Annotated in this window: 36 protein-coding genes and 1 other annotated feature (1 of these 37 running past the window's edge); of the genes, 7 read left to right on the top strand and 29 right to left on the bottom strand. The window is 29.6% G+C overall.

The annotated features are described in order from the left end of the window. Positions 1-522: 522 nt before the first annotated feature. Together L1S46_RS02655 and L1S46_RS02650 are read right to left on the bottom strand one after the other, a co-directional pair. Positions 523-963, bottom strand: coding sequence for a hypothetical protein (locus tag L1S46_RS02655; RefSeq protein ID WP_012058816.1), 441 nt, complete (start codon positions 961-963; stop codon positions 523-525). Positions 964-1,150: 187 nt separating this feature from the next. Beyond that, positions 1,151-1,672 (bottom strand): hypothetical protein, encoded by a 522-nt coding sequence (locus L1S46_RS02650; protein ID WP_077856794.1) that lies wholly within the window; start codon positions 1,670-1,672, stop codon positions 1,151-1,153. Between the two features lie 373 nt (positions 1,673-2,045). Between L1S46_RS02650 and L1S46_RS02645 the strand changes: the two genes are divergently transcribed. Beyond that, positions 2,046-2,375 carry a hypothetical protein gene (locus tag L1S46_RS02645; protein ID WP_238899174.1) on the top strand — a complete coding sequence of 110 codons (330 nt, stop codon included), beginning with the start codon at positions 2,046-2,048 and terminating at the stop codon, positions 2,373-2,375. A 55-nt stretch (positions 2,376-2,430) separates the two neighbouring features. Here L1S46_RS02645 and panD read toward each other — a convergent pair whose 3' ends face one another. Next, entirely contained in the window at positions 2,431-2,805 is a 375-nt protein-coding gene (gene panD, locus L1S46_RS02640; protein WP_012058819.1) for an aspartate 1-decarboxylase, read from the bottom strand. Positions 2,806-2,937: 132 nt separating this feature from the next. Between panD and L1S46_RS02635 the strand changes: the two genes are divergently transcribed. Next, positions 2,938-3,099, top strand: coding sequence for a hypothetical protein (locus tag L1S46_RS02635; RefSeq protein WP_238899173.1), 162 nt, complete (start codon positions 2,938-2,940; stop codon positions 3,097-3,099). A 74-nt stretch (positions 3,100-3,173) separates the two neighbouring features. Here the strand turns inward: L1S46_RS02635 and panC are convergent, their stop codons facing one another. The 7 genes from panC to L1S46_RS02600 form a co-directional block, all read right to left on the bottom strand. Further along, positions 3,174-4,016 (bottom strand): pantoate--beta-alanine ligase, encoded by an 843-nt coding sequence (gene panC / locus L1S46_RS02630; protein WP_238899172.1) that lies wholly within the window; start codon positions 4,014-4,016, stop codon positions 3,174-3,176. 349 nt (positions 4,017-4,365) lie between these two features. Next, entirely contained in the window at positions 4,366-5,193 is an 828-nt protein-coding gene (gene panB / locus L1S46_RS02625; RefSeq protein ID WP_065416729.1) for a 3-methyl-2-oxobutanoate hydroxymethyltransferase, read from the bottom strand. Then, positions 5,193-6,182: a DUF2520 domain-containing protein gene (locus L1S46_RS02620; protein ID WP_039771024.1), complete on the bottom strand. Its 990-nt coding sequence runs from the start codon at positions 6,180-6,182 to the stop codon at positions 5,193-5,195. Before L1S46_RS02620 ends, panB begins: the two co-directional genes overlap by 1 nt. Positions 6,183-6,551: 369 nt before the next feature. Next, positions 6,552-7,259 carry an MgtC/SapB family protein gene (locus L1S46_RS02615; RefSeq protein ID WP_077868959.1) on the bottom strand — a complete coding sequence of 236 codons (708 nt, stop codon included), beginning with the start codon at positions 7,257-7,259 and terminating at the stop codon, positions 6,552-6,554. 33 nt (positions 7,260-7,292) lie between these two features. After that, positions 7,293-10,550: an SNF2 helicase associated domain-containing protein gene (locus L1S46_RS02610; protein WP_238899171.1), complete on the bottom strand. Its 3,258-nt coding sequence runs from the start codon at positions 10,548-10,550 to the stop codon at positions 7,293-7,295. Continuing rightward, a complete protein-coding gene (locus L1S46_RS02605; RefSeq protein WP_065416726.1) occupies positions 10,547-10,756 on the bottom strand; it encodes a hypothetical protein in 210 nt (69 codons plus the stop codon). Before L1S46_RS02605 ends, L1S46_RS02610 begins: the two co-directional genes overlap by 4 nt. Before the next feature lie 68 nt (positions 10,757-10,824). After that, positions 10,825-12,765: an ABC-F family ATP-binding cassette domain-containing protein gene (locus L1S46_RS02600; protein ID WP_238899170.1), complete on the bottom strand. Its 1,941-nt coding sequence runs from the start codon at positions 12,763-12,765 to the stop codon at positions 10,825-10,827. Positions 12,766-13,256: 491 nt separating this feature from the next. After that, positions 13,257-13,516, top strand: a binding site (T-box leader). Positions 13,517-13,661: 145 nt separating this feature from the next. On the opposite strand from L1S46_RS02600, the gene ilvB reads away from it, so the two are divergent. Both ilvB and ilvN read left to right on the top strand, forming a co-directional pair. Further along, the gene (gene ilvB / locus L1S46_RS02595; protein WP_238899169.1) at positions 13,662-15,344 is read left to right on the top strand and encodes a biosynthetic-type acetolactate synthase large subunit; all 1,683 of its coding nucleotides are present in this window, start codon (positions 13,662-13,664) and stop codon (positions 15,342-15,344) included. Further along, positions 15,337-15,642 (top strand): acetolactate synthase small subunit, encoded by a 306-nt coding sequence (gene ilvN, locus L1S46_RS02590; RefSeq protein WP_012058856.1) that lies wholly within the window; start codon positions 15,337-15,339, stop codon positions 15,640-15,642. Before ilvB ends, ilvN begins: the two co-directional genes overlap by 8 nt. 643 nt (positions 15,643-16,285) lie before the next feature. Here the strand turns inward: ilvN and L1S46_RS02585 are convergent. Continuing rightward, positions 16,286-16,435, bottom strand: coding sequence for a hypothetical protein (locus L1S46_RS02585; protein WP_170816456.1), 150 nt, complete (start codon positions 16,433-16,435; stop codon positions 16,286-16,288). Positions 16,436-16,959: 524 nt separating this feature from the next. Next, positions 16,960-17,676, bottom strand: a complete 717-nt coding sequence (locus tag L1S46_RS02580) for a ferric reductase-like transmembrane domain-containing protein (RefSeq protein WP_077830827.1) — start codon at positions 17,674-17,676, stop codon at positions 16,960-16,962. Positions 17,677-18,196: 520 nt separating this feature from the next. Between L1S46_RS02580 and L1S46_RS02575 the strand changes: the two genes are divergently transcribed. Continuing rightward, complete coding sequence (locus L1S46_RS02575) at positions 18,197-18,895, top strand: ABC transporter ATP-binding protein (protein WP_238899168.1); 699 nt, start codon at positions 18,197-18,199, stop codon at positions 18,893-18,895. Beyond that, entirely contained in the window at positions 18,895-20,919 is a 2,025-nt protein-coding gene (locus L1S46_RS02570; protein WP_238899167.1) for an FtsX-like permease family protein, read from the top strand. Before L1S46_RS02575 ends, L1S46_RS02570 begins: the two co-directional genes overlap by 1 nt. A gap of 201 nt (positions 20,920-21,120) precedes the next feature. Here the strand turns inward: L1S46_RS02570 and L1S46_RS02565 are convergent, their stop codons facing one another. The 9 genes from L1S46_RS02565 to L1S46_RS02525 all read right to left on the bottom strand — a co-directional run bounded on the left by L1S46_RS02565 (position 21,121) and on the right by L1S46_RS02525 (position 32,383). Further along, on the bottom strand, positions 21,121-22,095 hold the full coding sequence (locus tag L1S46_RS02565; RefSeq protein ID WP_236897965.1) for an ABC transporter ATP-binding protein: 975 nt from the start codon (positions 22,093-22,095) through the stop codon (positions 21,121-21,123). A gap of 64 nt (positions 22,096-22,159) precedes the next feature. Beyond that, positions 22,160-23,131, bottom strand: a complete 972-nt coding sequence (locus tag L1S46_RS02560; RefSeq protein ID WP_238899166.1) for an ABC transporter ATP-binding protein — start codon at positions 23,129-23,131, stop codon at positions 22,160-22,162. Positions 23,132-23,135: 4 nt separating this feature from the next. Continuing rightward, on the bottom strand, positions 23,136-23,987 hold the full coding sequence (locus tag L1S46_RS02555) for an ABC transporter permease (protein WP_238899165.1): 852 nt from the start codon (positions 23,985-23,987) through the stop codon (positions 23,136-23,138). A gap of 5 nt (positions 23,988-23,992) precedes the next feature. Then, positions 23,993-24,946, bottom strand: coding sequence for an ABC transporter permease (locus L1S46_RS02550; protein ID WP_238899164.1), 954 nt, complete (start codon positions 24,944-24,946; stop codon positions 23,993-23,995). Between the two features lie 83 nt (positions 24,947-25,029). Further along, positions 25,030-26,598 (bottom strand): ABC transporter substrate-binding protein, encoded by a 1,569-nt coding sequence (locus L1S46_RS02545; RefSeq protein ID WP_238899163.1) that lies wholly within the window; start codon positions 26,596-26,598, stop codon positions 25,030-25,032. Positions 26,599-26,927: 329 nt separating this feature from the next. Continuing rightward, the gene (locus tag L1S46_RS02540) at positions 26,928-27,581 is read right to left on the bottom strand and encodes a 3-oxoacid CoA-transferase subunit B (protein ID WP_077856355.1); all 654 of its coding nucleotides are present in this window, start codon (positions 27,579-27,581) and stop codon (positions 26,928-26,930) included. 11 nt (positions 27,582-27,592) lie between these two features. Next, a complete protein-coding gene (locus L1S46_RS02535) occupies positions 27,593-28,309 on the bottom strand; it encodes a CoA transferase subunit A (RefSeq protein ID WP_077869543.1) in 717 nt (238 codons plus the stop codon). 583 nt (positions 28,310-28,892) lie between these two features. Then, positions 28,893-30,527 carry a hypothetical protein gene (locus L1S46_RS02530; protein ID WP_238899162.1) on the bottom strand — a complete coding sequence of 545 codons (1,635 nt, stop codon included), beginning with the start codon at positions 30,525-30,527 and terminating at the stop codon, positions 28,893-28,895. Positions 30,528-30,988: 461 nt separating this feature from the next. Then, entirely contained in the window at positions 30,989-32,383 is a 1,395-nt protein-coding gene (locus L1S46_RS02525) for an MATE family efflux transporter (RefSeq protein ID WP_238899161.1), read from the bottom strand. A gap of 255 nt (positions 32,384-32,638) precedes the next feature. Between L1S46_RS02525 and L1S46_RS02520 the strand changes: the two genes are divergently transcribed. Beyond that, entirely contained in the window at positions 32,639-33,430 is a 792-nt protein-coding gene (locus tag L1S46_RS02520; RefSeq protein WP_238899160.1) for a helix-turn-helix domain-containing protein, read from the top strand. Between the two features lie 840 nt (positions 33,431-34,270). Here L1S46_RS02520 and L1S46_RS02515 read toward each other — a convergent pair. The 8 genes from L1S46_RS02515 to L1S46_RS02480 all read right to left on the bottom strand — a co-directional run. Next, positions 34,271-34,609, bottom strand: coding sequence for a DUF2500 family protein (locus L1S46_RS02515; protein ID WP_238899158.1), 339 nt, complete (start codon positions 34,607-34,609; stop codon positions 34,271-34,273). Positions 34,610-34,915: 306 nt separating this feature from the next. Further along, entirely contained in the window at positions 34,916-35,701 is a 786-nt protein-coding gene (locus tag L1S46_RS02510; protein WP_238899156.1) for a pseudouridine synthase, read from the bottom strand. A gap of 223 nt (positions 35,702-35,924) precedes the next feature. Next, positions 35,925-37,010 carry a MupG family TIM beta-alpha barrel fold protein gene (locus tag L1S46_RS02505; RefSeq protein WP_238899154.1) on the bottom strand — a complete coding sequence of 362 codons (1,086 nt, stop codon included), beginning with the start codon at positions 37,008-37,010 and terminating at the stop codon, positions 35,925-35,927. A gap of 177 nt (positions 37,011-37,187) precedes the next feature. Beyond that, entirely contained in the window at positions 37,188-38,594 is a 1,407-nt protein-coding gene (locus tag L1S46_RS02500; protein ID WP_238899153.1) for a DUF5050 domain-containing protein, read from the bottom strand. 24 nt (positions 38,595-38,618) lie between these two features. Continuing rightward, positions 38,619-39,710, bottom strand: a complete 1,092-nt coding sequence (locus L1S46_RS02495; protein ID WP_238899151.1) for an N-acetylmuramoyl-L-alanine amidase — start codon at positions 39,708-39,710, stop codon at positions 38,619-38,621. A 111-nt stretch (positions 39,711-39,821) separates the two neighbouring features. Beyond that, a complete protein-coding gene (locus tag L1S46_RS02490; protein WP_238899149.1) occupies positions 39,822-40,127 on the bottom strand; it encodes a PTS lactose/cellobiose transporter subunit IIA in 306 nt (101 codons plus the stop codon). Positions 40,128-40,145: 18 nt separating this feature from the next. Beyond that, positions 40,146-41,456 carry a 6-phospho-beta-glucosidase gene (locus L1S46_RS02485; RefSeq protein WP_238899147.1) on the bottom strand — a complete coding sequence of 437 codons (1,311 nt, stop codon included), beginning with the start codon at positions 41,454-41,456 and terminating at the stop codon, positions 40,146-40,148. 80 nt (positions 41,457-41,536) lie between these two features. Beyond that, positions 41,537-42,594 carry the 3' portion of a PTS sugar transporter subunit IIC gene (locus tag L1S46_RS02480; RefSeq protein WP_077869533.1) on the bottom strand. The gene runs 193 nt beyond the window's last position, so 1,058 of the gene's 1,251 nt are visible here — the last part of the coding sequence; its start codon lies beyond the right edge, outside the window — the gene reads right to left on this strand; it ends in the stop codon at positions 41,537-41,539.

The raw sequence follows: 42,594 nt of genomic DNA, 5'->3' as shown, positions 1-42,594 counted from the left end.
TTTTCGCGAAATTATTATATCACAAAGGGATGACTTATTTATTTTTTACAAATTCTGTTTATTCAACAACCTAATTAAGTTAAACTTGCCAAGATCTTTTGTGAATTTATAGATATCCAACGTATATTTAGACTTATGTTAATCAAACAAAATTCAATACATTTTTATTAAGACATCTATTTTAAATGATTTGTTTCCAGATTATATAATAATTACTACTTGCTTTTATCAATGTAAAGGGATTCTGTTATATTATTTTGCTTAAGAATTCAATTAATTATATAATATTATATTTTTATGAATAAGTTACAGCATCGTTGTATTTCTTATTAATATTAAACACAAAAATAGTCTATGTATATTCTATTAGGATAATCTTTTATAATTATCTTTCATAAAGTACACAGACTATTCAATTGCGTTATTATAATAATAATCGCATGATATTCTTATATAAGAAAAGTCATATAATTATATTAGATATTTCTAAAACGTATATACTTAATTGTATTTTTACAGTTATTATTTGTAGCAGATTGAGCCTAGTGTAAACACTACAACAAATTCAATTTTATCTCCACATTTATTTATAGCCTTAAAATGTAAGATATCAGATGGATAACCACAATTAAGCAACTTTTTTAGATTGTGTTTTGGCATAAATATTATACCTGAACTAACTACTTTATAATATCCTAGGCGTCCACAAATAAAAACTTCATCACAAATACATTTTTTATTGCAGCCAGTGTATATTATTTCAAGTGTATCGCAGTTTGAAGAACATATTGCACTAGCTGTGAAATATTGTAATTTGTTTGGATAAACATAAATTATTTTATTTTCATTTCCAATGCTAGCTTCTAGATTACAATTTATTTTCATTACTGGAGCTTCACACTTATTATCACATGATTTATCAGTTTCTTTTTCTTCAATAATCTCTTTTTCTTCAATACCCATAATTTTCCTCCTAGAACTTAGAGTATAACTGTTTATTTCTATAAATTGTTTTTCCTAATTTCATCACTTTATTTATAACTGTTATATTTTATTATATAAACAATTTTTTTAATTGTTACACTTAATCAATCTACTTTGTTATAAACTGCTCATTGGATTTTAATAATTTCATTTAAATTTAGGCTTTTTAACAATAACGTCTACATAAATTACACGAGAATATTGCTACAAAATCATAAGACTCATGACTACACTTATCTGTGGCTGTGAAATGTAAGATATCTTTTTTTTTAGGATCTAATTTGGAATAAGTTTCAGCTATAATCCCAGAGTGCACTATTTTATATACTGCAAGATTTCCACGAATTCCATTATTTGAAGAACATCCATTATATCTAATAGTTACATCTCCACAACATTTTGATACATCAACTGTAAAAAATTGAGATTCGCCTGGAATTAAATAAAGCATTTTATTTATTGTATCGAAATCCACTTTTAGATTACAACTAGCATAAATCTTAGGTTCGCTTCCTTGGCAACAAGTGTCATGTTTTTTATTTTCCTCTTTCCCCCAATTTTCTACATTTTCTTTTTCGTTCAAACAATAGTCACATTCTATATCAAAAAAATCATCAGTTACAAAATTCTCGTCATTACATATTTTTTTAGGTTCATTTTTATTGTATGTCTCTTTTTCATTATCCATTCTACTTCCTCCAATTACTGGTATTAATGATTTAGCTTATTCTTTAGAAATTTATAATAAAGTAAAATCTGTGGACACTTATAAAAAAGGATACTTAATTAGGTTCTGTACAGAAAGAGAATAAAAAATATACACCTATAAAAAGAGCATTAAGTCAATTAAAGACTTACTGCATGCAGTCGCCTGCGATTTTTTTATATTCTCTTATATAATAATGTATTAAATATTATTAGAAATGGTACAAAAGGTAATATAAAAACATAATATGTATTAAAATAAAACTTTTTATTACATTGTAGACTAAATTAATTTTAAATTTATAGAATTAATATTTAGTAGCGATTTATTTTCTTTAGTGAAAGGAAGTGGGATTTTGAAGGATAACGAAACTAAAAAAGAAAATTATGAATTTAATATACATCCTTGTAACTTCAAAGTTAATATTAAAGAAATAAAGCCCTTTTATGTACACTCACGAAATTATATTTTTTTAGACTTACAAGTATTAGATTGTTATAGTGCTAAAAGCCGTTTAAGGATAAAATCATGTCCTCACAATGGTAAGCTATATTCAGTTGAACCCTCTATTCTTGTATATAAGCCAACAGCTGGATTTTGTGGTTATGATTTAATACAAGTACTGATTGAAGATGAGTTTGGTGGAAGACATATAGAAAATATCATAATTCGTGTAATAAATTAAAGAGTGAGATTTTAAATTAATCTCACTCTTTAACTACAAAGATATAAATAAAATTTTATTCATTTGATTCATAATTAGTTATTTCTTTTATTGTATTATCATCATTCATAAAAACAACTGAAGGCTTATATTTTCTAGCTTCATCCTCATTCATTTGTGCGTAAGCTATTATAATAACTTTATCACCAGGTTGTACTAACCTTGCTGCAGCACCATTTAAACAAATAACTCCTGATTCCCTTTTACCCGGAATCACATATGTTTCAAGTCTTGCACCATTATTTATATCAACTATTTGAACTTTTTCGTTTTCTAAGATACCTGCTGCTTCCATTAATGTTTTGTCTATTGTAATGCTTCCTACATAATTTAATTCTGCCTGTGTAACTGTAGCTCTGTGTATTTTTCCTTTTAACATTGTAAGTATCATTAAAATTTCCTCCTGAAAATCTGTTTATTTATCTGTTCATAATAATCAAATTAGTATATATTCCTTTTCGGTATCTTCATAGATACTCTCATTAAATTGAACTTATCTTTTGAAGTATATTCCATATCAGAAATGAAGGTCATGCTTTTGTGGAAGCGTTACATTAGAGGATTTAGCTGTAGATATTTCTTTAGTGGAAGTTGTTCCATTTTTGCTTGTCCTGAACTCGTTTCAGGATCATGCAGAAATGGTGCAACTCCTGCTATTAGAAATTCACAGCTTAATCCTCAGTAACCTGAACAAATGCATGATCTTTATTTCGGTGGATTTTACGCATAAGTACATTTTCACCTCAGATATCTATATTATTATATTTCAAATGTAAAATTATCTATTAATCTTGTTTTTCCTATATAAACTGCAATTGGAATCAATACATTTCTCTCAATGATTTCAACGCTTTTTAGTGAATCACTATCTACGATTTCTACATAATCTATTTTTGCTAATGGTTCTGAATTTAGTACCTCTTTTATTGAATTTTTAATATTATTAGCATTTCTTTCACCTTTTCTTAATGCATCTTTAGCTATTTCTAAACTTCTACTTAATACTAATGCTGCTTTCCTTTCATCTTTAGAAAGATAAGTATTTCTTGAACTTTTTGCTAGTCCGTCTTCTTCACGGATTATAGGGCAAGCAACTATTTCTACATCAATATTTAAATCTCTAACCATTCTTTTTATAACAGCCACTTGTTGAGCATCTTTTTCTCCAAAATAAGCTTTATCCGGAGTAACTATATTTAAAAATTTTGAAACAACTAAACATACTCCATCGAAATGCCCTGGTCTTTTAGCACCGCAAAGTACACTTGTAAGACCTGATACACTAACACTTGTAGATTTATCTCCATAATACATTTCACTTGGTTCTGGATTGAACACTATTGCTGCGCCTGCATTAATGCAAAGTTCCAAATCTTTATTTATGTTTCTTGGGTAACTATCAAAATCTTCATTTGGACCAAATTGTGTTGGATTTACAAATACGCTTACAACGACCTTATCATTTTCTTCAACAGCTCTTTTTATAAGACTCTCATGACCTTCATGCAAAGCTCCCATTGTTGGAACATACCCTACAGAAAACCCCTCTCTCTTCCATGCCTTAATCAAGCTTCTAAGCTCTTTAATCTCTTTAACTAACATTACTGATCACCCTTCTCATCCTAATACTAAAATTTAGGTTCATTATCACATAAGTATAAACTTACAGTTGAATATCTATATAGATACTACAATCTTAAACTATACTTAGATCATGAAATATCTTCCAAACAGAAATGAGTAATATACTTTTGTGGAATGTTTCATTGGCAATTTTGATGGATGTGATTCTTTGGCTATAAGTTGTTACAAATGTGCTAGTTCAAAGCTTGTCTTTGATGCTAGCACTTTGGGTGCAACTTTATAGCCTTAGAATCACCCATCATAATTGCCTAGAAACTGGAACAAAAGTATATTATTCATTTCGTGAGTTATCGCATAAATCTAAGATTTAGTACAATTTCTTTAATTCATTTTCATCTATTTTAAAAGTGTATTTTTCTTCTGGGAAATCTCCAGCTTGTACTTCTTTAACATAAGAGCTAATGGCATCTCTCATAACGTTACCTACATTTGCATATTGTTTTACGAACTTTGGCACAAAGTCATTAAACATGCCTAACATATCTTGATAAACTAAAATTTGACCATCACAATATTTTCCAGCTCCTATTCCTATTGTTGGAATTGAAACTGCATTTGTTATAAGCTCTGCAACTTTTTCAGGAATTCCCTCAAGAACAATTGAAAACGCCCCTGCTTTCTCAATAAGTACAGCATCATCTATAAGCTGCTTTGCAGCTGCCTCACTCTTTCCTTGAACCTTAAATCCTCCAAAAGCATTTACTGATTGAGGAGTTAATCCTATGTGTCCCATAACTGGTATTTGAGCATCTACAATAGCTTTAATTTGGGCTGCAACATTCGCACCACCCTCAAGCTTAACGGCATTAGCGCCACCTTCTTTTATTAATCTTCCTGCATTTAAAACTGCTTGTTCGATAGATACATGATATGATAAAAAAGGCATATCACTTACAATAAGAGCATTTTTAGCACCCTTCTTAACAGCTTTTGTATGATAAATGATTTCATCCATAGTAACAGCTAATGTATCTTCTTCACCTTTAATAACCATGCCAAGAGAATCTCCAATTAAAATCCCGTTAACACCACTTTCATCAATGATTTTTGCCATTGAGTAATCATATGCTGTAAGCATACTTAATCTTCTTTTCTCTTCTTTGGCTTGTTTAAAAGTTAATACTGTATTTTTCACTAATTTACGCCTCCTAAAAACTTATAAATTTCCAAATGCTTTTTTGAATTACTTAATACATTTTCTATTTGACTCTTATTTTTCATGTCATAGAAACATTCTTCTATGTTTTCTGTAATATCTGCATTATTTTTATCTCTCAAAGCCACAAGTTTTAATAGATTAAAAGATAATATCTTATATAAATCTTTATCTTTGTCCTCTAAAACAGAAATATGCTTCTCAATTGTTGTAATATCTCCCCTTGCTATAGGACCTGTTAAAGAATTAACAAAACCTTTTGCATAAATACTATCAATGTTACCCTTTATTAAAGGTTTTAAAGCATTTAAAGCTTCTTCATCATCTAGTCCAAGTTTTTTTAAATAACTCGTTCCTATATCAAGCAAAGATAATGCTAAGTTAGATACAAAAACGCTAGCTAAATGATATGTTGAGGAATCTTCTGCTTTTCTAACAAAGTACTTATTTCCAATAAGCTTAAGTACACTAATAATAGATGAATCTTCTAAAATATCACCTTCAATTGAAAAATATATATCTTCCAATTCTTTTAAGTTTGTTTCTTTACTAGAGAATGCAAATATTGGATGTAGAGAATAAATCATTGCACCAGAATGTTTCGCATTACATAATACATTTGATTTGAGTGAACCACTTGTGTGGCAAATAGATTTGTTATTTAGATCAAATTTTGATAATTCAATATCTATAATTGAAATGATGTCATCAGGAGTTGTAATAAATAATATATCACTATCTTTAATAATATCTTGAATGTTGTTATAAAATTTAGATTTTGTAATATTTGCTGCATCTATGGCATTTAAGTCATCTTTTCCATAAAAGCCGCTTAATTCTATCCCTTTATGAGTAAAGTAGCGTCCTAAACTCACGCCTACCTTCCCTGGGCCAATAAATCCAATTTTAATGGTATCACCTCCATATACGTGTGAGTGATACAACATCCTAATTTCAATCTCATTCATTATAGATATGAGTTGTATTATATATAATTAATGCTAAAAAATTTGGTGTAACTCTTTTTCGATACTACCCACTGATATTCTACCACTATGTTTTGATTTTAACAATGATAAATTTTTTTATTCTTTAGGAATTTATATTCCTGTAAAATCTATGGGTAACTTAAAAAAGGTTGATTGGATAGTTTGAGTATTTAAAAAAGAATAAAAAGAAAATCTTATTCGCCTGCCAGATTTTTCTCACATGCATTCGAAAAGGCAGATGCGTGAAAAAAATCTCCTGCTCCACAGTAGCCTGCGATTTTTTTATTTAAATACAAAAAAAAGCAAGATTACTTTTTAATTCTTGCTTTCTCGTATTTTTATAAAAATTTACATAATTTCCTCTATTGTAATTACATTTTCAAGGCTATGAAGCTTTAAAATGTACTCTGAATGATTAATTTTTTCAGGTAATGTTAAAGTCATTTTAAGCCCAATTATATGATTGTCAAGCTCTTTCGCTTTCTTAAGTTCTAGATTAGAAATTTTTGTTCCATCTAATTTTATTGCATTCATAAAGTTCGTAACGCCTGCTATATGCTTGAGTTCAGCATATATATCCAATTCGTTAGACTTAGCCCTATAATGTAAATCTGCTTTATGAAGTACTGTTAATACACCTAATAAGAAAAAGCATGAAATAATAGCGCCTTCATAAAAACCAATTCCAATGGCAAGTCCCATACATGCGCAGGCCCAAAGACCAGCTGCAGTTGTAAGGCCTTTAACTTCATTACGCCCAACTACTATAATAGTACCCGCGCCTAAGAATCCAATACCACTTATAACTTGAGCACCCATTCTGCTTACATCATCCTGAATGTGTAATATATCTCTCATGTATTGTCCTGTTATCATAATTAAAGTTGCACCAATACAAACTAATATATGAGTTCTAAGACCAGCCGGCCTTTTTTTTCTTCCTCTTTCAAGCCCAATAATCCCTGCACAAATTGTAGCAAGAGTAAGCCTTAAAATTATAGATGCAGTATTAACTTCCCTCAAGTAGTTTGTCAGTTCATTTATTGTATTATCCATATAACCACCTTCATAATTGCTGGTATCTTATTGTTAATTATAATTAAATAATTCTAAAATTTCATTTTCATTTAACGAATGTATGAATTCTCCTACGGATAAATCATCACCTAAAATCTTATTTATTAGCTCTCTTTTGGAATCCTGTAATTCCACTATTTTTTCTTCTATAGTTCCTTGGGCAATTAACTTAATCACTTCTACCACATTTTTTTGACCAATTCTATGTGCTCTATCAGTTGCTTGATCTTCAACAGCAGGATTCCACCATGGATCAAAATGTATCACTATATCCGCGCTTGTTAAATTAAGACCTGTACCACCAGCTTTCAAGGATACTAAGAATACAGTGTTTTCACCATTATTAAATTCGTCAACCATCTTCATTCTATTGATTGATGGAACTGATCCATCTAAATATGAAAATAAGAAATTTTTTTCTTTAAGTATTTTGCTTATATTCTTTAATACAGAAGTAAATTGCGAGAATACTAATATTTTATGTCCCTCATCTATACTTTGTTCCAATAATTCAATTAATGCATCAATTTTTCCACTACTTCCTAAGTAATTATCCATAGTTACAGACGGATCTAAACATATCTGACGAAGCTTAGTTATATAAGCCAAAATTTCTATTTTGCTCTTACTAAACTCAAAATCTTCGACTTTCTTTTGAATTAAATCTTTAGTATAGTTAGCATAGGTTTCATATACGACTTTTTGCTCATCACTTAAAGGAACAAGAAGTCTTTTTTCAATTTTATCAGGTAATTCTTTAATTACATTCTTCTTATACCTTCTAAGAATAAATGGTTTTACAAGCCTATTTAACTCTTCAAGAATTTCTGGTCCTTCTTCAAGCCTTCTATGATATCTAGTTACAAATTTCTTCTCGTTATATAAATACCCTGGCATTATAAAATCAAATATTGACCATAATTCCATTAATGAATTTTCTATTGGTGTTCCAGTCAACGCAAATCTTATTCTTGCTTTTATTTCCTTGACTGACTTAGAACTTAAAGAAGATTGATTCTTTATGTTTTGAGCCTCATCTAAGATACAGTAATCAAAATTCATATTATATAATTCTATGTCACGTCTCAATAAATTATAGGTAGTTAAGATTACATCATATTCTTTATAGTTATTAATCAATTCTTCTCTTTCTTCTTTTACCCCATTGCAAATAGCAATTTTCATTGATGGAGCAAATTTATTAAATTCATTTTTCCAATTATAGATTAAAGAAGTAGGTGCAATAATAAGAGTTTTTGAATCTGGCTTTGAAAGCAATAATGTTATTGTTTGCAGTGTCTTTCCAAGTCCCATTTCATCACCAAGTATTCCACCAAACCCTAAGTAATCTAAAGTTCTAAGCCAATTATAGCCTTCTTTTTGATACTTTCTAAGTTTAGCTTGAAGTCCATATGGAGGTTGAAAGGCTTTATCTTTAATGTTACTTAATCTTTCTTTAAGATCCTTAATTTCATCACAACTATTTATATACCTTAACTCTTTGTCTTCTAAATAATCTTCAAGATAAGCTCCCTTGTTAATTGGAACATTAATGAGATTCTCATTTAATTTTTCTTCTAAAAGTAAATTATCTATAAGGGTCAATGATTCTTTCAATGCTTCATCTTCTAGGTTTAAGAATTCTCCATTCTCAAGCTTATAATATTTCAAGTTATCTCTAAAACTTCTAAGTATTTTTGCAGTTTCTTCTGGAGATATATCAGAAATTTTAAATTCAAACTCAAAATAGTTGAATTTACCTTTTCTAACTTCTCCAACAAAATCTGATTTCTTAATATCTTTTATTCCCTTAAATCTCTCAGAATAAAATACTTCACCATATCGTTGAAGCTTTTCTATTTCATATTTAAAGAATTTAAAAGCCTCATCATCATCTCTTAAAAAGAATAATCTTCCATTGACTTCTTCAAATCCAAGACTTTTTAATACTCCTAAAACTTCATATTCTTTATTAGTATCTCTGTAAATAATTTTATCTTTGTATTCTTCAAAAAAATTAAATTCATGTCCTTCATATGATACCTTAAACAACAACGAAATATCCTTATCCTTGTCAAAATAAAACCTGAAGATTACAGGCGCGATTACGACTTTTTCTCTAATATCCTTAGATAAAACTAAATCATTTGTTACTTTTTGAATCGAAGGTATTAATTCTTTCAAAATTCTACTTTCATTTATCTTATTAAAACTCACTTTGTTAGTAGCATTAAATATTTTTAAATATGGAGATAATCTCTCACATTGTTCTATTGATGGAATGTATATGGAAGTACCAAATAAGAATACATCTTCATCTTGAGTTAATGATTCTGGTATTCCATTAGGAGCTTCTAAAATTATATTATTATTCTTACTCAATAAAGCAAATGGAATAGGCATATCCCCTTCTATTATTTCAGATTCTAATATTCTATAAAAGAATCCATCGCCTAAAAAAACTCTATTCTTTTTTATAATATATAAAAATTCTTTAAACATCATATCAGGAATTGTAAGGGTCTTTCCTTCTATTAACTTATCCTGATAACGTCTAAAATTTCTATCATGATCTGCTAAATTTTTTATATTATTCATGAATTTTATTAATCTTCTATCTTCATAAGAAAGACTTTGAGTTTTTATATCAAAAATAAATTCTTTCCCGTACTTAATTGGTACTTTATTATAAACGCATGTCAAAAATTGATTAATATCTTTAACTATATACATTTTATTGCTTTTTCTTAATCCTATTTTAAACTCGATTTGAAGTTTAGAGGACCAATTGTTTTTATTAATAATAACTTCGAATTTTAGCTTTTCCTTATCCGTATCCCCAACAAGTAAAGATAATAAATCATCATTAGAATTCTCCTTAATTCTAGCTTTATTATCTTTAAGAGATAAATTATTATTTAACTTGGTTCTTAACTCTTCATCTTCATCAATATTTCTTAAGAATGTATAAAAAGTAGCTATTATATGTTTACAACAGTAATTATCACGAGAAAATTCGTTTTTCTCAAAGTCTAGACAACTACAATGGGTTCCTATAATTTCTTTAGTCATATTATCAATTTCAAGCTTACACGAATATTCACTTAGAAGGCTTTCTGAAACTACAGCTGAGTTTATTTTTATATAATCTTTATCTACTTTAACATTTATTTCTCTTAACAAATCATTTTTTAGAACACGTTGACCTTTTGTAAGAGATGAATTTGTTATGTTCTTATTAAAACCCTCTAGTAAAATTTGTTTTATCAATGTTTATCACCTGCATTTTTATTTTTAACTTCTTTAATTCTTTTAATTAAATCTACACTGATATATTGGGATTTAGAAACCCCTTTTCTAAAATATCTTATTTGCTTATAGTCACGACCTTCAATATTTATATCTAATATATCAATTCTTTCAGCATTAAATATAGTAGGTTCATTTTTTCCTTTTAAATATATATGTACTTCCATTTCATTAGGTGAGATTATTTAAATTAGTAATTTTAAAATAATCCCAGTACCCTCCTTTTAAATTATATTTAGTTATTATTTTTGAATTCTTCAATTGCTTCAGCTATTTCATTTAGATATTCCCATCGTTCGTATTTATTATCTAGTTCACTTTGTACTTCTTCTTTTTCATGCATCAATTCATTTAGTTTCCCATAGTTTGAAGCATTCTTTGCCATTTCCTTTTCTAAAGAATTGATTTTTTCTTCGAGCTTAGCAATATCTTCATCTATAGTTTCATATTCTTTTTGCTCTTTAAAAGTAAACTTAGGTTTATTATCTTTAGTTTTTTCTTTAAATCCCTTTCCTTTATCTGCCGCAAATTCATTGCCACTTTTATCATTTGACTCAACAGATTTAATCTTCTCAATTTCTTTTGAAATCAAAAAGTCGCTATAGTTACCGTTATACTCTTTGATATACCCATTTCCTTCATAAGAGAATATCTTCGTACAAATTCTATCTAAGAAATATCTATCATGGGATACAACAATGATTACACCCATAAATTTATCTAAAAAGTCTTCTAATATTTTTAATGTTTCGATATCTAAATCGTTAGTAGGTTCATCTAATATTAAAAAGTTAGGTGATTCCATTAATACTCTTAAAAGATGAAGTCTCCTTCTTTCTCCTCCAGATAATTTTTCGATGGGGGTATATTGCATAGTGCTATCGAATAGAAATCTTTCACACATAGTAGAAGCCATTATCTTAGTTCCATCTTCTACTGGTATGTATTCTCCACCTTCTTTAACATAATCAATTACTCTTAGTTTAGGATCCATGTTACTATTATCTTGTGCAAAACATCCTATTTTAACTGTATCACCAATTTCAATTTTTCCGCTGTCTATTGGAAGTTTATTTCTAAGAATATTAACTAAAGTTGTTTTTCCAGCACCATTTTCTCCAATGATACCAATTCTATCATTTCTCAAAAATATATAGTTAAAGTCTTTAATTATAACTTTACTTCCAAACGACTTAGAGATATCGTATAATTCAACTACTTTCTTCCCCAGCCTAGAACCAACAAATGATATATCAACATCTTCCTGCCTTTTAATGCTTTCTTCGCTTACTAACTCGTCAAATCTTTGAAGTCTTGCCTTTTGCTTAGTAGTTCTGGCTTTAGCACCACGTCTAACCCATTTTAATTCGTTCCTTATAAGAGCGTTTTTCTTTTCTTCTTGTGATTGTTCTACTTCAATTCTTTCAATCTTTTTTTCAAGGAAGGCAGTGTAATTTCCAGGATAAGTATATAAATTTCCTCTGTCCAATTCAATAATTCTATTTGTAACTCTGTCTAAGAAATATCTATCATGAGTAATCATTAAAAGAGCACCTTTCCTAGAATTTAAGAATTCTTCAAGCCATTCAATGGAATCTGAATCTAGATGATTGGTAGGCTCATCTAATATAAGAAGATCACATGGTGTTATAAGTGAACAAGCAAGTGCTATTCTCTTCTTTTGCCCTCCAGATAAGTTTCCAACCTTTTCTGAATAATTCTTTATTCCAAGTTTATTTAAAATTGTCTTTGCGTCACTCTCCATATCCCATAAGCTTAAGGAGTCAATTTCGCTTTGAACCTTAAGTAATTCATTATTTAAAGAATCAAAGTTTTCACCACTGCAACTATTAATCTTATCTAATAACTCCTCATATCTTTTTAAAAGTTTCATTTCTTTAGTGTCACCTTTAAAAATTTGTTCTAAAACAGTTGCATCTTCATCAAATAAAGGATTCTGATCAAGATATTCAATTCTAACATTTTTACCCTTTACTATATTTCCATCAAAAAATTCCTCTCGGCCAGAAACCACTTTTAAAAATGTTGATTTACCAGCACCATTTATTCCAATTAAACCAATTTTATCTCCATCATTAATTCCTAGTGAAACATTATTTAATAATATTTTATCACTATAATTTTTGCTTATATTTTCCAAAGTAATTATATTCATTAATTTTAAACTCCTTTATGTGATTATATACATACTATTTTAACATAGGATGCTCATAAACAGAAATTTAGATTGAATTTAAACAAAAAAAGACTACCTATTATAATATAGATAGTCTAAAAGTAACATATCTTGTTTCGAATAATTACTGTATATATTAATGATTCACTTATTTTTTTTTAGATTTTGACTTGAGATTTCATATCTTTCTTCATTATCTTCTGTATTATAAAAAGCATTACAACCAATCAATAAAGCACAAACAAAAATTACTATTCCTAGCATAATTATTCCCCCTTTAATATGGATCTGATTATATATTTATTATAGCACAATTCGTATGTAAACGATATACTATTTTGTTTTTTTTTATTTCTATTTACATCAATTTCTTGATTACTATTTTCTTAATTTATGATTTTGCAGAATTTTCAAAAAATTATTGACAAAGCTTATATCTTTTGACTATAATTTATATAAACCTATATAATTTAAAAACTGTGAAAAGGAAGAGTACATATATTATTGAAATAAAGAGAGAGAATATTTGCTGGAAATTCTCATGATGTATATATGGAATGTAGCCTTGGAGTTTTTAATCGAAATCTTAATTGTTAGAGAGTAGAATTAAACGGATTGTCCACCGTTAAAAGGGCAATAATATCGGTTATTTAACCCGTATTATTAATAAGTGTGTATTTGATTATACAAAATTAGGTGGTACCGCGGTGATTATCTCTTCGTCCTATATTATTTATAGGATTGGGAGTTTTTTTTTACACAAAAATAATATTTATTCTTATATCAAATATTAAAAAATAGTAAAATCGAACTTTTTATCTAATCAATAAACGTTAATGAAATATTCTAAGATATTTATGTAAGGAGTGATTTCTTTGAAATATAATGGTGCTGAAATAGTTATTAAATTATTAGAGAACGAAGGAGTAGAATATATATCAGGCATTCCAGGAGGATTCAATCTCCCACTTTATGATGCTTTATACAAAAGCAAAAAAATCAAACATATATTAGCACGTCACGAACAGGGCGCTGGATTTATTGCACAAGGCATTTCAAGAAGTACAAATAAAGTTGGAGTATGCTTTGCAACTTCTGGCCCAGGAGTAACTAATCTTCTAACTGCCATTGCAGATGCTAAACTTGATTCAATTCCTCTTGTTGCTATAACAGGCCAGGTTCCTCTATCAGCAATAGGTACTGATGCTTTTCAAGAAGTTGATGCTTATGGATTAACAATTCCAATTACTAAGCACAATTTCTTAATTAGGAACATACATGAACTTTTTACAGTTATAAAAGAAGCTTTCAAAATAGCTTTAGAAGGAAGACCTGGACCAGTACTTGTTGATATTCCTAAGAATATTCAGAATGAATTTATAGACTTAGAAGACTTTCCTTCTGAAATTGCATCTGAAAATTTGCCTAAAAGAGATTCAATAAAAAGCTCTACGCTTTATTGCATAGCTGAATTAATCAATGATTCAAAGAAGCCTATAATTTATGCAGGTGGAGGTGTAGTGAATTCAAATGCTTCATCTAACTTATATAAAATTGCAAAGAAAAATAATATACCAGTTTCTTTAAGTCTTATGGGACTTGGTGCTTTTCCTTGTGATGATGAATTGAGTATTGGAATGCTTGGAATGCATGGTGCACCATATACAAATTATCTTCTAAACGAAGCTGACTTAATTTTGGCCCTAGGAGTAAGGTTTGATGATAGAGCAACAGGTAATATAGAAAAGTTTTGTCCTAACGCTTCTATAATCCATATTGATATTGATCCTTCTGAAATAAATAAAGTTAAAACCAGTAGTTTATCTATGATTGCAAATGTCGATGACTTCTTAGAAGATATACTTCCACATATTGAAAGTAAAAGTCGAAACACTTGGAGGGAAAGAGTTAAATGCTTTAAATCTAAATATCCACTCCCTTCTTATAAAAACATACTGCATCCTGCTAATATAATTCCTTTTGTAGGAAACATAGTTCCTAGGGATGCAGTTATTACTACTGATGTTGGGCAGCATCAAATGTGGGTAGCTCAAAGATACCCTTTTAAATTACCAAAGGCTTTACTAACTTCTAGTGGTCTTGGAACTATGGGATTTGGACTTCCAGTAGCCATAGGTGCTGCATTGGCCAATAAAGATAAGACTATAATCTCTTTCTGTGGTGATGGATCTATTTTAATGAATATTCAGGAACTAGCTACCCTTGCTGACTTTAATCTGAATATAAAAGTAATTATTTTAAATAATCATCATTTAGGCCTAGTACGTCAGCAGCAACAGTTGTTTTATAATGAGCACTATATAGCATCAAAATTTATATCAAATCCTAACTTCAAAATGATAGCAGAAGGCTTTGGAATACAATCTTGTGATTTATGTAATGAGGAAAAACCTTTAGAAAAATTAAAAGAATTGTTAACTACAGATGGACCATGTGTAATTAATATACCTATTGAAGAAACCGAAAATGTACTTCCTATGGTTCCTCCTGGTAAATCAAATATAGATATGATTGGTGGTGAAAATTTAAATGATTAATACTAAATTTTATCTTATAGAGCTACATGTTAGAAACCATTCTGGTGTTATGAGCCACATAACTGGGCTTTTTGCAAGACGTGCATTTAATTTAGAAGGAATTTTATGTGCACAAATAGGTGATGGTTCTACAAGTAAAATGTATTTACTTGTCAAAAATGATTCTGTGCTTGATCAAATAATAAAGCAATTAGAAAAACTCTATGATGTTATCGAAGTTTCAGTACACCAAGATTATGATCAATCTGTATTTGAAAACTTAAATAAAGTACTAAAGCTTAAACAAGAGGATATTTGAGATTTGATTCTATAACTTAAGCTTAGAATAATAAATAAAACTTAGTTTTAATTCAGAAATAAAAATAAGGATAATAAACAATATCTCTACTGTTTATTATCCTCATTAAATGAACCGCTCTATAAGAAAGTTTGTAATTATCTTGGGAGTATAATGTTAGCATTGTGTAAATTAATATTAACATAGTTTTAAAATTTATACAAGACTATTTTTATCTGCTTTGTATACTATTTTAAAAATATATTATATAAAAAGCACTTCAAAAATATTTTTATAATAAAAAAATCACAGGCGACTGTTGTTAAGTTCCGTATTGTGCTTCGCACTCTTTTCATATGTGTAGATTTTTTTCACGCATCTGCCTTTTCGAACGCATGTGAGAAAAATTTGGCAGGCGAATATGATCTATTTTTTTATTCTTTTATAGTAATTAACCCAAGTAAAATATACTACTATAAAAGTTATCCACAGATTTAATTGCATTATAATTTCATAAAGAATAAAAAAGCTAATGTAAATAAACATTAGCCCTTAAAGCTTAGATCATATATTAATTAGTTTAGTTCTATTATTTATATTTTAGCTAATGAACCTAATAAATAGATACCGCCATAAATAAAAATCATTGCTAATACTGCTTGTTTTATTCACTAATTAATTCATTTTTAACATATTCATTAATATTTTCTTCTTCGCCTTCAAATATTTCTGTTAAATGTAATATTATCTCTTGTTCATCTTCTGGAAGATATTTTATTGTTTCTTTGATTGTATCTACATTTACATCTTTCATAAAATAAAATCACCGCCTTAATATTGTTTTATTTCTAAATCACTTAGTACAGCTTTTTCATGTTTATATGTTACTATAAATCTCTGTTTATTATCTTTAGATTATGTTAATAATTCCTTAATATAATATTACAAAAAGTTAAAAGTTAAATTAGCTCGAAATAGGGATAAACTAATTATGCAAATAATCTATTGTATTTTCTCATTTGACATTATAACTTATTTGCTTGTAACTTATTGTCTTTATGTGAAAATAGCTTCAAGTTTATATCATTTATTTTTCTACATTTTTATTCATATAAAGAGCTTGTTCGAAAATAATTAAGCTATAAACTAATTTATAAGAAATGTTTATTTAATTATTCTATAAAATATTAAAATTATTGTGATAAAGATAAATAATTGATTATATAATTAAATTGAATACTCTCATGTTGTTGCTGTTTTCTAAATATGATAAGAAAATATCACAAACTCGATTAGCGATAAATTGATATTTTCACTTCATAAATTTTACATTAAATATTAGCTATTCATTTTACTTAATTTTAATGATTTTACTATACTAATCTCTTTATTTTTTAATAACTTAAAACCCATATAGCTAATAAAAACTATAGTGTAGCTGCTTAATCTTACCCAATCTATTTCCTTTTCATTTAAAAGTATGAGTAAAATATGAAGATATGTTAAAAAGTAAAACAAATATGCCCATCTTTGAAGCCTCTTCCATTGCTTTCCTTGCATTTTACGCCTTATTTTCTTAAATGAGGTTATAAATAATGGTATCATTATAATAAATCCAATAATTCCAACTGCTATATAGCTTAAGTATAATACAGGAAACAAACCTTCATTGATGATTTTAGGAAGCTTGAGTATTATAAAGCGAATAAAATATACTGTTCCATGAGGTAAAAGCATGATTGTACCTATAATAGCTAATTCTGCCCTAATGCTGCGTAATTTCTTTGTTATTGTCCATTTTTGATTTAAAGCTCCTGCATACATTACTAATATAAAAAATGATACTGATATCAATCCTCTTATTGAAGTTTTTTCAAGAGTTAGAATAACCCCATCAAGCTTTGCATTAGATGTTATTCGTAGTATTTCATAAAATGATGTGATTATCGCAATACCCGCTGCCAGCGAATAAAAAAGATAATAATGTTTTTTAATAGATGATGTTAAAAGTAATGATAAAATCGTTACTAGAATTAATGTACAAATAAAGATCATATTTCTACTCCTTATAATTATTATTGATAATGAATATCACTAACAATTATATTTTATCATGGCTATTACGTCAAGATTTAGCAATCTTTATTTTATCTAATTGCTAGGAAATAAAATAGAATGAAATTACAATCACTTTTCTTGTATATCGATTTAAATTTGGTATATGTTGGTGCACTATTACATTGAAAAAGAGATAACCATAATTATTATAGTTATCCCTTAATCTTATTTCCTATATAACTTATATTATTCTACCATTCAGCTTTTGTTCCATCATAATCTTTTCAATTTGGATTGCACCAGTTAAGACCTTACCTGGCAACTTCTTTTACTTTATTCTCATCAATAATAAATCCTAAACCTGGTCATGTTGGTAAGTCTACAAAACCATATTTATATTGAATAAGGCCTTGATCTTAAGCGAACACTATATCTAAAGAAATATATTTATTTACTAGAAGCATATAAAGAATATTTCTCTAATTAACAGAACTTTAGTGATGGGAGAATATAAATAATGTTTTTAAAAGTAGAAAATTTAAGAAAAAGCTATAATACAGGTGATATAACTACTACTGTCTTAAAAGGAGCCGATATAAGTTTAGATAAAAGTGAGATAGGAGTAATACTTGGGCCTTCTGGTTCTGGAAAATCAACACTTCTTAATATTATTGGAGGAATTGACAGATGTGATTCAGGTATGGTTTCAGTTTATAACATAGATATTACTAAACTAAATGATAATAAGCTTACAGATTACAGACGGGAAAATATCGGCTTTATATTTCAGTTTTATAATCTAATCCCTAATCTTACTGTAGGTGAAAATATAGAAGTTGTTTCAAATATAAGCAAATCACCGCTTAACATTTACGAGGTGCTGAAAGCTGTGGATATGCTTGATAAAAAGCATAGATTTCCAAGGGAACTTAGTGGCGGTGAGCAGCAAAGAGTTTCTATTGCAAGAGCTATAGTTAAAAATCCTACTCTTTTGCTATGCGATGAACCAACAGGTGCTCTTGATTTCTCAACTTCAAGGGAAATCTTAAAGCTTCTTCAAAAGGTAAACAAAGAGTTTGATACAACTATACTTATGATAACTCACAACACTGCAATTAGTGCTATGGCTAATAAAGTTTATAGGGTTAGAAGTGGTGAAATTGTAGAGCGCATAGTTAACAGCACCGCCATACCAGCAGAAAGGATTGAGTGGTAATGATTATTAATATTAATATAGAAGAAACAAAATCATTTGACTATTTGGTATCAGAAAATAAAACCCTAAGGATATTTAGTGAAAATAAAAATGTTAATATACCTGCTATAATTCAAGGAAAAGCTCTAAATATAGGTGATATACTCATAGATCCCTCCTACGGAAAGGCTAATAACTTGAATATTGGAGACAACGTAAAAATTAATGATAGAAATTTTATAATATCAGGTTTTATGTCTCTTCCTAACTATATCTATCCCTTAAAAAGCGAATCAGACATAATAAATGATCCAAGCAGCTTTGGAATCGCTGTTATGAGTAAAGATGATTTTAATAGTTTAAATAAAGGCAATGTTTCTTATTCCATAAGATTTAATGGCGACAGAAGTAATATAGATAATAGGATATCTGACTTTAAAGATTATTTAAGAAGTGAAAATACTATTCTTCTCAGCTGGATAAACACAAGTGACAACCCAAGAGTTACGTATTTTACAGCAAAGCTTTCTGGAATTGATAAAATGAGTTCTTCCATGCCTATAGCTGTACTTCTTTTAACCTGCATATTAACAGGAATAGTTATGTATAGAATGTTAAAGAGAGAAGCTGTTATTATCGGAACTCTTTACGCACTTGGTTATAGAAAAAAAGAGATTATGAAGCATTATCTCCTATACCCCATAGTCATTTCACTTGTAGGCGGTATTCTAGGAACTCTCCTTGGATTACTAACCTTAAGACCTATGATGAACTATTATGTGTCATTTTTTAATATTCCAGTAGGTTATTTAAGCTATGATATAGGATATATTATAGTAAGCATTTTACTACCAATATTCTTCTTAGTAATCTGCAGTTATTTTGTAGTTAATAAATCCCTAAAAAATTCACCAATCCAGCTAATGCGAGGTGGCGCTCAAAATAATAAAGTTGGTTTCTTAGAAAGAAAAGTAAACCTTGAAAGATTAAATTTTAATAATAAATTTAAAATACGTGAGCTTCTAAGAAGCATACCTAGAAGTATATTTTTGTTACTTGGCATAGTTATGTCAACAATGCTTCTACTCATGGGCTTTGCATCTAAGAGTTCAATGGATTCCTTACTTAAAGAATCTTTTAATGAAGCCTTTAAGTATAATTATCATTATGTATTTAACTCTATCCAAAATGGTAAGCCAGAAAAAGGAGAACCTTTCTTGGAAATGCCATTTGCAATGAAATATGATGATAAAACTACTTTTACAGTATATGGTGTGAGTCCAGATTCTGAATATATTTCCTTTAAGGATAAATCAGGTAATATATTAAAACCTGATAGAATCATCATTACACGACCTTTAGCTGATAAACTTAATATATCGCCAAAGGATACATTAAAAGTAATCAACAGATTAGATTCTAAAGAGTACAACATAACAGTTGACAGCATTGCAGAAACATTTGTAGGTCAATATGTTTATATGCCACTTGATAGTTTTAATAATATGCTTGGTTTCCCTTCTGGAAGTTATATTGGATTATGGAGCACGGAAAAAATAGACATTCCAGAAAATAAAATTTTAACAGTTGTAACTGTTGATGATATGAAAAAAGCCTTTGATACAATGACAAAACCGCTTCAAGCAATAATAGGAAGTATAGCTTTCATATCCTTTATAATCGGGCTTATCGTAATATATGTTGTTACTTCTTTAACTATAGAGGAAAATAAAGATAATATTTCTCTTTTAAAGGTTTTAGGTTATAGAAAAAAAGAGATTTACTCATTAATTTTAAATAGTTCCAGGTTTATAGTAGTGCTTGGATATATACTAGGAGTACCACTCCTACTTGGTTCTTTAACTGCACTATTTAAATCAATGACAAAAGAAATGAGCATATCTTTCCCTGTAACACTTGATAATATCTATATTATCATTGGTTTCGTAATAATATACTTAACATTTGAATTATCAAAATTATTTAGCAGGAAAAAGATAAACAAAATTTCAATGGCGGAAGCATTGAAGTCCAGAGTAGAATAAACACAATAATATGCTTTTTTACATAGTATAGGTTATCAAAATATAAGATGGTCTGTTACTCTGTTGCTAGAAAGATAACTAAAATTCTAGTAACGGAGTAACAGACCATCCCTGAATGCAAGAAAGGAAGCTCATAACAACTACCAAATATGCGAATAACTTTTTTATTGAATAAATATTCACAGTTATTACTCTTAACTATTAGTATAAATGGCATGCTACCATGTGATCAGCTCCTATTTCCTTTTCTATTGGCTGAACTTTACTGCATATTGGTTTTGCATATGGACACCTAGTATGGAATCTACAACCAGAAGGTATATTCATTGGGCTTGGTATATCTCCTTTAATAATATTTAAATTAGATTCTCTTGCTTTTATAGGGTCAGCTATAGGTATAGATGACAAAAGCCCTTTGGTATATGGATGAAGTGGATTCTTATATAAGTCGTCACTTTTACCTACTTCGACAATACTTCCTAAGTACATAACTCCAATTCTATCAGAAATATGCTTTACCATGGATAAATCATGTGCAACAAAAAGATAAGTCAATCCCATTTCCTTTTGCAAATCTTCAAGCATATTAACAATTTGAGCTTGTATTGATACGTCTAGGGCTGATATTGGTTCATCACATAATACAAAGTCCGGATTTGTCGATATTGCTCTTGCAATTCCAATTCTTTGACACTGCCCTCCACTAAATTCATGCGGGAATTTATCCATATCATCTTTCTTCAAACCGACCATTTCAAGAAGATTTTCAATTTTTTCTTTTCTTTCTAATTTATTTAATCCAGTGTGTAAAGTTAACGGCTCTTCAATTAGTTCCTTTACATTCATGTATGGATTAAGTGAGGAATATGGATCTTGAAAAATGGTTTGTATCTTTTTATAATATTGTTTCATTTGTTTTTTTCTTAGTTTGGCAATATTATTTTCTTCAAAGAATATATCACCAGATGTTACATCATAAAGCCTTGTTATTGTTCTTCCTAAAGTAGATTTTCCGCATCCGGACTCTCCAACTAATCCAAAAGTTTCCCCTCTTCTTATATAAAAAGAAACTCCATCCACAGCTTTTATAAAATTATTTTTAGTAATTCCATTTTTAACTGGAAAATACTTTTTTAAATCTTTTACTTCGATTAATATATCATTTTTCTTTCCCATTCTCTTTCTCTCCTTAATAAACTAATAATTTGTATAAAATAATTAATAACGCAAAATATCCAAATCATTTAGCAAGAAGACACATACTTCTATGGGTTTTACTAAAACTATTATGTTCAGGTATTTTATTAAAACACTCTGATTTTGCAAATTCGCATCTTTCTGCAAATGGACATCCCTTTGGAGGATTTAAAAGAGAAGGGGCTGAACCTTTTATTGGTTTAAGCCTGGCTTTTTCATCATCTTGAACCTTGGGGATAGAATTTAGTAATGCTTTTGTATATGGGTGCTTTGATGAATAAAAGATCTCTTCCGCTGTTCCCTCTTCCATTATTAGGCCTCCATACATAACTGCAATTCTATTACATAAACTAGCTACAACTCCAAGATCATGGGTTATAAGAATTATTGACATGTTATTCTTAATTTTAAGTGATTTTAAAAGTTCTAATATCTGAGCTTGAATAGTTACATCTAAAGCAGTTGTTGGCTCGTCTGCAATTAAAAGTTTAGGATTACATGCAAGCGCCATTGCAATTAATACTCTTTGTCTCATACCTCCGCTGAATTCATGAGGATATTGATCTATTCTTTTATCTGGCATTGGTATTCCTACATCCTTTAATACATCAATTGCCATTTTTCTGGCATCTCTTTTGTTAATTCCTTTATGCCTAACTAAAACTTCTATAATGTGATTTCCTATTTTCTTTAGTGGGTTTAATGCTGTCATAGGGTCTTGAAATATCATAGCTATTTCTTTCCCTTTAATTTTTCTCATATCCTTAGCAGATAACTTCAGTATATTATTGTCTTTAAAATAAACTTCTCCAGAATCTATCTGTGCATTTGGAGGAAGAATTCGCATTACAGATTTCATAAGAACACTTTTTCCGCTCCCAGATTCACCAACAATACCTAAAACCTCTCCAGATTTTATTTCAATATCTACCCCTCTTACAGCTTCTATTTTATTATTTTTAATGTAAAAGTTAGTCTTTAGATCTTTTATTTTTAGAAGAGCTTCTTTACTCATAATACTATTTTTCACCTCCAACAACTCTTGGCTCTACAATTGCCCTAAGAGTATTTCCAAGCTTATTAAATGAATATATTGTTAAAATTATTAATAGCCCTGGTAATATTGCCATATATGGAGCATTTTGAAGATTTGATTGTGAATTTTGAAGTAAATTTCCCCATGAAGACATTGGTTGTTGAATTCCAAGACCTAAAAAACTTAATGAAGATTCAGTCATTATAGCTCCAGCTATACTTGTTGTTGATGCAATTATAATAGTTGGGAAAACGCTTGGAATAATATGCTTAAGTATTATTGTTCTTGAAGATTGTCCAATAGAGATAGCATACAACACATATTCCCTTTCCTTCACTGAAAGCGTTTCTGCACGAACAAGCCTCGCAATTTCCATCCATGTAAATAATCCTATAACAATAATTATAGCTTGTAGGCCTGGTTTCAAAAATATACTAATTACGGTTACTAATATAAGCCAAGGTATAGAAGATATTATATCTACAAAACGCATTAATAGATTATCTATTTTTCCACCAAAATATCCGCTTATTGTTCCAACTAAAACACCTATTGAAGTAGAAATTATCATTGCAAGAACTCCAACTATAAGTGATACCCTTCCCCCATATATAGTTCTAGTTAAATAATCCCTTCCAAGTTCATCAGTACCAAATAAATGGCTGATACTAGGTGATTGTAGCATATTGGCTGTATCAGTTGCATCTGGATTTATAGGTATTAAAAATGCAAATATCGAAATAAGTACTATAAAGATTAGAAAAGCGAATGAGAATATGGAAGTTTTACTATTTCTTAATTCATACTTAAAATTATTAATTCGTCTATTTTCCATATGATTTACCTCATTCCTCTTATTCTTGGATCAACTAAGCTATATAGTATATCAGACAATAGATTTCCTAATATAACCAATGATGATGATAAAATTAAAATAGCCATGATAACAGGATAATCCATACCTTTAATTGCTGTTATGAAATATGGACCAACTCCAGGCCAGCCAAAAACAGTTTCGGTTATCATACCACCTGTCACAAGCATTGGCAGCGCAATTCCTATCTTTGTAATTATTGGAAGAAGAACGTTTTTGCATACATGTTTAAAGATGATTTCCCTCCTACTTCCTCCGAAGGCATCCTGAACTGTTACATAGTTTTGTGATACCTGTCCTATTGTGGATGATCTTACGTATCTCACTAGCTCAGGCAAAAAAGCAGTGGTTAATACAAAGCATGGCATTATAAAATGAACTAAAAGGTCTGAAAATGAATCTTCCTCCCCAATGGTATTCATTCCTAGTATAGGAAATATTGCAAGCTTGTACCCAAATATAAAAATAATTATCATAGCGAACCAAAATGTTGGTACTGCTATACCTATTGAACAAAATCCATCAATCACTTTATCTATAAATTTATTTTTATTTGCTCCAGCTAACAATCCAAGAACTATTGACATTACAACTGCAAGTAAATATGATGGTAAAACTAGCACCATTGTAGCTGGAATTCTTGCTGCTAAATCATTAGCTATACTTTCGTGGTTAACTATTGAATATCCAAATTGTCCATTTAATATTCCCTTAAGCCATAAAAAGTATTGTACATAAGCTGGTTTATCAAACCCATATTTGGCTTTTATTAAATTTACAGTTTCTTCTGGCATATTTGGTGTTGCCATGGCATCAATTGCATTATATGGAGCTAACTTAATAAATGTAAAACAAATTATTGAAATTATTAATAGCAGTGGAATTGCTTGAATAACTCTTTTTAATATATATCTAGCCACTATATTGTCACTTCCTTTATTGATAAATTATAAATGGGGAATAATTATTTGTTATTCCCCATGAGCTTAACCTGTAATAATTTTTATTTAAAATGCAATTTTGACATATCTTCAAAAGTATATACTGGAACTAACGCAGCATCCTTTACTCCATCAACATTAGAGATCATAACAAGTATTCTCTTATTCTCAAGAATTGGATAGAAATACGCATCATTTTGAATTTGTTTTTGGGCATCATTATATATTTCTTTTCTTTTGGCTTCATCTTTTTCTACTCTTCCTGCATTAAACAAATCAACAAGTTTATTATCATCAAAATGGCTATAGTTGTGTGAACTAGGTATAAATAATGAGTTAAATGTATCTGGATCGATTCCCATTATATACCCACCAAGGAACATATCATAATCGCTATTTGGATCCTTCATTTTTTGGGTAATAGCAGCATCCTCTCCACCTGAAAGTTCAACATCTATTCCCACTGCTTTAAGATTTTGTTGAATAATAGCTGCTTCCTTCTGATAAGGCACATTATTTCCAACATATCCAAGTTTAAGCTTAAGACCAGATACTCCTGCTTTAGCTAAGAGTTCCTTAGCTTTATCCTGATTATAATCATATTTTTCAACATCATCAGTATGATACTTGCTTTCATTTGGAAGGAAAGTATATGCCTCTTTTGCATATTCATCAGATCCAAAGGCTGCATTTATCATATCCTTTCTATTTAGAGCATAAAATATAGCTTTCCTTACATCTTCGTTTTGAAGTTTAACTGATTTTGAATTCATAACCATGTAAGCTATTCTTCCTTCGTCATAGGTATAAGAAGTTAATTTATCACTTTTTAAATCCTTTAAATCACTAGACTGAACAATTAATGCATTTATTTCACCCTTTTGAAGTGAGAGTTTAGCTGTATTGGCATCCGGTATCGTCTTAAATACTACATTTTGTATTTTAGGTGCACCAAGGAAATAATCATCATTCTTGACTAACTTTACATACTGCCCTGCTTTATATTCCTCTAATTTATAAGGTCCAGTACCCACTGGCTTTGCATTCTTTTCACTATTTTCGAAATTTGTTTCTCCTTCATATACATGCTTAGGCATTATAAAAATATCTCCTAAAAGCTCCATCGCTGGGGCACTAACTTCTGGAAGAACGAAATTAACAGTATAATCATCAATCTTTTCGACTTTTACTGGTTTTCCATTAAATATTAGCTGACTATACGCCCAACCAGCATTTTTTTCATTTAGCATCTCATTATACGTGAAAACTACGTCATCAGCTGTAAATTTTACACCATCGCTCCATTTAACATCTTTTCTTAGCTTTGCCGTATACGTTAGTTTATCTTCAGATGGCGTCATGCTTTCTGCAAGGAAATACTCAACTTTATCTGAATTATACATATAAAGTGGTGAATATAATGCTTTTATTTCCATCAATCCATAACGATCACTTGTCGTTATTACATTTACTGAATTACCTGGATCTCCATCAATCCCATATGTGAATGTATCAGATTTTGAAGCACTTGCCTCAGTTTTAGCACTACTGCTTGTCTTTCCACATCCGCTTAATATAGATATTGCAGCAATTCCTACTATTAAAATTTTTGATAACTTTCCTATTTTCACTTATTTTCCCCCTTAAATTATGCCTATAAAATCCCCTCGTAAAATTTTATGAAAACAACTACACAATTAGAATAGCAAGCTTTATGGAGATCTGCTTTTCTTTTTTTATTGTATATTCACATAATTCTTATAGATTTACTGGGTTTATATTCCGATTATATCACTCAGAATTACTTTGTCAATATATTTTTACCGTTTTTTTCATCTAAATAAATAATATTCCTTAATGATTTTTTATTATGTATGCGCTGAAAAATTTTAATTTAATACGAATTTCTTGAAAATAAGAAAAGCGCATATTCATATTGAGCAATGCGCTAATCATTTTATTATATTTCCATTTCCTTAACATTATCATCTATTATCAAATCGGCATCCGTTGTTTTCAACACTTCATCAACAGTTAAACCTGGTGCTACTTCTATTAGAACTAATCCTTTATCTGTAACTTTCATAACCGCTTTATCTGTAATTATTAGATTGACACATTTGGCAGCCGATAAAGGCAATGTACATTTTTTTAATACTTTTGAGTTCCCTTTTTTATCATTATGGCTTAATGCAGCTATTACATATTTAGCTCCCACTAAAAGATCCATTGCGCCTCCCATACCAGGCGAAAAAATACCAGGTATTTTCCAATTTGCAATATTTCCTTCTTGATCTACCTCTAAAGCGCCCAATGCAGTTATGTCAACATGTCCACCTCTTATTATTGCAAAAGATAAATCCATATCAAAGGTTGATGATCCTGGTAGTAAAGTGATTGGAGATCCACCTGAATTAGCTAGATCTGGGTCAGATTCTCCTATCTTTGGAGTTGCGCCAAACTTCAATGCGCCATTTTCACATTGTAGTGTTATTTCCATTCCCTTTGGTAAATAATTGGCAGCCATATTAGGTATACCGAATCCTAAATTAGCAACCATTCCTTCTTTAAATTCTTTTGCGATTCTTCTTGCAATTATCTCTTTACCATTCATCATTTTCACCCCTATCTCATTTTATTAGTTCTTGTCCATAAATCTTCAAAATATTTTCTTCTATCTTCAAAAGAATCACCTTGAACTATTATATCTACTAATATACCCGGTGTTCCAACACTATCAGGAGGGATTTCACCCACATCAACGATTTCATCCACTTCGGCTATAACTAAATCAGCAGCAAGTGCCATACTTGTATTTGTTCCTTTTGTTGTTCCTCTATATAAAATATTTCCGAACTTATCAGCCTTACAGCCTTTAATTAATGCAACGTCTGCTTTTATAGCTGGAAATACTAAATATTCCTTTCCATCTACAATAAGTTTATCTCTTCCATTCTCAATTTCTGTACCAAGCCCAGTTGGTGTTATAACTGCGCCAAGTCCAGCTCCACCAGCTCGTATACATTCAACTATGGTTCCCATAGGTATAAATTCTACTTCTAATGTGCCTGCATTATATTGTTCTTGTGCTTCAGGGCAAGTCCCAATATGTGCACCTACAAATTTTTTTATTTGTTTATTTGCTATGAGCATACCAACATCATGAGTCTCCCCTGGTTGAGCTGATACAGCTTGAATAAGTGTAAGATCCTTAATATTTGTATTCGCTAGCTCCTCTATCATCTTTAATGGAGCACCCACTCCTAAAAAACCTGCTGTCATTATCTTCATGCCATCTTTAATATTTTTTACTGCTTCCTGTACTGTCTTAATCTTTGTCATTTCTCTATACACCTCCAGATTTTAATAATATGCTATCGATTATTAAAGAAAAATTATTATTTAAGACCAATTATCCCTTTTAGAAATTTAACTGTTATAATAATATTATTATTGATGAATTTATATTCCAATTAAATCCAAAAACCGAAAGAATAACGTCTAATAAGTTTTTATAAATTATTTTGTAACATATGGAAGTATATAATAATCACCATTTTCAATTTATATGACATTATGAGTTATAAGTTTATTAAATAAAATAATTGATTTGAATTTCACTGAGCTCTTGAGTAAAAAAATAGATGTGAATTAGAATAATTTTCCCTAATTCACATCTGTTCTTATAATAATCTTTTAATGCACTAAACCTGCATGTTTCCTATAAATTATAAAAATTTTCGGTTGTGCTTCGCACTTTTTAATGCATGTATATTGTTAACTTTTTTTATTTAAAAAATGTTTCATTTGAAAACACTTTCATTTAAAGATGTATTTATTTAAATCATTAAAAACTCATTTATTCTTAAAAAGGTTTAAAGGTTTATTAGAATCTTTTTAGAATAAATGAAGTTTAATTAAAATTTTAGTTATTGCTTAATATATCTTCAATTATATTCTTTAAGTTTTTACCCTGTTCAAAATCTGGATCTAATCCAATAGATTTCTCTGTATACTCTAAGGCTTTATCAATTTGTTGTAAATTATAATAACAAAGTGCAATTTCGTAATTTGTTTCTGGGCATTCACCATAAAAGTCTAGTGAAGATTCTAAAAGCTTTAGTGCATCATTATCATAGCCAAGATAACCTAATATAGAACCAAAATAATATCCTAAGTCGCCTTCTTCACCAATAGGGAAATAGTATTCCCAAACTTTATTGATTGCATCAGCAAATTCATCTTTAGGGAAGTCTTCTTCATTTTCTATTCTTTCAATTAAAATATTGTATAACTCAAGCAAAGTTCTTGAATCCCATACTGTAAATCTTAGAAAAGTCAAAAGTTCCTTAGTAGTCAAGGAGTTACTCAAAGGCATAATTGCTTTTTTCATTATATAGAAATCATCTGGCCCCACACTTTCTATAACTTCATTGTAAGCCATTGAAGTTTCAATAAAATCATTATTACTACTACTTACCATAAATAGAGACACATTTATGTTTTCGTGTTCATATATACTATGTATTGCTTTTCCGCCGAGTTCTTTAAAATATAACTCTATAGCATGAAAATTTACCGTCATAGAAATACATCCATGCTTTGATAAAAATGGATGATAATTTTTATCCATGCTTTCTTCATTCTTATAACCTTTATCAGCAGATATTAGAATCACGTCATCATTAAACAACTTTCTTAATCTTGAAATACATCTTAATCCAATTATAGGCATATAGAATGCTGTATCCTCTAAAGAATTTTTGTAATGCATCAAAACATCATTTAAATTCTTATCTTCGTAATAACTATTCCCATCAATTTTTTTATCTGTATAATAATAATCTAATCCTGCAAGAATTGATTTATCATTAGGATCTCCTTTTTCATCTGGAGAAGTTATTGTTATTACTCCTTCATAAATCTCTCCGTTATTAACATAAAAAGTATCTTGTGGAAGACTGTCAAAAGTATAATTAGCAAATAGAATTAAAGGATTTTTCATTTTCCCTTTTGCTAATACTTCACCACTATGTCTAAGTTTAATTTCATCATCCTTAGATATATCAAAAGTTGCACAATCAAGTATACCAGCTTCGAAATAAGGAGTTAAAAAGCTATGATTCTGCCAATATTCAATATTTCTTTCAGCAAAATCCGTTACTATGTATTTAAACTTTATATCTTTTAACGAAGAATTTTCAATCATATGTAAAAATCTTTTTAGAAACGTATAAGTAAATCGTCCAACTCCTGCTGCAAGCTCCATAATATATATGACAGTATTTTTATCTATATCTTCTCTTGCAACATAGTCTCGCAAATATCCAAAGACAGTTTTAGCGTATTGGTTTGCGATATACGGATTGGTTGTTATATATTGTGGCACAATACCTTTAATCCAAGCCTCTGGCCCTTGGTTTGCAAAGAATTCTGTCTGCAATTTCCATAACATTGACTGTGATAAAGGCTTTTCAGCTTCAACTATAGCTCCTGAACTCTCGTTAACTTTCGAATTTGAAGCTTTAGTAATATTATATTTTTTATTTTTTTCTGACAAAACAATTCCTCCCTAAAAGTAAAGTTAAAAATTACTTTTACTAAAATATCATTAACAGAATGATTATACTATTCTAATTAATTTATGTATATAGATAAACCAACTATAATCTATACTTATACGTATACCTCACCGAAATCATAAATGTTTTCTCCACAAATATATTTATGATTTCTAGTGAATATATGAACTTAAAGTCTTAACAAATTTACAAATATATTCATCTAATAACTCTAATTCTTAAGTTGTTTATATTTACAAGTTTCATACAAGATGATGGCCTCAAAAAAATCATACTCATTATTTCTAGTTGGGATATTTTTAACTATATGCTACAGATAAAACGTAAATTTCCAAATAAAAAGGCTACGTAAAAACGCAGCCTTTTTGTAGTCAATATTTGCCCTAAAATTATTTTAATTTGTTCTTCTTTTGCTTACAGCACTTTATAGGATATTCATTTACTTGCTCTCAGCACACTTTTTGTACTCTATAGTTTTTTCAACTGGTTTAACTATGGATTTATCCTGCCACTTACCCTGCCTGTAACGTATTACGCTTGCTATAGCCGTAATAGTCCAAGTAAGTCCACTAGTTACCCACACACTCCAAACTCCTAGAAAAGGAATCATAGCTAGTCCGCTTGAAAATCCAACTCTTCCAGCCACTTCAACAAAACCGTTAACCATAGCATAAAATGCATCCCCTGTACCATTGAGTACACCTCTTGTAACGTAAATCATTCCAAGAGGAAAGTATGCACAACTTGTAATTCTTATTGCTTTATCTCCAAGATTTATTACTGATTCATCTTTAACAAACACTTCCATTATAGCCTGACCGCCAAATTGAGCTGCAATAAATGCTAAAAGGCTAAATCCAGCTACTATTAAAATGCTTTTGTGATATCCTTTTTTTACCCTATCAAGTTTATTAGCTCCCATATTTTGACCTGCAAATGTAGACATAGCTGCCCCTAATGAATTGAACGGCTGCTGTATTAGCTGTTCTACTCTACTAGTAGCTGTAAATGCTGCGACAGCTGTCTCTCCAAATCCATTTACTACACTCTGAAGCGCTACTAATGAAACAGCAATCAGTGAATTCTGAGCTGCTACAGGTACTCCAATCCTTATACATTTAGTTATGATTGATTCACTTATTTTCCAGTGTTCTTTCTTTAATTTAAAATATGGATTCTTGATCAAGGCAAATACCAAGCAGCCAATTGCTGCACATGCCTGAGAAATAACAGTAGCATAGGCAGTACCTGATACACCAAATCCAAATTTTAGTACGAAAATTAAATCTAAGACCACATTAATTGCACAAGAAATAATTAAAAAAACTAAAGGTGTACTTGAGTCACCTAATGCTCTAAGTATGGCAGCTATAGCATTATAGGCTGCTACAGCTATCATTCCTCCTGATGCTATTCTCAAAAAAGCTACAGAATCATTTAAGATTTCAGGTGGTGTATTCAAAAGCTGTAAAACTTGGCGTGCAAAAACAACTCCTAATATACTCATAACAACACCAGATGCACCAATCACATAAGTTGAATTGGCAATGGCTCTCTTTACTTGTTCTTCCTTCTTGGCTCCAAAATATTGAGAAATGATTATACCTATACCAACAGACAATCCCAAGCATACAGAGAAAAAAAGAAAACTTAGAGATCCACAAGCACCTACTGCGGCTAAAGCATTAGCACCAACAAACTTTCCTACAACTATTGAATCAATCAAGTTATAAAACTGCTGAAATACATTGCCTATAAGCATTGGCCAAGTGAATTTTATAATATGGGAAACTTCCTTACCTTCAGTCATATCATGTACATATTTTACAGACATAATTTAAAACTCTCCTTCTTTTGTTTACTTCAATATTACATGGATTTAACAAATTAAGCTGGCAATATATTAACCCAATATAGACATATATTGCAGTGCATGTTATATTTTTTATGTTAAATTTAATTTAAGTATGTATTATTTTGCAATTGGTCTTCTTAGAATTTTGCAAGGATTGTGTTTATATCAATGTCTTGTAATACCATTGAACTATCTACATACTAATTATATATATTAAATATTTGGAGGTCTTATATGTATCCCTTTTTTGAAGCGAATAAATCTGGTGATCGAAACTTTTTTAGTTCAAAAATCTTAGAAAATTTCAGTTTTCCTCCACACTTACATCCATATGTAGAAATAGCTTATGTTATTGAAGGCTCTATAGAAGTTACAATAAACGATACTCAGCGCTGTCTTAAGGCTGGTGAGGTTTCTATATGTTTCCCTAATGATATACATACTTTTAATAGTGACGGATTTTCAAAAATTATTCTATTTATTTTCTCACCAGATCTTACACGTAGCTTCTTTGGTATACGAATGGACAAAACACTGGAGAATCCATTTATGTCAAAAAATATTGTCGATGATTGGATAAGTTCTCTTCTATATATGCTCCATGACGAATATACAAGCGTTAATAACAAATACGTTATTAAAGGGCTTTTATACACCATACTTGGAAAACTTGATTCGCATTTTACATTTAAAAAAAGCAGCACTTTTTATAACAGTACAATGCAAAATCTACTTAAATATATTGAGATTCATTACCATGAGAAAATTTCACTAGATAGTATAGCGAAAGATTTAGGTTTCAGCAAATTTTATCTCTCAAGAATTTTTTCAAATAAGATTGGCTACCAATTTAATGATTACATAAATAGATTGAGAATAAATAAAGCTCAAAAACTCCTTAGCGAAACAGAACTTCCAGTTACCGTTATAGCTTTGGAATGCGGCTTTGAAAGTCAGCGAAATTTTAATAGAATTTTCAAAGAACTAACTGCTCTTACTCCTACAAAATTTAGAACAGGTATATAGATACTCAAATTTAAAACCGCATTTATGTGATAATTTACCGAAATCATAAATATTTTGATTCCGAAAAGCTATGAAAATATCGCTGAAGGTTCTAAGCAGCAGATTGTACCCACTTTAGCATGCTACAACTTTCAGTTTGACAAGCTAAAATGGAACAACCTACAGCTAAGACCCTTTAACAGCTTATTTTCAAATGTTTTCTCCACAAATATATTTATGATTTCTAGTAAAGATATAAACTTAAAGTTTTAGCAACTTTATAAATAATTTCATCTAATAAGTCGAATTCTTAAATTAGATATCTTATAGGCAACCCAACTAAGATCGCAAGTTGCACTCAAGACGCTAGCCTCAAAATCATCAAACTCCTAATGAAAAATTTCATATTATGACCCTTGTGGTTACAAAAGCATAATTCTTATTTCTAGTTGGGATATATTTCATAGTATAAATCTAATTTATAATTGTTTATCTGTATAGGTATTATAAGTAAGAGTCTTATTCATGTATGAATTTAGCGAAATCATAAATATCTTGATTATGAAAAACTATAAAAATTTAACTGAAGCTTCTAAGCAGCAAGTTACTTTCACATAAAGTACAGTAAGAGTTTAGTGGTACTGCAAAGTTTATGGCAAAAGCGATTTTGATAATATTTCCAATTAACTTAATATAATAAGTCATTGCTAGTTTAGAAGATGATTTCAGGTGTTTTATGAATTATAAAGCAAAAAAATTAAATCTGAAATCTTCCAATATGTAAGAAAACTTCAGATTTTGATTTCATGACTATTTAAGTTTGTTTTAATAGAATATAAAAATTTGCCTTAGTAAATAATGCTATTTTTCAACAACTCCATTTGACGAGTTGAACTTTAAAAAGCGTGTTCCTTGAAAAGTTAATGTTCCCCATTCATGTTCTGGAACATTTTTGAAGACACGTCTTCCAACTGTAAATTTAATTTCACTCCCAGTGTCTAACTCAAATTCTAAAATTAACTTTTCAGTAGTTGTCATAACTCCATTACTGTCTGTATTTGCACACGTTTCTTTTTTCTTCTTAATTAATTTTGCCTTAGTGGATATAATTGGTGAGTTTTCATTTTTAATATATTTACTGATGTTTATAAAAATTATAAAAGCTACGAAAACGAAAAATATTAGCTGAAATCCAATCATGATTAACCCACTTCCTATCTTTCTAAAATTCTATTACTTTAGCTTAAATTATACATTTTATTTATTTTAACTTGATTTTGATAACTTATTTATTTAATACTTATCGATTTTATACATATTATATCATAAATTTACATTAATTAACCTATTAAGCGTTATTTATGCTAAAATAAAGTCAATATTTAAGAAATTTTCGAAATAAATTTTAATGAATTAAACTTCTATTTATAATACATATTTTCTTAAAAATTAAAGCTAAGATTTTTTTAAATGCAAAAAATCTTAGCTTATTAATTATCAGCTACTTTATAAATTTCCTAGCACCTTTTGAATTTCTAACTCTGTCAAAGACCTATACTGGCCTTTCTCTAGTGATTTGTCTAAAGCTAGTCCACCAATTGAAATTCTCTTTAAATATACAACGTAGCAGCCTACGGACTTTAACATACGCTTTACTTGATGCTTGCGTCCTTCTGAAATAGTAAGATATCCAGAAACGACTGGCTGCGTATGATGATTTGAGTTTATATTGTTCACATTATTGGTGGCCATTTCATGTTTAAGATCTTTATATACGCCAAACTTATCCACTTCTATTCTTGCAGGCTTAGTTAATATTTTACCTTGTCCAATATAAGTTCCCTGCTCTAATTGGTTCTTATCTTCTTCGCTTAAAGAACCTAATGCCCAAAAGAAATAAGTTTTTTCAACATGCTTTTCTGGATACATGACCTTATGTTCAAATTCTCCATCATTTGTAAATAACAATAATCCTTCTGTATCCTTGTCTAACCTTCCAACATGAAATATTCCTTTCGTACCAGCTTCGCCTAAAAAATCAAATACGGTCTTATGAATCTCATCAGTTTTTGCAGTAATACAACCTGCTGGTTTGTTAAACATGTAATATAATTTTCCTGTATATTTAACTATCTTATTAAGATACTCAATGACATCACAGTTTTCATCAATTTCCATTGCAGGCTCTGTAACTAACTCTTTATTTACCTTTACCATACCTTCTTTAATATAATTTCTGACACTTTTTTTGCTTCCAACAGCTGATTCTGCTAGAAATTTATCTAATCGCATATATCGTCACATCTCTTCCTATGTAAAAAATCTAAAAAATTAAATTAACTTGTCCCTAATTTCAACTTGTTATTTAATAAATCTAATCATAAATTGTATTCTGCAAATATAATTATTAATTTGGATATCCATAGTTTAAAGTAAATCTCAATATAATAAACTTTTTAAAGCATATAAATCTTTTATTTCAATTTGATCTATATAGATTATAACATCTTTTTCATTAATTATTTACTAATTTAAATTTCTGCCATGGAGCTATTGTATCAATCAAAAGCAGTTCTTCCTCTGCGATTCTTCCTACTACATTTGATTTGCCAGAGTTTTTCATAGGCTTTTTAGCTATCTGCATTTCTCCTGCATAATGTCCATATAATGAACTTTCTATAATAATATCTCCTCTTCTTATATCTGGAGTATTAAATATTTCAAAATTGTGGTCTTTATATTTAACTCTGCTTTGAGTTGATCTTATTAAATAATCAGATACATCTCCTCTGTTAAAATGAAATTCTTCAAGCACTATTTTCTTCTCTGTTTCAGGTGCATTTTTATTTATCTCACAATTTAAAGTCAAAACATAAGGATCTATTTCACTTAATGCTTTTAATTCTTCTTCACTAGCAAAGGCATTTGCAATAATTACATCATCTATTAAGTCAGATGTCCATAAATGCTTTGCTTGAATTGTTATTGGAAGCTCTCTATGAATTTCAAGAGTGCATAATCCCTCGTTTACAGGCCATGGACCATGATCTGCACTGTGAGATGAAATAAATGCTGCTGTTCTAATTCCTAACGATTTGAACTGCTTGCTGGTTTTTATAAAATGTTCATAGCTTAATCCTGTATATCTGTGTGGATAAAAATTATGACAGCCTAATATATTATCTGCATTTGGCATATAAGAGAATATATTATCTATATATTTTGTCCCATTGCTCATGTTTAATTCTATTTTCAATTTCTTACTTGTAAATGACATAATAGATTCCTCTAAACCAGTAAATCCAAGATCAAGTCTTATACCATAGAGTCCTAGCTCCTTAAAAAAATCTAAATTCTTATAATCAATTCCAAGTTCATCGAATACTTTAGGACTTATATCTGCTATTACTTCCATATCATTTTCATTTGCACATTGTATTATTTTCTTGAAATTATTGATTATTACTTCTTTACTTCCATCAAAAGATAAAAGACATGTAAAAATTCTTTTAAAATTATATTTATATGCCAATTTTATATAATCTTCTATTTCATTTGCACTACTGTGCATAGGATAAACTGATATTCCTAGCCTTCTCATTAAAAATTCTCCCTTAATTAAAATTTTTGTTATAGATAAACAACATATAAAGCATACTCCTTATTTCGGAGCGTTATATGCATAGATTCATGTCTCACTTGGTCTATCTATATTTTCTTATAGATTTTCACTGACAATCATTTTAAATATAGTGTTTCTCTATTTAATTGATGTGATTTATTTATCATAAAACATACCATTAAAAAATATTTTATCGTCTAAAATTGTTATATTAGTTCCATATTCGTTAGTAATCTTTTCAGATCTTCCACCTCCAACTGGAATTTTATAAAGATTTTCATTGTCTGAATAATTCACATAATAGACATAATCTTTGCTTGCATTTATAAAAGTAGCTTTGTCATTAGATAACTTAGCTTTTCCTGTTCCATCTCCATTTACTTTATATAACTTATCACTATCTGATTTGTTGCTATAAAAAACAGTATCTCCACAAACAGTCATAAATAAAGTTTCATCATCACATACTTTTGTATTTTCACTTCCATCTAATCTCATTCTGTAAATTTTATATCCATCAGATATATTGGTGTAATATATCCATCCATTGCTTACAGTCATATCCTCTGTAGCAGAGGAATTAAGTCTAATTCTACAACTGCCATCTAAAGATATTTTGTATATATTATTTATATCAATTGAATGTGAATTAGTTCTTTTAACATAATATATCCAATTTCCTTCTATAAACATATTTCCTACTGCTTCATTTGCTATGCAAGTGTCCTCTGTTCCATCTGTTTTAACTTTATTTATACTGTGGTGAAAAGCATCTTTCCAATTGCTATAGTAAATCCAGTCGTCTACAAGATTAAGGTTCCATACTCTATTTGGAATTAGTTGTGTATTATAACTTAAATCGCATAAATCTTTCCTAGGAGGATCATTTTTCCTTATTTTGTACAAATAATCAGGAGCTGCTCCATAGACATCTCCTACCCTATTTATATAATATATATAATCATTATCTTCTACAGCCATTCCATCATTTACAATATTGCCTGATGAATTAGAAATTTTTGAATCGTCATTTTTAGGCACATCTGAGCTATTGTAGCAAGTAAAATTGAAATTATATATTTTATCATAAGCTCCATATGAATTTTGATCTGCTCCATTAGATGAAGACCTTTTTACAAAAATCATAACTTTATATTTACCTTCAGTTAATGCAGTATTATCTTCTATTGTAAATTCATTATATGCGGGTATTGGATTTGAATATCCATCAGTTAATTCTGTGTAATCTTCATTTTCACTCCTAGCTATAAATACTCTATACTGCACTGGATCATAATTGCTGTAGTCAGAATAATCTCCATCATACTTGGAACTCATATTTATTTTAATAGTGTCACCACTTAGAACTGGATAATGATCAACTCCTGCATATTCGACATATGGATTTTGCTTCTCAACTGATAAACCTGAAACGGTACCAAAATCCGTATGTGAGAAATCAGTTTCTGTTGTATCAGCTTTTGCACTTGTACTACATGTCATAAAAATCAATGATGTAATAGTAATGACTGAGAATAATATATTGATAACCTTTTTTGACATCTATACATCCACCCCTGATTCTTTTTATTTTATAAAATATTTATTGACAGCTCTAAGTGATGCATCTGCAACTTTTTGGCTGTTTAGTCTATGCATCATCATCTTTGCATCACCATCATCGCACTCAACAGTCGTTTCCATGAGCACTGCGGGGCACCATGCTGATGATAACACTGCGAGATTTGGCCTATCTTGAAGTGGATATGTGTTAGTTTTTATGGTACTAGAAACTTCTCTCATGAGTATTGTTGCAAATTCTCTTCCTGGCTTTGGAGCAGTAGAATTATATAGTACGGTAGTTCCCCTAAACATATAAACAGACTGCATATTAACATCCAATGGAAGTGAATTATTGTGTATACAGAAAAATAAATCTGCATTCAAAAGATTTGCTGGATCTGTTCTATCTAATAATCCAACATTTCTATCATCATCTCTAGTTATATATATACGATATCCTGTTTTTTCAAGGTTTTCTTTTACTCTTTTAGATATATCCAAATTTAACTGCTTTTCATAAGTGAAATTAGCTGTTGCTCCAAGCTCTGAGCCTCCATGACCAGGGTCAATAATTATTATTTTCGAATTATCTTTAACCTTTTCTTCAAATGTAACATCTATAAATGTTTTAAACTCATATTTATTATCCCCTAAGGAAGAATATCTCCTTTTTACAGGATTTATTTTAACATTAAGTTTTCCAGAAGTCTCAATATCAACTTTTGCTGTATTATTATCAAGTTTATCTAGCTTTATATTCTTTATATATTTATTATCTTTTAAAACTGAATCGAAGTTATCAGATGCACCAGTAACATTAACCTGTGAAATAATTATTTCAACTTTATTTCCGTCAATGCTTTCAGAACACTTAGGCTCAACGGTATATTTTCTAATATCTCCTGCCTCAGATTCTGTACATGAGTAGGACACTGGAATTCCTAAAGCTCCTTTATGTTCAACTTGATAATATTTAAAAGCATCTTGTTGTAAGTCATAAACTTTGCTATCGCTAGCTTCAGTAGTAGTAGTTTCTTCTGCATTGCAATAAGAAAAAGGTAGTATAAAAGTACAGACTAAAAAAATCCCAAAGACCATACATTTAAATTTTTTCATAAATACTTACCTCCACTACATTTTTTCTTTATATCCTATATAGACTTTTCATTCTATTTTTTCATAAATTTGTTTGGACTATTCATTTAATTACATAATATTTAATTTATTTTACTTTTCGTTCATAATCTTATACATTCCTACCATTTTCTCAATTAGAACATTTTCAGACATGGCAGTCATTAATTGATCTTGCGCATGAACCATAAGTAATGTTATTTTAATTCCTTTTCCATTTATCTCAGCCTGAATCAATTTTGTCTGAGTACTATGAGCTAGTTTAAGTTCTTCTCTAGCCTTTTTTAAAAATTCTTCTGCTTTATCGTAGTTTTTATTTTCAGCTTCATCAAGAGCTTCAAAGGCATATGCTCTTGAATCTCCTGCATGTGATATTATTTCGAATATTTCTTGCTCCATATAGCTTCATCTCCAATATTATTTATTAAATTGCGGTAAATATCCTTTGTTTAATGAACATAAGTCCTCAAATAACTTAATTGCAATATCTACTGATGGGACTAGTGGATTATTAGCTAGTGCCATTATAGCTTGATTTGTACTTCCATGTACTCCAGCTTCTATTGTTGATATCTCATAAAATTTTACACTGTGAATAAGTCCTAAAATTTTTTCTTCTACAGGTCGTGTCAAAGATAATGGAGTCGCACCTCTCTTATCTACTAAACAGTTAACTTCAACAACGGAATCATCTGGAATTCCTTTAATAGTTCCATTATTTTTAACATTTATTGTATGAATGTCTTTTTTATCATTGTATATTGAACTTATAAGTGATACAGCTGCATCCGAATAATATGCTCCACCTCTTTTTTCTAACTCAGGTGGTTTAACATCTAGATTTTTATCCTTATATTTTTCAAATAAGCTTGCTTCAATTATCTTTACCTGTTCTGCCCGTGTCCCAATAGTTTTGGCTGCATCTTTTTCTTCCTTCAATAATCTATCTGTCATATAGTAATATCTATGATAAGGACATGGTATCATTCCCAAAGCATCTAAAAATTTCTTTGGCCATTTTAAATCTGATATATTTTTCATTGTAAGTTCTGCGCCATCTTTTAATTTTTCTATAACTCTATCAGTTACATTTATGCCTTTATACCATACATTTCGTCCCCATACTAAATGATTAAGTCCTACATATTCTATAAAAACATCCTTACTGTTCACATCTAACATTGAAACTATATCCATCTTCATGTGTATTGGAACATTACATAGACCTATACATTTAATATTTGTATATTTCAATACAGCTTCTGTTATAATTCCTGATGGATTGGTAAAATTAATAAGCCATGCATTAGGACATAATTCTTTTATATCTCTTGAAATATCTAAAATTACAGGAATTGTCCTAAGAGCTTTTGCAAAACCTCCCGGACCAACTGTTTCTTGACCTAATACGTTATACTTTAAAGGGAATCTCTCATCTCGTGCCCTTGCATCTAATCCTCCAACTCTAAATTGTGTAACTACAAAATCGGCATTCTGTAGAGCCTCTCTTCTATCTAATGTGAGAGAAATTCTAATATCTAAATTAGCCTTTTCACACATTCGCTTTGCTAAAGCTCCTACTACATTAAGCTTTTCCTTACCATCTTCTATATCGACTAAAACTATTTCCTTAACTGGAAGTTCATCTTTTCTCTTTATAAAGCCTTCTATTATTTCTGGAGTATAGCTGCTTCCACCACCAATTATTACAATTTTCAACTCACTCATCTTACGCCTCCAACTTGATTTTGTTATGCAGTATTTATGCAATAACTGCATAACAAATTTAAAACTATAATCAATTTTTATTAATTATTCTCCATACCCTCTTTAATTAATTTCTTTTCATATGCTTTTAGGAATGGGAAATATAAAGCAGTTACAATGGCTATATTTATTAATACCAAGATTATTGCTCTCCAGTCTCCACCGGTTGCAAGATACGCACCAATAGGTGCTGGCAATGTCCATGGTGCCAAAATAACTGGTTTAGATACTAAATTTAAAGTCATAGCAAAGTATGATACACACCCGCAAATTAATGGTCCAAGAATAAATGGTATTATTAATAATGGATTTAACATAATTGGAGCTCCAAAGATGACCGGTTCATTAATATTACAGATTCCTGGAATTAAGCTTGCTCTAGCGATATCTTTTAAGTATCTTGATTTAGAGCCTAGCATTAATATTACAAGTCCTATTGTTGCTCCTGACCCTCCAATCCATACAAACCATTGAAAAAATGGCTCTGGTGCTATATTAGGAATAGGCTGTCCAGCTGCTTGAGCTGCTACATTAGCATCAAGCATTGCAAGCCATATAGGTCTTGCAACAGTACCAACAACAGAATCTCCATGTATTCCGCATCCCCATAAAAGTGTAATAAGTAAGATTGGAACTAATATTCCAGGAAGTGAATTACCTGCAGTTACCAAAGGCGTAAATATACTTAGCACAAATTTTTGAATATCAAAATTTAATAAATCTCTTATGATCCATATTGGTACTATAATAAAAGCTGCTGGAATAAGAGCTGCAAAAGAATTAGCAACTGATGTTGGGACTTCTTTTGGCATCTTAATAGTTAGATTTTTTTCTTTACATACTCTAAAGATTTCTACAGCAAAAATAGACATTATAATAGCAGTAAACATACCAGATCCGCCTAAACTAGATAACGATAACATCCAGCCGTTAGGATCAATATTTAATGGAACATTTGTAAGCAGGAATGCTGCAAGACCTAAGCTTCCACCAGATAAAGGATCTAGCTTATATGACTTTGCTAGATTATATGCTATTCCAAAAGATGCATATAAGGCCATTATGCCCATACTTAAGCGATATGGAAACATTATCTGAT

The organism is Clostridium sp. YIM B02500 (assembly GCF_022324665.1).
Taxonomy (GTDB): Bacteria; Bacillota; Clostridia; order Clostridiales; family Clostridiaceae; genus Clostridium; species Clostridium beijerinckii.
The sequence above is the reverse complement of the archived record's forward strand: the minus strand, read 5'-3'. Positions and strand labels throughout refer to the sequence as shown.

What these genes read in the sequence shown, in the direction of transcription:
- L1S46_RS02655 (WP_012058816.1), bottom strand. Translation starts at nt 963, where the DNA reads ATGGGTATTGAAGAAAAAGAGATTATTGAAGAAAAAGAAACTGATAAA.
- L1S46_RS02650 (WP_077856794.1), bottom strand. Translation starts at nt 1,672, where the DNA reads ATGGATAATGAAAAAGAGACATACAATAAAAATGAACCTAAAAAAATA.
- panD (WP_012058819.1), bottom strand. Translation starts at nt 2,805, where the DNA reads ATGATACTTACAATGTTAAAAGGAAAAATACACAGAGCTACAGTTACA.
- L1S46_RS02635 (WP_238899173.1), top strand. Translation starts at nt 2,938, where the DNA reads ATGAAGGTCATGCTTTTGTGGAAGCGTTACATTAGAGGATTTAGCTGT.
- panC (WP_238899172.1), bottom strand. Translation starts at nt 4,016, where the DNA reads ATGTTAGTTAAAGAGATTAAAGAGCTTAGAAGCTTGATTAAGGCATGG.
- L1S46_RS02620 (WP_039771024.1), bottom strand. Translation starts at nt 6,182, where the DNA reads ATGAATGAGATTGAAATTAGGATGTTGTATCACTCACACGTATATGGA.
- L1S46_RS02615 (WP_077868959.1), bottom strand. Translation starts at nt 7,259, where the DNA reads ATGGATAATACAATAAATGAACTGACAAACTACTTGAGGGAAGTTAAT.
- L1S46_RS02605 (WP_065416726.1), bottom strand. Translation starts at nt 10,756, where the DNA reads ATGGAAGTACATATATATTTAAAAGGAAAAAATGAACCTACTATATTT.
- L1S46_RS02600 (WP_238899170.1), bottom strand. Translation starts at nt 12,765, where the DNA reads ATGAATATAATTACTTTGGAAAATATAAGCAAAAATTATAGTGATAAA.
- ilvN (WP_012058856.1), top strand. Translation starts at nt 15,337, where the DNA reads ATGATTAATACTAAATTTTATCTTATAGAGCTACATGTTAGAAACCAT.
- L1S46_RS02585 (WP_170816456.1), bottom strand. Translation starts at nt 16,435, where the DNA reads ATGAAAGATGTAAATGTAGATACAATCAAAGAAACAATAAAATATCTT.
- L1S46_RS02580 (WP_077830827.1), bottom strand. Translation starts at nt 17,676, where the DNA reads ATGATCTTTATTTGTACATTAATTCTAGTAACGATTTTATCATTACTT.
- L1S46_RS02575 (WP_238899168.1), top strand. Translation starts at nt 18,197, where the DNA reads ATGTTTTTAAAAGTAGAAAATTTAAGAAAAAGCTATAATACAGGTGAT.
- L1S46_RS02570 (WP_238899167.1), top strand. Translation starts at nt 18,895, where the DNA reads ATGATTATTAATATTAATATAGAAGAAACAAAATCATTTGACTATTTG.
- L1S46_RS02565 (WP_236897965.1), bottom strand. Translation starts at nt 22,095, where the DNA reads ATGGGAAAGAAAAATGATATATTAATCGAAGTAAAAGATTTAAAAAAG.
- L1S46_RS02560 (WP_238899166.1), bottom strand. Translation starts at nt 23,131, where the DNA reads ATGAGTAAAGAAGCTCTTCTAAAAATAAAAGATCTAAAGACTAACTTT.
- L1S46_RS02555 (WP_238899165.1), bottom strand. Translation starts at nt 23,987, where the DNA reads ATGGAAAATAGACGAATTAATAATTTTAAGTATGAATTAAGAAATAGT.
- L1S46_RS02540 (WP_077856355.1), bottom strand. Translation starts at nt 27,581, where the DNA reads ATGAATGGTAAAGAGATAATTGCAAGAAGAATCGCAAAAGAATTTAAA.
- L1S46_RS02535 (WP_077869543.1), bottom strand. Translation starts at nt 28,309, where the DNA reads ATGACAAAGATTAAGACAGTACAGGAAGCAGTAAAAAATATTAAAGAT.
- L1S46_RS02525 (WP_238899161.1), bottom strand. Translation starts at nt 32,383, where the DNA reads ATGTCTGTAAAATATGTACATGATATGACTGAAGGTAAGGAAGTTTCC.
- L1S46_RS02520 (WP_238899160.1), top strand. Translation starts at nt 32,639, where the DNA reads ATGTATCCCTTTTTTGAAGCGAATAAATCTGGTGATCGAAACTTTTTT.
- L1S46_RS02515 (WP_238899158.1), bottom strand. Translation starts at nt 34,609, where the DNA reads ATGATTGGATTTCAGCTAATATTTTTCGTTTTCGTAGCTTTTATAATT.
- L1S46_RS02510 (WP_238899156.1), bottom strand. Translation starts at nt 35,701, where the DNA reads ATGCGATTAGATAAATTTCTAGCAGAATCAGCTGTTGGAAGCAAAAAA.
- L1S46_RS02505 (WP_238899154.1), bottom strand. Translation starts at nt 37,010, where the DNA reads ATGAGAAGGCTAGGAATATCAGTTTATCCTATGCACAGTAGTGCAAAT.
- L1S46_RS02500 (WP_238899153.1), bottom strand. Translation starts at nt 38,594, where the DNA reads ATGTCAAAAAAGGTTATCAATATATTATTCTCAGTCATTACTATTACA.
- L1S46_RS02495 (WP_238899151.1), bottom strand. Translation starts at nt 39,710, where the DNA reads ATGAAAAAATTTAAATGTATGGTCTTTGGGATTTTTTTAGTCTGTACT.
- L1S46_RS02490 (WP_238899149.1), bottom strand. Translation starts at nt 40,127, where the DNA reads ATGGAGCAAGAAATATTCGAAATAATATCACATGCAGGAGATTCAAGA.
- L1S46_RS02485 (WP_238899147.1), bottom strand. Translation starts at nt 41,456, where the DNA reads ATGAGTGAGTTGAAAATTGTAATAATTGGTGGTGGAAGCAGCTATACT.